Here is a 53,873-nt window from a genome sequence, read left to right on the forward strand (position 1 = left end):
AAACTTGGTTCGCCGCCATATCCAAGAATGGGATACCGGAGCTGCCGAACGCGGCCGCCAACTGGGTGACTGCGATATTGCGCAGTTGGTTTTCCAAGTCTACGCCGCTGTATTGCGCCGCCACACCACTGACTTCTTTAAAGAATTTTGCCGGATCGCTGATGCGGTAAGAATACATACCGAACGAACGCAGTTGCACCGCGCCAAACTCAGCATCGCGCACGGTAACTGGTTGAGACGTACCCCATTTTCGTGCGAGCTGTTGTTTGGTATTGAAAAAGTAAACATCCGATTTAAACGGAGACTCAAAAAGCTTGTCCCAGTTTTTCAAGTTGGTCAGCACTGGCAGAGTTTGCGTATTGAGCGTGTAACGCCCCGGACCGAACACGTCCGCGGTTACGCCTTCATCGACAAACATCGCCATCTGCGCCTCACGCACAGTCAGGCTTGCACCGTTTTGGATCTCCTCATCGGCAATCGGAAAACGCCACATCAGCAGGCTGTCATCGGGATTCGGCCATTGAATGACGTCGATAAACTGTTTCTTGATAAAGTTGAACATCGCAGTTCCTTATTTGAAGAAGAAAGGATAACTTATGGGCAGTCAGGTCAATTTGCCTAGTCGGTTATATCGCTTATTTTATATAAATAGAATGTCATACGATATTAACATTCAAAATGTCTTTATGCATGGGAATAGAGTGGGTGGCTGCATATACTTTTATCGCAAACTAAATAATAACTATATAGATATTAACTTTTGAAAACTTCGAAATTAAACCTCTTACCGACTCAGTTTTACACTATTTCCAGGTTTTTTATCCATACTGTCTCATAAAAAAGACAAATATTTGCGATAAATCATTAAAGAATATAATAAAAGTAAATATATTACCCCATCAGCATTGTTAATGTTCATTAAATATTATAAACTTTGCCATGCAATAACATTAAATTATCACACTGATTTTCCCAAACTAAAAGGAATTTACATGAAAAATTCTGCTCATTTCTGTCTTGCTGTGTTAGCACTGTCTGCTGCAGTAGGCGCACAGGCTGCCCGCCCTGTTGAATTTACCGTTGGCAGCGAATATTACAACGAAACCTATCGCGAATATGAACAAGATGGTAGTCGAATAATGCAACAAAAAGGCAACCTGTGGTCTATTAATGCGGGGGTTAAATACCGTTTCAACGATCGCCATGCGGCAAAATTGGAAGGCCGTTATTCCCGTGGTAAATCAGATTACACAGGAAGCTTCCAAAATGGATTTGGTGAATCCACAGGTTATGGTTCTGCCACACTCAAAAATGCACCTCGCCGCGCATACGATATCCGTGCCTTATATGAATATACACATCCAATTAACGATCGCTTTAGCCTGACTGCCGGTGCAGGCTTGGGACACCGTGTTCTGAGAGATTTGAGCCGACGTGTCGATCCTGATGATTATGACCGCAAAAACCGAACCACATATGCGCAAATCAATGCCGGTGTAAATATCGCACTTCCAGCAAACTTTGAGATTGCTCCTCGTATTGCCTACAATCGTGCCGTTAAGGGCCGCCAGTATTCTTACGAGCCAGATCGAGAAGAAACCAGAATGAAACAAGGCGGTGGACAAGGTATTGAGGTTGAAGTACCTGTATCTAAAAAATTCTCTAACGGTTCTAAAATCAGTCTGACCCCGTTCTATCGCGGCTGGAAAGTCAAAGATTCAAACTTCACCGTTACAGAAGACTATGGCTTCATTCAATTGGGCGCGATCGAACCTAAAAACCGCACCCGTGAAACAGGCATAAGATTGCAATACTCGTTCTAATTTAGCAAACTTAAGTAGTTAAAACATTTCAGACGGCCTTGTATATAACAGGCCGTCTGAATTTTTTGATGCTTTCAGAATTTCACTATAACGCCAATACCATCAGACATAAGACCTTATCAGTCAAAAAAATCTACCGATAATTTTTCTAGGTAGGAGTCAGGAACAGCACATCTTTTGCTATCCAACCGACCATCAAAATCAAGTCAAGCAAGCCGCATTCAAAATGCCGATCGAGATGGACACTGCACCAAACAACGCGCCGACGGCAACATTGTTACCGATGAGTTCTGCGGTAGCGCCTTTAATCATCATTGTCGCAGCGAAATAGACAAAAATCTGAATTACGGCTGCGGCAAGGGCCCACAGGATAAAATCGATGAAGCTGACGCTGTGTGCAATGCTTGAGGCAAGCGTCAGACAAAAACCGACCAACGCGCCGCCAAATGACAAGGCGCAGGCAAGGTTGCCGTTTTTAATCAGGCGCAATTCTTCAACGGGTGTAATCCGCAGATATACGGCAGCAAAAACAACGGTCATGGCGATACCTGCCAACATGTATTGCAGGTAGAGCAGATATTGGGACAGAGAAATACTCACGATAAGATTCCTTGGTTTGCAATAAAGTGATTATGCCATATTTTTGAAGATAAACCCTTCGAAAAATATGGCATTTTTAGAAGCGCTTCAGGCCGTCTGAAACGGTCTGATTTTTAATTCATGTTTTATTGTGATAATCGTTGACGATTTTTGTATGTTTATGTAACTATTGCGCACCGTTATTTATTAGAGCAAAGAGGAGAATATGAGCATACTCGCCGCTATCCGCCCTAAAGAGCCTTTGCGCCATTTGCGCTGGTTTGACATGCTGATTGTGACCGCTATCCTGTTCGGTCAATTTGCCTACCGTTCTACCCAACTTTATATCGCCAGCCTGATGCCGCAAGTGGAAACAGCCGCGGTTGCCGAAGAGGCGCGCGATACTGCGGTAACCGGCGTGGCTTATTCTGAAAACATGAGCCTGCAGTTGACGCTGCTTGCTATTGCTCTGATTTACCTCGTTATCCGCCGTTTCGACTTCAAACAATTGCCGATTCGTTTTAACTTAGGCGTGTTGTTTTGGACGCCTGTGATTTTTATCCTGATGGGTCTGACCGCCGATGCGGTAACTTCGTTAAGCGGCGGCTACAATTACTTCACCACTGAAATCTTCCAATACATCAAACCATTATCCATTTTTGACAAATTCGCCGCCCTTGCGCCGATGGCCATCCTCTACGGCCTTTTAAACGGCTTTTATGAGGAATTCTGTTTCCTCGGCCTCTTGACCTGCGTGGAAGACAAATACAAATGGCAGGCATTGGCCTATTCGACCTTGGTGCGCATCTCCTTCCATACTTATCAAGGCATGCTTTGGGCGACCGTTATCGGCGTTGTTTTCGGCTTGATGTACTACTTCTTCTATAAATACAAAGTCAAAAACCTGCTGCCGTTTTTCCTGATTCACGCCTTGGCAGATATCTTCGGCTCCGGCTTCATCTATTTGATTTGCGCTTAATGGCAATGGTTGACTGAATAAACAAGGCCGTCTGAAACATCATCTTCAGACGGCCTTTTATCATCTATCGGCTTACTTAATCAACGTAATTGCCACATTCGCATCTTCAGTTGCAACGGCCTCAATCACGACATCTCCGCCAAATCGCAGCACCGAGCCTGCGCCAACCGTATGTTTTTCCTTCTGATTCAAGGTTACGTCAAAGCTTCCTTTTCCAACGGCAAAAATCAACGTTTTAAAACCCGGATGATCGTGCGGCTTAATCTGCTCCCCTTTCTTCATGTCTTTCTTAACGACCATGTAATTTTCGCCGCTGAAAATCTTACCGTTTTCTGAAGAAACCTCTCCCAAAGGCGCGGCAGAAACAGCAACGGAAAACAAAGCAGACAGCAATACGGCAGAAATATTGGCAACTTTCATGACAAGCCTTTCTTGAAAATAGGGCTTTCATTCTACAAAAAACCACTATATTGTTCAATAATAATTCTCATTTCTTAATCTAAAGGCCGTCTGAAACCCAACGATATTTTTCAGACGGCCTGATTGATCTGTATAATATTTTCTTATTAATAAAATCGCTTTATATACCCATCAAATGGAAACCGTCAGAAAAGATCCGCTCGGCTCGGCATGGATGGTTATTGCCGCGCTCGGCTTTACCGTCATGAACCTCTCCATCAAAGCCGCCTCAACGCAATTCGGCTTTTCCAGCGGCGAGCTGGTCTTTTGGCGCATGCTGGTCTCCACCCTGTTCTTAGGCATCATGGCCAAAGCGCAAGGCAACACGTTTTCCACGCCGCATTGGAAAACCCATCTCAACCGCAGCGTCATCGGCACGCTTGCCATGATGTGCACGTTTTATTCCGTCATGCACCTGCCGCTGGCAACAGGCGTCACGCTCAACTACACGTCCTCCATCTGGCTGGCCATCTTTTCATTTTTCATTTTAAAAGAAAGAATTACGCTTTATACCCAAGCCATTTTGGTTATGGGCTTTATCGGCGTTATCCTCTTGCTCAACCCATCTTTTCAAGGCGGACAAGAATTTGCCGCGCTGGTCAGTTTGGCAGGTGGCGCCATGTCGGGCTGGGCGTATTTGCAGGTGCGCGAACTCTCTCTTTTGGGCGAGCCGGGCTGGCGCGTGGTGTTTTACCTCTCGCTTACCGGCCTGATTATGGGCGCAGTCTGGAGCACCATCACAGGCTGGCATCCGCTGACCATCTCTTCCCTGCCCTATCTGGCCGGCAACGGCATCTCCGCCATGATTGCACAATTGGCCATGACCCGCGCCTATAAGGTCGGCAAGAAATTTACCGTTGCCTCGCTTTCCTACCTGACCGTCGTTTTCTCCGCCCTATCCGGCGTATTGCTTTTCGGCGATAAAATCACTTGGCAGGAAGCTGTCGGCATGGTTATCATTGTTGCAGGCGGCGTGTTCAGCAGTTTTACTCCGGCCTCAATCAAAAAATTTCTGATGAAGCAATAATTTAACAAGGAGAACACCATGATTTCCATCCGCGAACAATCTTACGGCTTAAACGTAGCGCTGTACAACGAGTTCACTTTGGACGATTTCCGCCAATTGGAAGAAGCCTTGTTGGCCGCGAAACAAAAAGTCCATCTGCCCGACATCCTGTTGGACTTGTCCATGCTGAAAGACTTCACCATCGATATGGCGGTTGAGCAAATCAAATTCCTCAACCAACACGAAACCGACTTCGGCCGCGTTGCCGTCATTACCGACGACATTTGGATCAAACTCGGCGCGCGCCTTTCCAGCCTCTTGACCAACCAACATCCCAAATATTTCAGCGATGCTGCCGAAGCACAGGCTTGGTTGTTGGCAAGCAATTTGAAATAAAGATAAGGCCGTCTAAACGCATTACCTGAGCAAATTCAAAACCGCTTAGGCTCAAAATCAACGGTATCACAATATTTTTCAAAGCATAAAAAAAGGCCGTCTGAAACCTTGCAACCCGCAAAGTTTCAGACGGCCTTTCATCGTTTTTATTCAAAAACTTACATCACATCCAATACATCAATACCCAGCAATTCCAAGCCTTGTTTCAGCGTGTCGCCGGTCAGCTTCGCCAGTTGCAGGCGGCTGTTGCGGGTTGCGCCTTCTGATTTCAAAATCGGGCAGGCTTCGTAGAAGCGGCTGAACAGAGTGGCAATTTGATAGAGGTAGGCGGCGAGGTAGTGCGGATACGCAGTATCTGCCACACTTTGCAGTACGTCTTCAAATTTCAACAGCTCGGCGGCCAGTTGTTTTTCCAAAGGTTCGGTCAAAACGGTTGGCGCGGTTGCATCCCATTCGCCTGCTTTGCGGAACACGCTTTGCACGCGTGTGTAGGCGTATTGCAGGTAGGGGGCGGTGTTGCCTTCAAACGAAAGCATGGCATCCCAGTCGAACACATAATCGCTGGTGCGGTTTTTACTCAAATCGGCATATTTGACTGCGCCGATGCCGACAACTCGGGCAATTTTCTCTGCATCACTTAATGCTGTATCAGTATATTCCTCTGCTCCTCTGACAATCTTGTCAATCTTATCGATAGGAAGATGATACACAACATCGTTTTCCAAAGTAATTTCCAACTTTTTATTTTCTAAGTTGTACTTTAATTTATTTTTTAAATTATCAGAATTAGTTAAAGAAGAAATCTTTTTTAATCCATCTTCTAATTCTGTTGTTAATTGCCATTTTGGATTTTTCTCTTTTACGACTTGTTCGGCTCGATTGATCGCTTCATCAAGTAAATCAACCAGTTTCACGGTGTCGCCACTGCGCGTTTTGAACGGTTTGCCGTCTTTGCCCATCATGGTGCCGAAGCCGATAAACTCGGCTTTTACATCTTCCGGCAGATAGCCTGCTTTGCGGGAAGTTGTAAAGAGTTGCTCAAAGTGCAGGGCTTGGCGGTGGTCGACGACATACAACAGGCGGTCGGCATGAAGCGTACCGACGCGGTAGCGCAAACACGCCAAGTCGGTGGAAGCATAAAGGAAGCCGCCGCCTTGTTTTTGCACGATAAATGCGGCAGGTTCGCCTTCTTTGTTTTTGAACTCGTCCAAAAACACGACTTTCGCGCCGTCGTCTTCGACTGCCAAACCTTTCTGAGCCAAATCATCGACCACGGGCTGCAAATCGTTGTTGTATGTCGATTCGCCCGCCACGTCTTCTGGACGCAGTTTCAGGCCCAACGTGTCATAAACGGCTTGGGCGTGCGAGAGCGAAATATCGACAAACTGTTTCCACAACGCCAAAACGGTTTCATCGCCGCCTTGTAGCTTCACAACGTATTCGCGTGCAGTGTCAGCGAAGGCAGGATCTTCGTCAAAGCGTACTTTGGCGGCACGGTAAAACTGTTCCAAATCAGCCAGCTCAAACGCGGCATTGTCTTTTTGCTGCTCAACCAAATAAGCGACCAACATGCCAAACTGCGTACCCCAGTCGCCGACGTGGTTTTGACGGATAACGGTGTTGCCCATAAATTCCAACACGCGCGAAATGCTGTCGCCGATGATGCTGGAACGCAGGTGGCCGACGTGCATTTCTTTGGCAAGATTAGGCGAAGAATAGTCGATAACGACGGTTTGAGGTTTGTCGGTTTTTGCTACGCCGAAACGCGCGTCGTTTAAGGCCGTCTGAATGTTTTGGGCGAGGAACTCAGGACGCAGGCGCAGGTTGATAAAGCCCGGGCCGGCTACTTCCGCACTTTCAATCACAGCGTTGTCCGCCAATACTTCGGCCACTTTTTGCGCCAACTCGCGCGGATTTTGTTTGGCTTTTTTCGCCGCACCCATCACGCCGTTGATTTGGAAATCGCCGTGTTCGGCATTCTTGGTCGGCTGCAAAACAACGGGGCTGTCGGCAATGCCTGCGGCGGCAAAGGCTGCTTGGGCTTCACGTTCGACGGTTTGGTATAAATTCATGTTGTCGGTCTCTATCAATTCAAATCAGGCGGTATTTTAAAAGAATTTCGGGCTTTAAAACAGGGCAAGCTGCAATACTTTTCCAGCGGCTTGTTATATGATTGCATTCTGATTCAACGATTTTGCTGTAAAGGCCGTCTGAAAGGAAAAGCCATGAACCCGAAAAATACGCTTTGTCTGATTGTCGATATTCAAGAACGCCTGCTGCCCGCCCTTTCCGGCGCGGATGAAATGTTGGAACGCTGCCGCCTGCTGATTCAAGGTTTGACGGCTTTGGACATCCCCTTTGCCGTAACCGAACAATATCCGAAAGGTTTGGGCAGCACCGTATCCGCCGTATCGCTGCTGTTGCCCGAAGGCACGCCGATTGTCGAGAAAACCCAATTTTCGGCGTTTTTGCCCGAAATTCAGGAAATCTTACGCAAAAACGACATTAAAAACGTTATTTTGATGGGTGCTGAAGCGCATATCTGTATGCTTCAGACGGCCTTGGATTTGAAGGCGCAAGGTTACGCCGTATTCCTGCCTTTCGAATGCACCGCCTCGCGCACAACGGCCAACCGCGACAATGGTTTGGCGCAAATGAGCCGTCAAGGCATTATCGTTTCCAATGTCGAAAGTATTTTGTTCCAACTGCTCGGCGATGCCAAACATCCGGCCTTTAAGACTATCTCCAAACTAATTCAATAACAGGCCGTCTGAAATGCAATACACCATCCGTCCTGCCCTGCGCCAAGACTTGCCCGCCATCGTCGATATTTACAACAGCACCGTGGCCACGCGCCAATCCACGGCCGATTTGTCGCCGACCACGGTTGCCGAGCGTGAAATGTGGTTTGCCGCGCACACGGACAAACGCCCGATCTACGCCCTTTACGATGCCGACGGCACCGTATTGGCATGGGGCAGTTTCAGTGACTACCATCCGCGCTACGCCTACCACATCAGCGCGGAAGTCAGCATTTATGTCCGCCACGATATGCGCGGCGCAGGCGTGGGCAAAATCCTGTTGCGGCACATGCTCGAACGCGCACCGTCCTTAGACATCCACAACGTCATCGCGCTTGTGTTCGGCCACAACTATCCGAGCCTGAACCTGTTTCACCGTTTCGGTTTTGAAGAATGGGGGCGGCTGCCACAAGTCTGCGACTTGGAAACCATGTTGGCAGACGTGGTGATTTTGGGCAAAAGGATTGTGGATTGATTACGGCAAAGGCCGTCTGAAAACTGAATTCAGACGGCCTTTTGACGGCAAAACCTTTATTCCGGTTTCTTCGCCAGCATGGTAACGAATTTAAACTGAATCGGATTGCCGAATTCGTCTTTCGCGTGCATCGAACCCAGCTCTTCCTTGTATTCCACCAATTCCCAATCCTTATAGTATTCGCGCAGCTCGCCCTCACTAAACTTGAACGGGAACGGCATCGGGCAAGGGAAATCTTCCGTATCCATCGCAGACACGATCAGGTTGTAGCCGCCGGGGTTGGTGTGTTCCTTTATATTGGCAATCACGTCAGGAACGTAACGCGGCATCAGGAACATAAACACCACGGTCGCCACCATATAATCGAAGTTTTCCTGAATATTGGCGGCGTTGAGGTCGTATTCAAACGCGCGGACATTCAACTCTTCGATACGCGCCAGCTCTTCCACGTTTTGAACCGCATGGGGATTATTATCGACAGCGGTAACGTCAAAACCTTTCAAACCCAGATACAGCGCATTGCGGCCCTGACCGCAGCCCATATCCAAAACCTTGCCGACAGGTACGATGCCTTCGGCAGCACGGACGGCCGAATGTGTCGCGCTCATGCCGTATTTCTTATTGAAATAGTCTGCCGCCTCGCAGTAAAACGACAGTTGGATTTCCGTGTCTTGCGTTTGCGGCGCGATAAAGTGCCATGCTTGCGGATGGATAATCCAATCATCGCTTTCAGGCGTCAGCTCGTGCGTGGACGTAACATTGCCCGCCTCGTCCACTTCATTGAAGTTCAGACGGCCTTGGAGGACATTGAGGCAGCCCCAAGTACCGGCGGCAGTATTGTGTTTGGACAACAAGGCTTCGGGAATCTCGTCCGCCGTCCACACCGGCATCTGCTTGTAACAAAACAATTCTTGCTGTTCGCTCATCATGTTTCCTTTCTATTTTGACGGTTTCAACACAGCTTCTGCCAAGGCTTTTTGAATGGCAATCACGCTCTTGTCGCTTTTAAATTGCAAGGTTTCGGTTGGCACCTCGCCGGAAGAAACCCAAATCTTCAGCTCGGCATCCAAATCAAAATGACCCGAGGTTTCCACCGAAAAGCGCGATACTGAACGGTATGGAATCGAACGGTAAGACACTTTCTTGCCGGTCAACCCCTGCTTGTCCACCAACACCAGCCGATATTCGGTAAACACAATCAAATCGCGCACCAGGCTGAATGCCATTTTTACCTGTTCGCCATCAATCAGGATATTCGCCAAATCGCGTTCCACCGCATCGGCGTCTTTTTGCGAAGCATTGCCCAAAAGGCCGCTGAACAATCCCATATCTGCCTTCTTTCTATACGAGTGATAAAGCGCAGGGTATTTTACACGCGTAAACCGTATTTGCCGATATTTCAGACGGCCTTATGTTATGATAATGATACCGCCTTATTCGACAAAGACATGCCCATGGATAAACCCGTTTACCTCTACACAGACGGCGCATGCAAAGGCAACCCCGGCGCAGGCGGCTGGGGTGTATTTATGCGCTACGGCACACACGAAAAAGAACTGTTCGGCGGCGAAGCCGAAACCACCAACAACCGTATGGAACTGACTGCCGTCATCGAAGGCCTGAAATCCCTAAAACGCCGCTGCCAAGTCGTCATCTGCACCGACTCGCAATACGTCAAAAACGGCATGGAAAGCTGGATACGCGGTTGGAAAAAAAACGGCTGGAAAACCGCCGCCAAAAAACCGGTTAAAAACGACGACTTATGGAAAGAGCTGGATAGTTTGGTTCAACAACACGATGTCCGCTGGACATGGGTAAAAGGCCATGCCGGACACCCAGAAAACGAAAAAGCCGACGAACTTGCCAATAAGGGCGCGGCAAAATTTTTATAACATTTCATCCATGACTGCACTCAAACATCTCAAACCATTCTTTTGGATTGCCATCATTGCATTGATTTGTGTGACGCCCATAGCACTTATGTTCGCCTATTCGCCCTTTCATGATGTCAATGATTTTTTTCGCTTTGGCTTGTGCGATCACGTTAAGAGTGCCGAAGAATGTGCCGACTTAATCACGCCCTCCTATTTATTTTGGTGGTTTATACCTGAACCGTGGCTTTTCGCATTCATATCTCTGACTGCCATTTACCTTGTTCTAAAAATCCTGATTGAAATCATCCGATTCCTATTCAGACTGAGAAAGAAAAACCCATGACCTGCCCCATCTGCACTGCCGACAACGAAGATATTTTGCTGCAAACGCCAAACCTGCGCGTTATCGCCGTCCACAATGAAGCCGGCGCACCGGCATTCTGCCGCGTGATTTGGAATAACCATGTTTCCGAGATGACCGACCTTTCCCCTGCCGAACGCAATGAAATCATGGAAATGGTGTATCAGGTTGAAGCCGCAATGCGCCAAGTCTTCCGCCCGGCCAAAATCAATCTGGCCAGCCTCGGCAATGTTGTGCCTCACTTGCATTGGCACGTCATCGCCCGCTTTGAAAACGACGCCAACTTTCCTGCGCCGATTTGGGCCGCGCCCGTACGCGAACACGGTATGACCCTGCCCGAAAATTGGCCGGAACAAATCAAAAACTTAATCGCTTAAACTTTCAGACGGTCTGCAAGGCCCGACACGCCTAGTTCAGGCCGTCTGAACATATAACGAAAGGAAAACCTCAATGAACTCCACCACGCGCCGCCATTTCCTGCGTACCTGCTCTGCCGCGGCAGGCGCAGGGTTGCTACAAGCCTGCGGCACAGGCACGACCACCACACCGCAAACCAAAACCACTTCCACCACCGCGAAAGCCCAAACCGTGCAACCTAAGCAACCCCATCCGCCACGTTCCGGCGACAACCTCCTGCGCGTTGTTGCGCCGTCAGGCTTCGCCGAAGACCCCAACCGCGTGACCACCGGCCTGACCCGCCTCTACAACGCAGGCTTTACCGTGACCAACCAACAAGCAGGCAGCCGCCGTTACCAACGCTTTGCCGGCAGCGATGCCCAACGCGCCGCCGACTTCCAAGACGTTGCCAGCGGTCGTGTCGAAACGCCTAAAATCTTGATGGGCCTGCGCGGTGGCTACGGCGCGGCACGCATCCTGCCGCAAATTGACTTTGCCTCACTCGGCGCCAGAATGCGCGAACGCGGCACATTATTCTTCGGTTTCAGCGACGTGTGCGCCGTCCAACTCGCCCTGTTGGCCAAAGGCAATATGATGAGCTTTGCAGGCCCGATGGTGTACAGCGAATTCGGCAAAGCAGACCCCAGCGTCTTTACCATGGATTCGTTCATCCGCGGCACGACCAACAACGTCAACATCGTTGATGTTCCGACCATCCAACGCGCCGATGTCAACGTCGAAGGCACATTGTGGGGAGGCAACCTCAGCGTTCTCGCCTCCCTCGCCGGTACGCCTTATATGCCTGATATTCAAGGCGGCATCCTCTTTATCGAAGACGTCAGCGAGCAACCCTACCGCATCGAGCGCATGCTCAACACGCTTTATCTGTCAGGTGTTTTGCAAAAACAACGCGCCATCATCTTCGGCGATTTCCGCATGGGCACCATCCGCGACGTGTACGACTCCAACTACGATTTCTCCGCCGTAGTCAACCACATTTCGCGCACCGCCAAGATTCCTGTGTTGACCGGCTTCCCATTCGGCCACATCACCAACAAAACCACTTTCCCTTTGGGCACGCATGCCAAAGTCCGCAGTAACGGCAACGGCGGTTATTCCGTAACCTTCAGTGGCTATCCTACGCTGAACCCGTCCGCGCTGACACTCGACAGCCTGCTGCCTCCTCCTGTTCCGACTTACGACAGCACTATCTACCGCGACAGCATCACTGAAGAAGTCACCGAATAAGACTTATTCAAATCAAAAGGCCGTCTGAAACCCAGTTTCAGACGGCCTTTTTATATCTTCATCTTAACCGTAACGTCGTTGGAAATCTTTCATAAAGTCGGCCAACGCGTTCACACCTTCAAGCGGCATCGCATTGTAAATACTGGCACGCATACCGCCGACGGTTTTATAGCCCTTAAGCAGGCACAAGCCCTGCAACTCGGCTTCCAACACAAAGCGGCGGTCCAAGTCTTCACTTGCGGTTTTGAAGACCACGTTCATTTTGGAGCGCGCATCAGGATGAATATCATTTATGTAAAAACCGCCGCTGCCGTCTATCGTCTCATACAAGGTTTGAGCCTTTATTCGATTGACCGCTTCAATTTTTTTCACACCGCCCTGCGTTTGCAGCCAGCGGAACACCAAACCCGACATATAAATCGCATAGGTGGACGGCGTGTTGTACATACCGTCGCGGTTGATGTGAGAGCGGTAGTTGAACACATCGGGAATATCGTTCGGACAACGCTCCAGCAAATCCTCGCGGATAATGACCACGGTCGCACCGGCAGGACCGATATTTTTTTGTGCACCGGCATAAATCAAGCCGTAATCGGATACATTAAACTCACGCGACAAAATCTCGCTCGACATATCGCACACCAGCGGCGGCAGGCCGTCTGAAAGTTTGGGGACGTTTTGATACTGCAAACCGTTTACGGTTTCATTAATCGCAAAATGAACAAACGCAGAATTCGGGTTGACATCCCAATCCTCCACCGCAGGCAGGTTTTTATAGGCATATTGCTCGCCGCCATGCGCGGCCAAACGGATTTCGGCATTGCTCAAACGGCTCATCTGTTCATAGGCAATACGGCTCCAGTTGCCCGTTACCACCGCATCGGCAGTCGTAAAACCGTGCGCTAAATTCATGGCCACCATATTAAATTGCGCGGTCGCACCGCCCTGTAAAAACAGGATTTTATAGTTGGACGGAATATTCAAAAGCTGGCGCAAGTCTTGTTCGGCATGATGCAGAATGCTCAAAAACATATCCGAACGGTGGCTCATCGCCATCACGGGGAAACCCGTACCGTTGTAGTCGAGCATTTCCTGTTGCGCGGTACGCAATACCGCTTCCGGCAATACGGCAGGACCTGCGGAAAAATTGTAAATCGGATGTGCGAACATGGCGGCCTTCTTTCTTATTCGGAGAGTATAAGGAAATTGTAGAACCGCCTTGCACATTGTGCAAGCACGAAAAACCAGGAAATACAAGGCCGCCTGAAAACAAAGCAACACCAATTCTTTGTTTTCCAAAATAATTTCAGAGACACCACATCAAAACTTGTCAACAATTTCCTTTTCAGACGGCCTCGCCCCTATCCTTCCATTTACGCAATCACTTCAAAAAATCCACGCCAAATCAACGCTTTTCTTTTATCTTGAAAACAGTTATAATAGGCCAATTTTTCAAATCACACGAAAAATGGCCGCGCGGCCATTTTTTTGTTTATGTACTTCTGGAGAAGCATGGATATTCAAAGCATTCTTGATAAAACCCTGCCCGGCTTGGGCTACGAGCTGGTCGATTTCGAACTGACCGCACAAGGCGATTTACGCGTTTTCATCGATAAAGAAGGCGGCATCACCGTCGAAGACTGCGCCACTGTCAGCAACCATCTGAGCCGCGTGTTTATGGTTGAAGACATCGACTACAAACGTTTGGAAATCTCCAGCCCGGGCCTTGACCGTCCGTTGAAAAAAGCCGCCGACTTCGTGCGCTTTGCCGGCCAGAACGCCAAAATCAAAACACGCCTGCCGATTGATGGTCAGAAAAACTTCATCGGCCGCATCGAATCTTGCGAAAACGACATCGTTACCGTCTCTTTCGACGGCAAAACTGCCCAAATCGAATTGAGCAACATCGACAAAGCCCGTTTGCGCCCCGAATTTAAATTTTAAAAACCGATTACTTGGAGATTCTAGAAAATGAGTCGCGAAATGTTACAGCTAGCCGAAGCGCTGGCAAGTGAAAAAAACGTTGAAACGGAAGTCGTATTCAAAGCCCTTGAATTCGCCCTCTCTACTGCCGCCAAGAAAAAAGCCGACCGCGAGCACATGGACGTGCGTGTCGAAATCGACCGCGATACCGGCGAATACCAAACCTTCCGCCGCTGGCTGATTGTTGCCGATGAAGACTACACCTACCCCGACGTAGAAAAAACCATCGAGGAAATCCAAGAAGAAATTCCCGGCACCACCATCCAAATCGGCGAATACTACGAAGAGCAGCTGCCAAACGAAGGCTTCGGCCGCCAAGCCGCGCAAACTGCCAAACAAATCATCCTGCAACGCATCCGCGATGCGGAGCGCGAGCAAAACCTGAACGAGTTCCTCGCTTCTAAAGAAGACATCGTTTCCGGTACGGTAAAACGCGTCGAGCGCCACGGCATTATCGTTGAAGTTGTCGCAGGCAAACTCGATGCCCTGATTCCGCGCGAAGAAATGATTCCGCGCGAAAACTTCCGCAGCGGCGACCGCATCCGCGCCCTCTTCCTGCGTGTGGACGAAATCGGCAATACCGGCCGCAAACAAGTCATTTTGAGCCGTACCAGCGGCGACTTCTTGGCCAAACTCTACGCCAACGAAGTGCCTGAAATTGCAGACGGCCTGTTGGAAATCCGCGAAGTAGCACGCGATCCCGGCCAACGCGCCAAAGTTGCCGTTAAAGCCAACGACCAACGCATCGACCCGCAAGGTACTTGTATCGGCGTGCGCGGTTCCCGTGTTAACGCCGTGAGCAACGAATTGTCCGGCGAACGCATTGACATCGTATTGTGGTCTCCAGAGCCTGCCCAATTCGTAATGAATGCGCTGTCTCCTGCCGAAGTGAGCCGCATTGTAATTGATGAAGACAAACACGCCGTTGACGTGATCGTTGATGAAAACCAACTGGCGCTGGCCATCGGCCGCGGCGGTCAAAACGTCCGTCTGGCTTCCATCCTGACCGGCTGGCAGCTGAACATCATGACCGTTGAAGAAGCCGACGAACGCAATGCCGCCGAAGACGCGGTTATCCGCAACCTCTTCACCACCCACTTGAACATCGACGACGAAACCGCCGATATTTTGGTGGAAGAAGGCTTTGCCACTTTGGAAGAAGTTGCTTACGTTCCAGCGGCAGAATTGCTCGCCATTGACGGCTTTGACGAAGAAATCGTTGAAACCCTGCGCAACCGCGCACGCGACGCTATCCTGACCATTACCATCGCCGCAGAAGAAAAACTGGGTGAAGTGTCTGAAGACATGCGCAATTTGGACGGCGTAGATTCCGACATGTTGCGCAAACTGGCCGAAGCCGGCGTTACCCAACGCGATGATCTGGCCGAATTGTCTGTTGACGAATTGGTCGAAATTACCGGTGTTGACGAAGAAGAAGCCAAAAAAGTGATTTTGGCTGCACGCGAACACTGGTTTACTGAAGAAAACAACTAAGGGGGTACTGAATGAGTAATACAACCGTAGCGCAATTTGCCGCCGAACTAAACCGCCCCGTCGATGATTTGCTTAAACAATTGAAAGAAGCCGGGGTCAATAAAAACAGCGGTAATGACAGCATAACCACTGACGACAAACAATTGCTGACCGCTTACCTGCAAAAGAAAAACGGCAGCAACAGCGGCACCATCAGCATCCGCCGCAAAAAAACCGAAGTCAGCACCGTTGACGGCGTAAAAGTAGAAACACGCCGCCGCAGCCGTGCCGTTACTATTCCTTCTTCCGAAGAATTGGCAGCGGAAGCCAAAGCCAAAGTAGCAGCGGAAAACCAAAAAGCCGAAGCAGAAAAAGCAGCCTCCCAAGCTGCCGAAGAAAAAGCCAAAGCTGAAGCAGAAGCTGCCGCCAAAGCCGAAGCCCGTGCTAAAGCAGAGGCCGAAGCAGCCAGACTGAAAGCAGCCAAAACCGCACCAAAAGCGGAAGGCAAACCTGCCGAAGCCAAAAAAGAAGAAGCCAAACCGGTTGAAGCCGTAGAAGCCAAGGCCGAAGCAAAAGTTGAGGCTAAAGCAGACAACAAGCCGTCTGAAAAATCCGTTGAAGCTGAAAAACCAGCCGAAGCCAAAAAAACTGCCAAAGCCAAACAAGACAAAGGCGGCAAAGGCAAAGAAGCGAAAAAGGCAGCCAAACCTGTCGCTCCTGCCGTACCGCAACCTGTCGTCAGCGTGGAAGAACAGGCTCAACGCGATGAAGAGGCCCGTCGTGCCGCCGCCCTGCGTGCGCATCAAGAAGCTTTGTTGAAAGAAAAACAAGAGCGTCAAGCACGCCGCGAAGCCATGAAACAACAGGCCGCTCAAGACTCAAAACCTACGAAAGAAGCCAAATCAGGCGAACGCAACAAACCTGCCGAGAAAGCCAAAGCAGCATCCGGCGAAGGCAAATCCGAACACAACGTGCGCGGTAAAAAAGAAGACCGTCGTGAGCGTGATGAAGACATTCAAGGCCGCAATGCTAAAGGCAAAGGCGGCAAAGGCGGACGTGACCGCAATGCACGCACTGGCGACGACGAGCGCGTACGCGGCGGCAAAAAAGGCAAAAAACTCAAACTTGAGCCAAACCAACACGCCTTCCAAGCACCAACCGAACCTGTCGTACACGAAGTTTTGGTACCTGAAACCATTACCGTTGCCGATTTGGCACACAAAATGGCCGTTAAAGGCGTCGAAGTGGTTAAAGCCCTGATGAAAATGGGCATGATGGTAACCATCAACCAATCCATCGACCAAGACACTGCCCTGATTGTGGTGGAAGAACTCGGCCACATCGGCAAACCTGCTGCAGCCGACGACCCTGAAGCATTCCTGGATGAAGGCGTTGAAGCAGTAGAAGCCGAAGCATTGCCGCGTCCACCGGTTGTTACCGTGATGGGTCACGTTGACCACGGTAAAACTTCCCTGCTGGACTACATCCGCCGCGCCAAAGTGGTACAAGGCGAAGCGGGTGGCATTACCCAACACATCGGTGCATACCACGTTGAAACCCCTCGCGGCGTGATTACTTTCTTGGATACTCCGGGTCACGAAGCGTTTACCGCAATGCGTGCGCGCGGTGCGAAAGCAACCGATATCGTGATTCTTGTGGTTGCAGCCGACGACGGCGTGATGCCGCAAACCATCGAAGCCATTGCCCACGCTAAAGCTGCGGGCGTACCGATGGTGGTTGCCGTCAACAAAATCGATAAAGAAGCCGCCAACCCAGAGCGTATCCGCCAAGAGCTGACTGCGCACGAAGTCGTGCCTGACGAATGGGGCGGCGATGTACAGTTTATCGACGTTTCCGCTAAAAAAGGCCTGAACATCGATGCATTGCTCGAAGCCGTCTTGCTCGAAGCTGAAGTTTTGGAACTGACTGCCCCAGTCGATGCACCTGCCAAAGGTATCATTGTTGAGGCACGTTTGGACAAAGGCCGCGGCGCGGTTGCCACATTGCTGGTTCAAAGCGGTACGCTGAAAAAAGGCGATATGCTGCTGGCCGGTACTGCATTCGGTAAAATCCGTGCAATGGTTGACGAAAACGGCAAAGCCATCAATGAAGCCGGCCCTTCTATCCCTGTCGAAATCCTCGGCTTGTCCGACGTACCGAACGCAGGCGAAGATGCAATGGTGTTGGCCGACGAGAAAAAAGCGCGCGAAATCGCCCTCTTCCGTCAAGGCAAATACCGCGACGTGCGCTTGGCCAAACAACAGGCTGCGAAACTGGAAAACATGTTCAACAACATGGGCGAAAACCAAGCCCAATCCTTGTCTGTCATCATTAAGGCAGACGTACAAGGTTCTTACGAAGCTTTGGCGGGCAGCCTGAAAAAACTGTCCACCGACGAAGTGAAAGTGAACGTGTTGCACAGCGGCGTGGGCGGCATTACCGAATCTGATGTCAACTTGGCCATTGCTTCCGGCGCATTCATCATCGGCTTTAACGTCCGTGCAGATGCTTCCGCACGCAAACTAGCTGAGAATGAAAACGTGGAAATCCGTTACTACAACATCATTTATGATGCCATTGACGACGTGAAAGCCGCCATGAGTGGTATGCTCTCTCCGGAAGAGAAAGAGCAAGTAACCGGCACGGTCGAAATCCGTCAGGTTATCAGCGTATCCAAAGTCGGCAATATTGCAGGCTGTATGGTTACCGACGGCGTGGTCAAACGCGATTCCCATGTCCGCCTCATCCGCAACAACGTGGTTATCCATACCGGCGAACTGTCTTCTTTGAAACGCTACAAAGACGACGTCAAAGAAGTCCGCATGGGCTTCGAGTGTGGTCTGATGCTCAAAGGCTACAACGAGATTATGGAAGGCGACCAACTCGAATGTTTCGACATCGTCGAAGTTGCCCGTACTCTGTAATCAGACAGGCCGTCTGAAAAATCAGAAGCAGGTTTTGCAATGCGAAACCTGCTTCTTTTTTTCAGACGGCCTTTTTACAACCATTCATAGTTTGAAACTATGGAAATTGATGTGTGGTATATAAGAAACAAAACAGCCGCACAAGGCAAAGCCATTTGGCAAAAGAATAGACGGCAAACTAAGCCTGATAAGGCTCTCTATATATTGTCATATCTTAACGTTTCAGTTGTTTTTCTCAAATTTCGGCACTAGTATATACAGCCTAAACACAATACAAATTAAGCAATACCGGCCATATGCCGGATACGTTTACTTCCTTGTTACTCTCATCAATATCTAAAGAAAATATCATGACAATCGAAAAAGCAATGCGCATTCGCAATGCGCAATTTGAATTACGACATTTAGAGCAATTACAACCTTCCGCCCTTGCACAAGCAACAACAGGTACTTCGAGAGATGACGTTTATTATGTAACCCGCAGCGACGATAAAATCATTGAAAACCCAAATGGAGGCGATGATACGGTTTACAGCAACGTCAGCTATACCCTTCCAAACCACGTTGAAAACCTTGTTTTGACCGGTACAGCCAACATCTTCGGCGCAGGCAACAACAGTAACAACATCCTCATCGGCAATGAAGGCCGCAACCGCCTCAACAGCGGTCGCGGTGACGACATCGTTTACGGCGGCGGCGGCAACGATTTCATCAATGGCGGCGAAGGCAACGACTGTCTTTTCGGCGAAACAGGCAATGACACCCTAAATGGCGAAGCAGGCAACGATGTGCTTGAAGGTGGCGAAGGTGACGACACCTACCTTTTCTCTGCCAAAAGCGAGCAAGACACCATCATCGACAATCAAGGCCACAACAGCATCCGCTTTCATACCGACCTAAGCCTTAACGATTTAACCGTTGAAGCCCGAAACAACGAAACCGGCGGTCAAGACTGGCTGATTGCCGTGAAAAACAGCAACGCCGTTTTAACCATCAAAAACCAATACACTCAAAACGGTACAACACCGGCAGTCTCCCAATTCATCATCGGCACACAAAAACTGGATGTAAACAGCTTTGCCAAATATTTCGATATTTCCCTGACTGAATATACCGAAAGCGGTAAGACCATCGATGGTAGCGACGGCAATGACCACCTGATTGGCACATCCGGCGATGATATTATCGACGGCAAGGCCGGTGCCGACATTATGGAAGGCAGGGACGGCAATGACACTTACTATGTTGATAACACAAAAGACGTGGTTATCGAACAGGCTGGCGGCGGCGAAGACACCGTATTCAGCAGCATTTCCCATACTGCCGCCACCCACGTCGAAAATGTTACCTTGACCGGCTCGGCCAATATTTTTGCCGCCGGCAACAACAGCAATAACATCCTGACCGGTAACGAAGGCCGCAACCGCCTCAACAGCGGACGCGGTGATGATACCGTTTACGGCATGGGCGGCAACGACAACCTCAACGGCGGCGACGGCAACGATTATCTGGATGGCGGCGACGGTAACGATCTCATCAACGGTGATGCTGGCAACGATATTTTGATGGGCGGCAACGGCAAAGACATTCTGAAAGGCGGCGCCGGAAACGATACCTATATCTACGGCGACAACGATACCATTATCGACAACCAAGGCATCAATACCCTCAAGTTTTCAGACGGCCTGAACAATGCCAAGCTCAACCTGAAGACCATTCATAACGATGATGGCAGCCAAAGCTGGGAAATTACTTCGGATCAAGGTTCAGCCTTGATTCAAAACCAAATCGGTGCTGATGGCAGCATTTCCATCGACCGTTTCCAGTTCAGCGACCAAACTTACACTGCCGCACAGTTCCAACAAGCCTTCCAAGCGCTGAAAGCCAAAAACATTAACTTTGTCGGCACAAACGGCGACGACACTTTGCATGGCAATGCAGGCAACAATGAAATCGACGGCGGCAACGACGGCCGCGACATCCTCTATGGCCACGACGGCGATGACATCTTGCGCGAACACAGCGAAACCTATTACGGCAACGAACCCGCTTCCGACGATAAACTCTACGGCGGCAACGGTAACGACAAACTCTATGCCCATGTAGGCACCGACTTACTCGACGGCGGCGCAGGCAATGATTATCTGGAAGGCGGAGAACACAACGACACCTATGTTTTCGGAAAAGGTTACGGCCACGACACCATTTTCGACTACAACTTCGGTTTTGATAGCGAGGCAAGCCTACACAGACTCAACGCTAATGTCGTTAAATTTACCGGCGGCATTACCCTTGACGACCTCGAAATTACCGTTGAAAAAGGTTACGACAAAACCGGGATTGCCGACATACCCGACAGCAACCAATTTGTATCCCCCCCCCTGTTGGATGGCGATACTTGGCATATCCGCATTAAAGGCACGGACGATGTTTTAACCATCAAAAACCAAAGCGGTATTTATGGTGCGATTTCCGAGTTTCAGTTTGACGGCAATACCTCATACAGCACAGGCGAGCTGATCAACCACTTCAAACTGTCTATCCCGCACATGATCGGCAACAAAAACATCGTCCAATACACAGGCCAACCCGTTGAAGAACTCAACCGTGATGTGTACAACAACTTCAATCACACCATCCACGCCGATAGCGACAACAGCGATTTAGATTTGTCGCATTACACTTCTGTTGTCGAATACAGGGGCAACCGAAGCGATGAAACCATTACTTTGGGCCGAGGCATCAACATCGTTGATACGGCCGGCGGCAACGATACCATTACCGACCCGGGTGCCGACAACACCGTTATCATGTTTGGCAGAAACAGCGGCAACGACACCTTTAATCCGTATGGTGGCAGCGATACCCAAGTCCTTTTCAAAGAAGGGCTGACGCTGAAAGATTTACAGTTGAAAACCGGCGATGATTGGGTCTTAACCATCAAAGATACAGGCGACACCCTGACCATCCATGACATTGCCAACAATAATGTCGACAGCTTTGTATTCGGAAACGGTAAGAGCTACACCGCCGATGAAATCAGCAAAGCACTGATTACTGAAAATACACAAAACAACGGTATCCTGTAAAACTCAAAGGCCGTCTGAAACCTTAATTCAGACGGCCTTAGTCCTTTGCTGATTTATTTATCGTTCTGCTATATAATTATTCTCATTCGAATTCACAAGAAAGAATAAAAATGGATGCCTTAAATCTCCTCACCACTCGTCGCTCTTCCAAAAAACTGACTGCTCCTGCACCCAATGCCGAGCAACTGGAACAAATGCTGCAAGCGGCAACACAAGTACCTGATCACGGCAATATGCGCCCTTACCGCTTTACTGTAATTCAAAGCGAGGCCGGCTTACAACGTTTCCGCGAGCTTTTGGGCAAGACCGTTACCGAACTCAACTTCGGTGATGATGCCATGAAAAAGGCCGAACGCGTCGGCAACATGGCGCCTATGATTATTGGCGTTACATTTGCGCCAAACCGTGAAGTGGCGAAACCCAAACCTGAATGGGAGCAAATGCTGACTGCAGGCTGCGCCGCCTATGCTTTACAACTGGCTGCTTCTGCTCAAGGCTTCGACAATGTTTGGATTACGGGCATGTGGGTCAACAGCCCATTGTTGCGCGAAGCATTTGAGTGTGCCGACAAAGACAAAATCATCGGCCTGATGATGATTGGTTCGCCGACCGAAGAAGGAAGCGGCCCGAAAAATACCAACTTAGAATGTTTTACAACTTATTGGTAAAGCCTGAAAATACTAAGGCCGTCTGAAAAACCTGATTTAATGGTTTTCAGACGGCCTTTTTATGTCTCTTGTCAAAATATCAAGCAGGATTCATAAACGCTTCAACTTCTTCCAAAGAAATATCCGCCGTCGCGCCATGACGTGAAGCCACCAATGCACCCAGCGCACAAGCAAAAGCAATGGCTTCTTGAGGAGGCGCATTATTGAGCAGCTTGTAAGTCAAACCACCAAGAAAGCTGTCGCCGGAGCCGACAGTATCCACCACTTTGACGCGGAAACCGCAATGACGGTACAACTCGCCGTCCTTATACAAAACCGCGCCATGACTACCCAAAGTCACACACAAGATTTTGACGCCGGTCAGCTCAACGAGGTAGCCGATATTTTGTTCGATACTGTGATAAGGAGAACCGTAAGCCGCAGCCAACTCATACAGCTCATCATCATTGAGTTTGACCATATCGGACTGTTTCATGGTCTCAAGCAAGCGGTCAATATCGTAATGAGGCTTACGCAGATTAACGTCAAAAATTTTGAATTTGGCTTCTTTCAGCAAAACCGCCAAGCTTTTACGCGAAACTTCATCGCGGGTTGCCAAGCTGCCAAAAACGAAAGCATCTGATTCTGCCACACGTTTGATTGCCGCATCATCAACCGCAATCCTGTCCCACGCGCAAGGATAAACAATCTCATAAGACGCACTGCCAGACTTGTCCAAGTGTACTTTCACCAAGCTGGTCGCACATTCGTGACAAACCTGCAAATAATCAGTATTGACGTTTTTACTTTGAATTTGACGTAGCAATTCCTCGCCATCGGCATCATCGCCGCGACGACTGATGATGACAGCATCGATACCCAAAGACTGCAAACGGACAGCAACATTTAGGGGTGCACCACCCAATACCTTTCCGTTTGGAAAATCGTCCCACAGCACTTCGCCGAAACTGGTTACTTTCATTCTTGGCCTTCCTTTTTTGAGGTTGATTGGCAGGGTCTGCACACCCGACAGATTTTTGCAAATCATGTACTTGTAGTAAAACTCCAGCATCGGGGGCAAAAGTATTATGTTTTAAAATATTGGGACTGACAAGCAATTAAGGGAATATCAGACAATAAACTTGATTCATCACAAAATTATATTGTTCCTATTTTTTCTTTTTCTTTCACATTTATCCCCTCCTGTTTCATTAAAACAAAATATTCTGAAATTTAAATACAAAAGGCCGTCTGAAAACTGATTCAATCAATTTTCAGACGGCCTTTATCGCAGCATTGCAGCGATTAAACTACAACTTCTTCTTTTTTCTTCACTTCTTTGGCAATGTTCTCACGACTCAAGCCAAACATCAGCAAGAGCGGGCTGGCAACCAATACGGAAGAGTAAATACCGAACACGATACCGATAGTCAGCGCCATAGAGAAACCGTGCAAGGCTGCACCGCCAAACACCAGCATAGAAACAACCATTGCCTCGGTCGAACCGTGGGTAATGATGGTACGGCTCATGGTTGCAGTAATCGCGTTGTCGATGACTTCCGGCACAGTGTGGCCGCGCATATGCGGCTTGCGGAAGTTTTCGCGAATACGGTCAAATACCACCACAGATTCGTTTACGGAATAACCCAAAACAGCCAAGATACCTGCCAAGACAGTCAATGAGAATTCCCATTGGAAGAAGGCGAAACAGCCGAGAATAATCACGATATCGTGCATATTCGCAATAATCGCGGATACTGCAAAACGCCACTCAAAACGCATGGACAAGTAAATAATAATACCTGCCACCACGAAGCCCAATGCCATCAAACCATTGGTAACCAATTCTTCACCAACCTGAGGGCCGATGAATTCGACTTGGCGCAAGGTAACGTCAGGGTTGTCTTTTTTCAGCAAATCCATCACTTGGTTGGACAGCTGTGCAGACGTTACGCCTTCTTTGTTCGGCAGGCGAATCATAATGTGTTTATTCGTACCCAAGGCCTGAACCTGTACATCACCCATTTTCAGCGTATCGAGGCGTTCGCGCGTTTTATTCACATCCACGCCCTGCTGATATTGGACTTCCATCACCGTACCGCCTGTAAATTCGACGGAGAAATTCAGGCCTTTGGTTACCAAAAAGAACACGGCGGCGATAAACGTAACCAACGAAATAAAAGTCGTCAGTTTGCCGTAGCTCATAAACGGAATATCACGTTTGATTTTAAATAATTCCATGTTTTACTCCTTGCCTTCTGCCATTTCAGCTTTCGGCTTCCATACCGAACCGATGGAAATATTTTGCAATTTGCGGCGACGGCCGTACCACAGGTTGACCAAAGCACGGAACACGACCACGGATGAATACATCGAAGTCAGAATACCGATACAGTGTACAACCGCAAAACCGCGTACCGGGCCGGAACCGAATACCAACAAAGCGATACCGGCAATCAGGGAGGTCAAGTTGGAATCGACAATGGTTGCCCAAGCGTGTTGGAAACCGAGGTTGATGGCCTGCTGTGGTACGACACCGGCACGCAGTTCCTCACGGATACGTTCATTAATCAACACGTTGGAGTCAATCGCCATACCCAAGGTCAAAGCCAAGGCGGCAATACCCGGCAAGGTCAGCGTTGCCTGCATGGCAGACAAAATACCCACCAAAAACAAGATATTGGTACTCAAGGCAATGGTAGAGAAGAAACCCATCAAGCGATAGTAAATCACCATGAATGCAGCAACAGCGGCAAAGCCCCACAAGGTAGAGTGGAAACCTTTTTCAATGTTTTCTTTACCCAAAGACGGGCCGATGGTACGTTCTTCGACAATCTGCATCGGCGCGGCCAGCGAACCGGCGCGCAGCAACAATGAAGTATCGTTGGCTTCGGCTGTCGTCATGCTGCCGGAAATCTCCACGCGGCCACCGGTAATGGCGGCTCGGATGACAGGCGCGGTCACGACTTCGGATTTACCTTGGTCGATCAACACCATAGCCATACGTTTACCCACATTGGCCGAAGTCAATTCGCCAAAAATGCTGCCGCCCGCACTATCCAGGCTCAGGCTCACGGCAGGCGCGCCCATTTGGTCAAAGCTAGGTTGCGCATCGTTGATGTTGTCGCCGGTTAGTTCAACTTGTTTGTTGACCAAGATAGTTTCCGGATGATCGCCACCGCTTGACAGCAATTCGTAACCGGTCGGCACATTGCCGTTCAAAGCTTCTTGCAGTTTGATCGGATCGTCTTCCACCATACGCACTTCCAAAGTCGCAGTACGACCGATAATATCTTTTGCTTTGGCAGTATCTTGCACGCCCGGCAGCTGTACGACAATGCGGTCAAGGCCGGATTGTTGGATAACCGGTTCGGCTACGCCCAATTCGTTCACACGGTTGTGCAACGTATTGATATTTTGTTTAACTGCATCAGAACGTACTTTATTGATTGCCTCTTCAGACAAAGTCAGCACGATATTGTTACCGTCCGGCAGCAGCGTGGCTTCAGGGAACAATTTTTGCAACTGAGGCAAGGCTTTTTGTACATCGGCAGCATCTTGCAAAGGCACGGTCAGACCGTTTTCAGTCTGATGCACCGTGCCGGTACGGATTTTTTCGCGGCGCAATTCGCGGCGGATATCGCCGGAATAACGTTCAAACGTTTTCTGCATCGCGGCTTTCATGTCCACCTGCATGGTGAAATGCACGCCGCCGCGCAAGTCCAGACCCAGGAACATCGGATTGGCTTTGATTTTCGCCATCCACTCAGGGCTGTCTGCCAACAGGTTGAGCGCGGTAATATAGCCCTCGCCCAAAGTATTTTCGATGACGTCGCGCGCTTTCAGTTGCGTTTCGGTATCTTTGAAACGCACTTTCAGCGAGTTGTCGACGATGAACATACCATCAGTCTGAATACCTGCCTGTTTCAGCGCGGCATCCACTTTAGACTGGGTTTGCTCATTGATAACGATGGCTTGTCGGTTGGTCGATACCTGTACGGCAGGCGTTTCACCGAAAAGGTTGGGCAGCGAGTAAACAGCCGCAACCACAATCGTGAACGCAATCAGCAGGTATTTCCATAAAGGATAACGGTTCATGGTAAACCTTTGCTTTATTTATAAAGGCAAACAGCCGCGCTCGGAAAATGAGGCGGCTTTTTGCAAAAAAACGGATTATTCGGCTTTCGCGGCAATCGCGTTGCGCTCAACTTCCACTTCGATTTTCGCACCTTGACCGATGTCGACAGTGTAGAATTGCTCGCCGACTTTGGTCACGCGGCCTTTGAAGCCTGCCGCCAAAACGACTTTATCGCCGACTTTCAAAGCGGCCAACATCGCTTGGTGCGCTTTGAATTTCTTTTGTTGAGGACGCATAATCAGGAAGTAGAACACCACCATGATCAGCACTAAAGGGGCAAATTGAGCCACTGCTTGATTCATAATATATCCGTTCTTTCAAGTTTTAGATTAAGTAAAAAACTGCACACTGCAATCAAATACATTGGTTGGACTGTAAAATTGAGCTATTCTAAAGGTCGTCTGAAAAATTTCCAAGTATTTCCGTATTTATTAACCATATTTAGCAGTCTTTACGACTTGTCCGACACATACTGTTCCATGTTCAAAAAAATCCTTTGGCGCATCAGCACCCGCCTACGCCGTTTGTTTGGCAAAAACGCCCGCACCGTATGGATTTCGCATCCGATATTCCTACAGCACCAGCCGGGGCCTAACCATCCCGACAGGCCCGAACGCATCAGCTCCATTCAAACTGCCTTAAAACAAGAAGGCATTTGGCGTCGCCTGCAAACCACCGAAGCACCGGAAATCAAAGATGCGCAGCTGGCATTGGTCCACTCGCGCAACTATCTGCACGAGTTGGAAGCCGCCCAGCCGCTCCCCGGCAAAATCCACCGCATCGATGACGATACGGTCATCTGCCACGACTCCCTTCAAGCCGCCCGTTTTGCGGCCGGAGCCGTTGTCAAGGCAGTCGATATGGTGATGAATAAAAAAGCCTGGCATGCTTTTTGCGCCATCCGCCCGCCAGGCCACCATGCCCACAGCAACAGCGCCGGCGGATTTTGCCTGATCAACAACACCGCCACCGGCGTGATGCACGCCATTGCCCAATACCGCTTGCAACGCATCGCCGTCATCGATTTCGACGTCCACTTCGGCGATGGAACGGCGGAGATTCTCCAAGACGATCCGCGCGTGATGTTTTTCAACCTGTTTGAAACCGATATCTTTCCCTTCCCTCAGGCGGAACAATACGCCGGCAATAAAAATATGCTGCATACGCCCCTCAAACCAGGCACAGGCAGCCGTATCTTCCGCACGACCATCCGCGAACAATGGCTGCCCAAGCTCACGGCCTTCCGCCCCGAGTTGGTGTTGCTTTCGGCAGGTTTTGACGGGCATAAACAAGACGAAACAGGCCGTCTGAACCTGCATGAAGCCGATTTTGCCTGGCTGACGCACAAAATCGTCCAAGCAACGGCAAGCTGCCAAGGACGTGTTGTTTCCGTGCTGGAAGGCGGCTATACCTTGGAATCCATGTCCAAATCCGCCGCCGCCCACATCCGCGTATTGGCGGGCTTAAGCAAGGCCGATTACGTCATCGCCTACCAAAAGCATCTGAAGCGCGGCAAAAGTAACAATCCTACACCATAACGCATTCAAACTATTGCCCAGGCCGTCTGAAAACAGATTATCCATTTCAGAAGGCCTTTTTTTTCATTTACAAACTTTAATTTGAGCAAAGACAAACCATTTCCATATTATCAGTAGTAAAATAACAAACATAAAACATATCAATAAAAACATTTCACACGCCACACTGCTTCCCTTTCCCCAATTGACCGTCTTTTTCAGACGGCCTCCACTTTAAAAAAGGAGCGTTACAATGAAAGCAGCACGTTTTTATAACAAAGGCGACATCCGCATCGAAGACATTCCCGAGCCAACCGTAGCTCCGGGTACTGTCGGCATCAATGTTGCTTGGTGCGGTATCTGCGGTACAGACCTGCATGAATTCATGGAAGGCCCGATTTTCATTCCGCCTTGCGGCCATCCGCACCCAATCTCCGGCGAGTCTGCGCCAGTCACCATGGGTCACGAGTTCTCCGGCGTGGTTTATGCCGTAGGCGAAGGCGTGGACGACATCAAAGTCGGTCAACACGTTGTTGTCGAACCCTACATCATCCGCGACGACGTACCGACCGGCGAAGGCAGCAACTACCACCTCTCCAAAGACATGAACTTCATCGGCTTGGGCGGCTGCGGTGGCGGCTTGTCTGAAAAAATTGCCGTTAAACGCCGTTGGGTACACCCTATTTCCGACAAAATCCCATTGGACCAAGCTGCTTTGATTGAGCCTCTGTCTGTCGGCCACCATGCTTATGTACGCAGTGGCGCGAAAGAAGGCGACGTCGCATTGGTCGGCGGCGCAGGCCCAATCGGTTTGCTGTTGGCTGCCGTACTGAAAGCCAAAGGCATCAAAGTCATCATCACCGAATTGAGCAAAGCGCGTAAAGACAAAGCACGCGAAGCCGGCGTGGCCGACTACATCCTCGACCCATCCGAAGTCGATGTCGTTGAAGAAGTGAAAAAACTGACCAACGGCGAAGGCGTAGACGTTGCATTCGAATGCACCAGCGTCAACAAAGTGCTGGACACCATGGTCGAAGCATGCCGTCCGACTGCGAAAGTCGTCATCGTATCCATTTGGAGCCACCCCGCTACCATCAACGTCCACAGCGTTGTGATGAAAGAGCTGGACGTGCGCGGCACCATCGCCTACTGCAACGACCACGCCGAAACCATCAAATTGGTTGAAGAAGGCAAAATCAACCTTGAGCCTTTCATCACCCAACGCATCAAACTGGACGAATTGATTTCCGAAGGCTTCGAGCGCTTGATCCACAACAATGAATCCGCAGTAAAAATCATTGTTAATCCTAATCTTTAATCCTAAGGCTTAAAGAATAAACAGGCCGTCTGAAACTTTTCAGACGGCCTGTTTACTTGATAAATTCCCGAATGGCCCAATCCTCTGCCAACCATTCACTTATCAAGAGCAAAATCTCATGAATCCAAAATACGCCCCACTCTTTCAAACATACACCCTCAATAACGGCGTAACCATCAAAAACCGCCTTGCCGTCGCCCCCATGACCCATTTCGGTTCACAAACCGACGGTTTAATCAGCGACCAAGAGCGTACCTTCCTCAGCAACCGCGCAGGCGATATGGGCCTGTTTATCACGGCCGCCACTTTGGTTCAAAAAGACGGCAAAGCCTTTCACGGCCAACCTGAAGCCACAGGCGAACACTGCCTCGACAGCCTGAAAGAAACCGCACAAATCCTGCGACAACAAGGCACAAAAGCGATTTTGCAAATCCATCACGGCGGTTCCAAAGCCATTGATGACCTTTTGGACGGTCTCGACAAAATCAGCGCTTCCGCCAACGAAGCCGAACACGCACGCGAAGCGACCGCAGAAGAAGTCGAAGCACTCATCGCCTCTTATGCGCAAGCCGCCGATTTGGCGCTTCGTGCCGGTTTTGACGGCGTGGAAATCCACGGTGCGAACGGCTATTTAATCCAACAGTTTTACTCTGCCCAAAGCAACCGCCGCAACGACCAATGGGGCGGCAGCTTGGAAAACAGAATGCGCTTCCCGCTGGCCGTTGTCGATGCCGTGGTTGCCGTCCGAGAAAAACACCAGCGCGACGATTTCATTATCGGCTACCGCTTCTCCCCCGAAGAGCCGGGCGAAGACGGCTTAACCATGACCGAAACCGGCGCACTGATTGACGCATTGGTACAAAAACCGCTGCAATATCTGCACGTTTCCCTGTGGGAATTTGATAAAAAAATCCGTCGCGGCGGCGATACCGCCCAAACCCGTATGCAGTTTATCCACGAACGCATCAACGGCAAACTGCCGCTTATCGGCGTGGGCAACCTGTTTACCGCCGACCAAATTTTGGCCGCCTATGAAACCGGCTGGGCAGAATTTATCGCCTTGGGCAAAACCGTGATGATTAATCCGCACATCGCCACGCAAATCCGCGAAGGCCGCGAAGCTGAAATCGAAACGCAACTCGACCCGACACGCGCCGACCATTACGGCCTCCCCGACACCTTGTGGGGATTTGCCTCCAGCGGTACGCAATCATGGCTGCCGCCGGTAAAAGGCGCGGAATGGAAACCGATGGATATTTAATCATCGATTCATAGCACAAGGCCGTCTGAAACTTTTCAGACGGCCTTTGGTTTGGTGCAAACATTGAATTATCAAGCATTTTTTTGTACAATTCCGCATCTTTCAATCTATTGCAGGGCGTGTCGCACACGCCCTTATTTTAGCCTGTTTTCCAACACCCATACCCTTCAGGCCGTCTGAAAAAGCGGCCTGAAACTTTTTGCAAAGAAAACCATGTCCCAAGAAATCCTCGACCAAGTGCGCCGCCGCCGCACGTTTGCCATCATCTCCCACCCTGACGCGGGTAAAACCACGCTGACCGAAAAACTGTTGCTGTTTTCAGGCGCGATTCAGAGCGCGGGTACGGTAAAAGGCAAGAAAACCGGCAAATTCGCCACCTCCGACTGGATGGAAATCGAGAAGCAGCGTGGCATTTCCGTGGCATCAAGCGTGATGCAGTTCGACTACAAAGACCATACCGTCAACCTCTTGGACACGCCGGGACACCAAGATTTCTCCGAAGATACCTACCGCGTATTGACCGCCGTCGACAGCGCCTTGATGGTCATCGACGCGGCAAAAGGCGTGGAAGCGCAAACCATCAAACTCTTGAACGTCTGCCGCCTGCGCAATACGCCGATTGTTACGTTCATGAACAAATACGACCGCGAAGTGCGCGATTCGCTGGAACTCTTGGACGAAGTAGAAAACATCCTGCAAATCCGCTGCGCGCCCGTAACTTGGCCAATCGGCATGGGCAAAAACTTCAAAGGCGTGTACCACATCCTGAACGACGAAATCTATCTCTTTGAAGCGGGCGGTGAACGCCTGCCGCACGAGTTCGACATCATCAAAGGCATCGACAATCCCGAATTGGAACAACGCTTTCCGTTGGAAATCCAACAGTTGCGCGACGAAATCGAATTGGTGCAGGCGGCTTCCAACGAGTTCAATCTCGACGAATTCCTCGCCGGCGAACTCACGCCCGTGTTCTTCGGTTCGGCAATTAACAACTTCGGTATTCAGGAAATCCTCAATTCATTGATTGAATGGGCGCCTGCGCCGAAACCGCGCGATGCGACCGTACGCATGGTCGAGCCAGATGAGCCGAAGTTTTCCGGATTTATCTTTAAAATCCAAGCCAATATGGACCCGAAACACCGCGACCGCATCGCCTTCTTGCGCGTCTGCTCCGGTAAATTCGAGCGCGGCATGAAGATGAAACATCTGCGCATCAACCGCGAAATCGCCGCCTCCAGCGTGGTAACCTTCATGTCGCACGACCGCGAGCTGGTGGAAGAAGCCTACGCCGGCGACATCATCGGCATCCCGAACCACGGCAACATCCAAATCGGCGACAGCTTCTCCGAAGGCGAACAACTGGCATTTACCGGCATTCCCTTCTTCGCACCCGAACTGTTCCGCAGCGTCCGCATCAAAAATCCGCTGAAAATCAAGCAACTGCAAAAAGGTTTGCAGCAACTCGGCGAAGAAGGCGCGGTACAAGTCTTCAAACCGATGAGCGGCGCAGATTTGATTTTGGGCGCGGTCGGCGTGTTGCAGTTTGAAGTCGTTACCTCGCGGCTGGCCAACGAATACGGCGTAGAAGCCGTGTTCGACAGCGCATCCATCTGGTCGGCGCGCTGGGTATCGTGCGAAGACAAGAAAAAGCTGGCGGAATTTGAAAAAGCTAACGCAGGCAATCTGGCGATAGACGCAGGCGGCAACCTCGCCTACCTTGCGCCTAACCGCGTCAACTTAAACCTGACGCAGGAACGCTGGCCGGACATCGTGTTCCACGAAACGCGCGAGCATTCGGTTAAACTGTAAAACGCAAAGGCCGTCTGAAACTTTCAGACGGCCTTTTTTTCATTCGATATCAACCCAATAAATCCCAAGCAAACTTTCCGATGGTCAGGCACAGCAGCAACATAAACCCATAACGCAGCAGCCTGGTTCCGCCGCGCATTGCCAAGCGCGCGCCGACCACGCCGCCGCACAAATTCGCCACCGCCAACGGTATCGCCCATGCCCACACAACATGGCCTTGCGGAATAAAAAACGTCAGCGCAGCAAGATTGGTGGTCGAATTGATGACCTTTGCCGAGGCGTTAGCCGCTAAAAAATCATAGCCGTAAAAGCGGACGAACACAAAAGCCAGCAGGCTGCCCGTTCCCGGCCCGAACACGCCGTCGTAAAACCCGATTAACGCGCCGAAAAATAAGCCCCATAAAGTTTCGCGGCGCGTCAGCTTTTCAGTGCGCACCGTCTGTCCCAAGTCTTTTTTCAAAAAAGTGTACAGACACATGGCAATCATGATGACCAACATCGTCGGTTTCATGTATTGCACGGGGAAATACACCACCGTTTTCGCGCCCAAATATGAAGCGACAAATGCCAACACCGCGGCAGGCAGCAGCATTTTCCACGGCACGGGGATTCGGCGCAGGTATTGCCCCGTCGCAGTCAGCGTGCCGCAGCAGGAAGCAAATTTATTGACACCCATTACCGAGGCCACAGGTGTAGCGTTTGGCAATAGGTTGAATAATCCGGGAATCTGCAATAGCCCGCCTCCGCCAACCGCCGCATCCATCAGCCCTGCGGCAAAGCCGACCAACACCAGATAATAAAAAAACGAATCTGCAAGCATAATGTCCATCTCTAAAAAGCAAAGCGATTTTGCGCGTATTTGCCTGTCCTGACAACCTACAAGGCCGTCTGAAAAACAAGGAACGATATCCTGTTTTCAGACGGCCTTTCTTTTTAAATTCAACCGCTCAAATTGCGGCTTAAAAATTTTTCCATTAAAATGCCGCCCCTTATCTTTCCTACACACAACACATTTTATGGAACATTCCACCCCGACCAAACGCACAGCCCACGACCGAATGGGCATCTTCGCGCATTTCATTTTTGCCAGCCGCTGGCTGCAACTGCCGATTTATATAGGCTTGATTATCGCCCAAGTCATTTATGCCTGTAAGTTCCTCAAATCCTTGTGGCACTTGGTATCCAATTTCAGCATCATGGATGAAAACACCATCATGATCGCCGTATTGAACCTGATTGATGTTGTGATGATTGCCAACCTGCTGACCATGGTCATTGTCGGCGGCTACGAGACCTTCGTCTCCCGCCTTCACGTTGACGAACATCCCGACCAGCCCGAATGGCTCAGCCATGTCAATGCTTCGGTTTTGAAGGTTAAGCTGTCGATGTCCATCATCAGCATTTCCTCCATCCATCTGCTGCAAACCTTCCTCAACGCCGCCAATCTGTCGGAAAAACAAATCATGTGGCAATGTATTACCCACATCTGCTTCCTGATTTCCGCCCTCGCCATGGCTTTAACGGACAAAATCGTGTACAGCACGACGCATAAAGCGCATTGATAATAAAAGGCAATCAAAAGGCCGTCTGAAATATTTCAGACGGCCTTTTGCTATCTGGCAATGTTTACAGCTTATTGCTTACGCTTGTCCCACCAGGCAAACAAATTGCCCAAAACCGTTCCTGACACAGAGTGCCAAACGCAGGCAACGGCGGCGGCAACGGCAGATTCGGCATTACCGGGGAAAAATTTAGCACTCAAACCGGTGGCAAGTCCGGCATTTTGTACGCCGACTTCGATGGCAAGAGTGCGTTTTTTGGCGGTGTTCATGCCGGTCAGTGCGCCGCTGTAATAGCCGAGGATGTAGCCACCGATGTTGTGGGCAGCGATGGCGAGTACCATAACGAAGGCGGATTCAGCAAAGCGGTGGCCGTGAACGGCAGCAACGCCGCCGACGATGCAGGCAAACGCGACAACGGCAACAGCAGGCATAATCGCGCGCACGTCTTCAAACCAGTGTTTTTTATGCAGCAATATATTGGCGGCAGAACCGATAACCACAGGCAACAAGGTAACGAGCAACATAAATTTGAACATACCCCAGCCGTCCATTTCGACGGTTTGTCCGACCAAATAAGTCATCCACAGCGGCGTCATCACAGGCGCAAGGACGGTGGAGACGGTGGTCATACCGACTGAAAAGGCGACATCGCCTTTAGCCAAAAAACTCATGATATTGGACGAAACACCGCCCGGGCAGGTGCCGACCAAAACCAGACCCAGCGTTAATCCAGGCGAGAGGTCAAAGGCTCTGGCAATACCGATAGCGAGCAGGGGCATAATCGTGTATTGGGCGATGGCGCCGATAAAAATATCGAGCGGACGTTGCGCCAGAATTTGATAATCTTCTTTGCCTAAAGTCATGCCCATACCGAGCATGATGATACCGAGTACAACGACTTGAGTATCGCCTTTTACCCATGAAAACGTAGCAGGTTCGATAAAGGCGATAATGGAGGCAAGGACGATAATCAAGGCGGTGAAGCGGGTCATTTGCCGACTGATAGCGGTCAGAAAGTTCATATTTTACTCCTTTGTATGTTTTTATCATGACAATAATTGCCATAATTTAACACATATTAACTCTTGTGCGCAATGACAGTAACGAAACAGGAAATCCATCATCCAATAATGTTTAAAAACAAACCACACTAACTCCACCCAATATCAACACAAAGGCCATCTGAAACCTTTTCAGACGGCCTTGTTTTATCCGTTCATTATCGATTTATTCGATATTTTGAACCTGTTCGCGCATTTGTTCGATTAAGACTTTCAGTTCAACCGACGCTTGCGTGCATTCGGCGGCGATGGCTTTGCTGCCCAAAGTGTTGGCTTCGCGGTTCAACTCCTGCATCAGGAAATCCAAACGTTTGCCTACGCTGCCCTTGCCTTCGGTAACGATACGGCGTACTTCGGCGATATGGGTGCGCAAACGGCTGAATTCCTCATCCACATCGGATTTTTGGATGAATAAAGCAAATTCCTGTTGCAAGCGGTCGTTGTCGATATTGCCGACGGCTTCTGCCAAACGGGTTTTGACTTTATCCATATGCGCTTGCAGAAGGCTGGGGAACAATTCGTTCAAAGCGTCCACAATCTCTTCCATGCCATCCAGGCGTTGCAGCAGGTGCTCACCCAGTTTTTTGCCTTCGCGTTTGCGGGCGGCTGTAAACTCTTTCAAAGCGCTGGTCAATAAATCTTTAACGCCTTTGGCCAAAGCCTCGGCATCTTCGCCCTGGCCTGCCAAAACGCCGGGGAAACGCAAAACGTCTGCCACGCTCAGCTTGCCGAAATTGTGTTCCTTGCGCCATTCTTTGTTCAAATGCGCCAGTTGGGCAACCAAATCCTGATTGACCTCCAAAGTCTGTCCGCCCGAGGAGGCATCCTGCAGCTGGATGCGGCATTCCAATTTACCGCGCGCCACAGCCGCGGCAATCTGCTCGCGCAACGCGCCTTCCAAATAACGCAATTCTTCCGGCATACGGAATTGAACATCCAAATAACGATGGTTGACCGCGCGGATTTCCAAATTAATCCGCTTGCCTCCGCATTCGCCTGCGGCATTGGCAAAGCCGGTCATGCTGTGGATTTGAATAGTTCGTCTTGTAGCCATGGTTTTACTCCGTTTCCAAATACGAGTGAAAGTATGGACACTATAACACACCCGACCGACGATTTTCAGACGGCCTTTGGTGCCAAATTCCTCTATAATTCAAGGCAACCTATTTTTTATTCCCCCCAAAGGTTCATCATGAGTAACTACACCCGCACCGGCCGCGCCGCCGACAGCCTGCGCGACATCAAAATTACCCCCAATTTCCTCCCCCATGCCGATGGCTCCTGCCTTATTGAGTGCGGCAACACCAAAGTGATTTGCACTGCCTCCATCGACGAAAATGTCCCACCGTTCCTGCGCGGTAAAGAACAAGGCTGGGTAACGGCCGAATACGGTATGTTGCCGGCTTCCACCGCCTCCCGTATGCGCCGCGAGGCCGCCGCGGGCAAACAATCCGGACGCACACAAGAAATCCAACGCTTGATTGGCCGCTCTCTACGCGCCGTCGTCGATATGGAAAAACTCGGCGAACGCCAAATCCTGATTGACTGCGACGTCATCCAAGCCGACGGCGGCACGCGTACCGCCTCCATTACTGGTGCCTACGTTGCCCTGCAAATCGCCGTAGACAAACTCCTTTCAAACGGCCTTATCAGCGAAAACCCCATCCGTGAAGCCGTTGCCGCCGTTTCCGCCGGCGTGGTGGGCGGTGTACCGCTTTTGGACTTGGACTATCCAGAAGATTCAGGCTGCGACAGCGACGTTAACATCATCATGACCGCATCCGGCAAAATCATCGAAATCCAAGGCACAGCCGAAGGCGCACCCTTCAGCATCGAAGAATTGGGCAAACTCATTGCCCTCGCGCATAAAGGCATTGCTGAATTGGTTCAACACCAGCAGGCCGCTCTTTTGGCCCGATAATCAGCAAGGCCGTCTGAAAACTTTCAGACGGCCTTTTTTAACCAAACCCCTTTATGCGTATTTACTCAAAAAAGCGCGTTCTATCCTTGAATTCCATGTAAAAAATAGTAATAATAACCCTTTTTCCAGCAAACCAAGCTGCCCGACAACCCCCACAAGAAAGCACGAAACATGGCGTTAATCGTACATAAATACGGCGGCACATCAGTAGGCTCGCCCGAACGCATCAAAAACGTAGCCAAACGTGTCGCCAAAGCCCGCGCCGAAGGACACGACATCGTAGTCGTCGTATCCGCCATGAGCGGCGAAACCAACCGACTGGTCGCACTGGCGCACGAAATGCAAGAGCATCCCGATCCGCGCGAACTCGACGTCGTTCTCGCTACCGGCGAACAAGTGACCATCGGCCTGCTGGCCATGGCCCTGAAAGACATCGGCGTTGACGCCAAGAGCTACACCGGCTGGCAAGTCGCCCTCCAAACCGACACTTCCCACACCAAAGCCCGCATCGAAAACATCGACGACGAAAGAATGCGTGCCGATTTGGCTGCCGGTAAAGTCGTTATCGTAGCCGGTTTCCAAGGCATCAGCAGCGAAGGCAATATCTCAACCCTCGGCCGTGGCGGTTCGGATACCTCCGCCGTTGCCATCGCCGCAGCCCTCAAAGCCGACGAATGCCAAATTTATACCGACGTAGACGGCGTTTACACCACCGACCCGCGCGTCGTACCCGAAGCACGCCGCATGGACACGATCACATTCGAAGAAATGATCGAATTGGCCAGCCTCGGCTCAAAAGTTTTACAAATCCGCTCCGTAGAATTCGCCGGAAAATACAAAGTGCGCCTGCGCGTACTCAGCAGCCTGCAAGATGGCGGCAACGGCACCCTGATTACCTTTGAAGAGGACGACAACATGGAAAGAGCAGCCGTAACCGGTATCGCATTCGACAAAAACCAAGCACGCATCAACGTACGCGGCGTACCTGACAAACCCGGCGTTGCCTACCAAATCCTCGGCGCAGTTGCCGATGCCAACATCGAAGTCGACATGATCATCCAAAATGTTGGCAGCGAAGGCACAACAGACTTCTCCTTCACCGTTCCACGCGGAGACTACAAACAAACCATCGAACTCCTGCAACAACGCCAAGACAGCATCGGCGCCGCCTACATCGACGGCGACGACACCGTATGCAAAGTCTCCGCAGTCGGCTTGGGCATGCGTTCACACGTCGGCGTAGCCGCCAAAATCTTCCGCACCCTCGCAGAAGAAGGCATCAACATCCAAATGATTTCAACTTCCGAAATCAAAGTATCCGTCCTGATTGACGAAAAATACATGGAACTGGCTACCCGCGTTCTGCACAAAGCATTCGACTTAGGCAACTAATTCCAACCAGTCAAAAAGGCCTTCTGAAACTTTATTGTTTCAGAAGGCCTTTTTTATTTCCATTACATAAATCAACAACATCTTAATAAAAAAAATCAACTTTAGCTCAAAACAGTGTAGCCTGGCTTATTATTACCCTTGTTAATTTCATTATATATTCAATATTTTACAACCATCCACCTTCGCCGTTTAATTCCAAAAACATACCACTTAACCTAATTTGAGAAAAATAAACAAATCTGTAATAAAATAGGACAAAAGTACAAACAATTATCTACGCTCATCAATAAAAACAAATTTCCCCCAATTTTCTCCTAACTTAAGAAGGAATCCTAATATGAACGTATTAAACAAATTCGGTATGCTGATCTTGACCGCTTCCCTGCTGGCAGCCTGCGGCGACTCCGGTAATAAAGGCAGCAGCGACAAACCGGCAGAACAAGTTGCTCAAAGCGAATCTAGCTCTGCCAACAAATACGAAAAAGCTCTGAGCGAATTCCCGGAAGCAGATCCTAAACTGGCCGAACCTATCGTCATTTCCGATAAAAAATCTCCAGACGGTCTTGCCGAATTGCAAAAATTCATTCACTTCACCACTGGTGAAGAAGCTCAAAAAATTACTCAGCTAGGCCTAGAATTGCAAAACTTGGCTAACCAAAATAAAGAAAAAGAAGCTTTGGAGCAGATGAACAAACTGACTGCCGCACTGGAACAATTCCATCAGAGCGCAGCTGCCCTCGACATCAAAGATCCTGAAATCAAAGCAGTTCTGGATCGTGCATTACAAGTCAGCAGTGCTGCCAACGACATGATGATTTATGCAGGCAAACATGCTTCTGAGCTGACTATCAACGGCAAAGATAAAGATTCGCTCAAATTTGCCAATGATTTCCAAGAAAAATCTCAAAAATTGCAAGAAACCCTACGTGCAGCCAATCAAGAAGTACAAAAAGCTGCCGAAGCTTTAGGCAAAAAATACTCCCAATAAGCCTATTGTTTCCGATAAATATCGGTGGTATCGGCAACATCGATACCACCTTTCCAAACCCTAAGTCAGGTTGAACACAATGAATAATCTAAACCCTTCACTCCCCTGCCCACACTGCCATGCCCCGATCCAAGGCGGATTGGTTAAAGGTTTGGCCGCAGTCAAAGAATGTCCTTCCTGCCATAAAAAAGTCAAATTCAAAAAACCGCCTGTTGGCGAATATTTCAAAGCTTTGCTGAAACCTTTCGCTATTTTTGTAGTAGTTGTCTGCATCGTAGCGGCAATACTGATCAGCCTGTTTGGTACATTCCCCCAATATATCAGTATGGCATTAGTTATCGGCTTTTTCGTCTACTACATTATCCCGATTCAAAACAAACTTTCATCTTTTGAAAAAGACGAATAAACATATACTTTGCCCATCCAACCCACTTTTCCGGATGGGCAATACTTTATACGGCCCAATAAAAAATAATGAAATCGTCCCCATTTTTTTGTCCGCATTGCTCCAATCCGATTCGAGGTAGTGCATTCAAAGGACTGAAAAGCATTAAAGAATGCCCGACCTGCCACAAAAAAGTCCGCTATAAGCAGCCAACTGCAAAAGAAATCCGCCAAGCGACATGGAAAAAGAGCATTATTTTCCTTGCCCTGCTGACCTTATACCTTGCCTTTCTGATTGCACTATTTCGCGCAGATATTCCTTTTACGTATCTCATCCTTCCTATCATGCTCTATTTGGTTGCAGTCTTCCAGCCTGCCATTATCAAGCATTCTTCATTTGAGAAAGACGAATAGCCTGCTTTCAGACGGCCATCGCCTTCGATAACAAGGTTTGGCCAATACCGATTTTAATCCTTATCCCCGATATCCCCTCCAAGGCTTTTATTACATGAAACGTCCAGTCCCTGTTACCATCGCCACCGTTCTCTATTTCATCATAACTGCCCTTACTTGCTTTACTACGGTTGCTCTTGCGATTTATTCGGGCGATTTACTGATAGAGGTTGCAGCCTTGGCATTCCCTTTCCTGCCTTGGTGGCTGTCTATGCCCCTATACTTCATCCTCCTTTCCTTACCGGTATTTATTGCTGTCGGCCTGCTTTCAGGCAACCGTTCTGCCCGTTGGCTGGCTATTGTGCTAGCGGCCTCTTCGCTAATCATGGTGTATAGCGATATGGCGAGCTATAGTTCTCAACAAATCATTATTCAATCCATTCTCCACCCTGTTTTGCTGCTCCTCATCTTCAATCCGGTATCCAACCGCTATTTCGCCAATGCGGCCTCAAAAACCGAATCCTAAACCATCGGATTTTGACTTCAAAAAAACTTAAGGCCGTCTGAAACCCTTGCCCTTACGCAAATCTTTTTCAGACGGCCTAAAATAGAATGGCCTTTTCAGACTGTCTTTTCCTAAGGCAGCCCTTCATACAAGCAATAATGCGTTTCCCTTAGCAGCTTTAAATACCAAACTGTAAGCAAACAAACCCATGAAATCAGTTTTTCCTATTTTCTTTATCCTGCTCAACTTATTCTTCATCCTCTATTTGCGACGCAAGCTATCTATATGGATTCGTTTGGCACTTTACTTGTCTATCGGTGGACTGTTTTATTTATGGATGTCCAACAAATCTGCCCTAACCTCCCTATTTGCACACACCCTGTCATTACAGCCATTCGACGTATTTCATGAGACAATCGGTTTTTCATTATCGGTTACAGTCTTCCTCAATCTGTTTGACTTGCTTGCCGTACCTTCGATTGTCCGTTTCCCCAACTTAATCCTCAAAAATCCCCAACACCACCATCAGTCTGTTCAATGGTATCTTGCCAATACTTCCCTTTTTGAACGCTTTTTCCACTATTTCTACTCTTTCTGCTGTTGCCTCATGTTTTATGGTATATGGCACGAAGCCTTCCGATAATCAATCTAAAAAACAAAGGGACATCATCAAAATGTCCCTTTGTTTATATTCAGACGGCCTTGAATATCTCCAACACTCAATCCTTCCCTCCTCTCGAAAAATGCTCAATCTCAAATCCGCTCTGACGATAAGCTCGAAAACGGTCTCGGGCTTCGGCCAAATCTTCTAAGCTGTTGCCCACAATTTCAAGGATACGGTTTGGAATGGCCGGGGCTTGGCTCCAGAAATCAGCAGACAGGTTCAAAACCGTGCAATCTTGCGAAATATTCGGCAATGCGTTTCCAAACGCAAGCAATACCGGCGTTTCAGACGGCATGGGGTCGGTAGGCAGCCAGACTTCATGCGGAATAAAGCTTTCGGGAATTTGCTGCCAAAAATCAACGTCTAGTTGCTGCACTGCCGCGGCAGAATCCGACCACACCAAAATCTGCCCGCCATCGCGTATGGCGCGCGCAATCAGGCGGCAGGCAAAGGCGGCCGGGCGGGCGACGTGTGTATAAAAAGTGGCTTTAGGCATGGCGTATTCTTTCGTTTAGGCAATGGATTGGCCGGTTTCAGACGGCCTTTTTGGTTTTCAACAATCTCAAGGCATTGCCCAACACCAGCAGCGAGCTGAAACTCATGCCGAGCGCGGCGATCCACGGGGTAACGTAACCAAACACGGCCAGCGGAACGGCAACCAGATTGTATGCGCTAGCCCAAGTCAGGTTTTGGCGGATAATTTGATGGGTGCGGCGTGCCTGTTCCATCATCACGGGCAAAACGTTCAAATCATCATTGAGCAAAACCACATCCGCACCGTCTCGCGCCACATCGGCACTCGTGGCCACGGCGGCCGACACGTCGGCTTGGGCAAGGACGGGGGCATCGTTGATCCCGTCGCCGATCATCATGACTTTACGCCCTTGTTTTTGCAGATTTTCCACATAAGCAAGTTTGTCTTCAGGCGTGGCTTCGGCACGATAGGCATCCAATCCCAGCTCTTGCGCGACTTGGGCTACGGCAGCTTGACGGTCACCGCTTAAAAGGTGCAGACGGATGCCGTGTTGTTTCAGGTTTTGCAACATTTCAGCGGCGCTGTCTTTGATTTGGTCTTCCAGCAAAAAGGCCGTCTGAAAACCGCTTTGATTGCCCAAGAAAATAATGCCGCCTGTGTGGTCGATATGGGCAAATGTTTCAGGCAGATTACCGGCGATTTCCGAAACAAACGCCGCTTTGCCCAAAGCCCAAACTTGGGTTTTGCCATCCAATTCGATTTGTGCGCTGACACCGTGTCCGATACGGTTGACCCGTTGCTGCACTTTCACATCAAGCGCGGATACAGGTCCGTCTAAAAGCGTATGGTTCAAAATGGCACGGGCGATGGGGTGTTCGGATTGCTGTTCCAATGCTTGGGCAACGGCAAGGGCTTGGACTTCGTTCAGACGGCCTGCTGACAACATACGGCTGACGGAAAGCTGCCCTTTGGTCAGCGTACCTGTTTTATCGAACACGACGTCGTCAATTTGAGCAAGCGTTTCCAGGCTTTGTTTGCCGCTGATGAGAATCCCGTCTTTGGCAAGCGCACCGGTAGAAGCAGCCAGCGCAGTCGGAGTCGCAAGCGACAAGGCACATGGGCAGGTAATGACCAGCAAGGCAACGGTAATCCACAAGGCGGTGTGCGCATCTGCATACCAAGCCCAGCCGATAAAAACAGGAATCGCAAGCAAAAGTTCGCCAAACACAAAACTGGACGCGTATTTTTCGGCCAACTCGGCGGCACGCGGTTTTTGCGCCAGCGCACGGTCGAGCAGTTTGACGATATGGGACAGGCGCGTGTTGCCACCGGTATGGTCGGTGCGGATGATTAAAGGGCTGCTGGTGTTAAGCGTGCCGGCGGTTACTTTTTCAGACGGCCTTTTGACAATCGGCAAACTTTCGCCGGTCAACATGGCTTCGTTAACTTCGCTTTCGCCGGACAAAACCGTACCGTCCACCGGAATGACTTCGCCAGGCTTCACAACAATCGTATCGCCGATATTGAGGCGGACGACTGCGGCTTCCTCGATGACTTCGCTTTCCGGATAAGACGGCAAACGGTGGCAGAATGCCGGAACCAGTTTGACCAACCGCTCCGCCGCATCGCCTGCTTTGCGTCGGGCAATCTGTTCCATAAAACGCCCGCCCAATAGGAAAAACAGCAACATGGCGATGGATTCAAAATACATGCCCTGCCCTGCGTTGGTGGCCAAACTGTAAATACCCGCAATAAAGGTCATCACAATGGCAATGGCAATCGGCGTATCCATGCCGACACGGCGGTTTTTCCAGTCGCGCCACGCGCCGCGGTAAAACGGCAACGCGCTATAAAACACAACGGGCAACACCATCAAAAAGCCGCCCCAATGCAGGATTTCCAAATAAAGCGGCTCGATGTCGCCGCCGTAAAAATAAGTCGGCAGGGCAAACATCATCGTCTGCATCATACCCAGACCGGCCACGGCCAATCTGACGATAAACTGTTTGCGTTCCTTCTGCGCCTGCACTTCGATTTTTTGCGCATCATAAGGCGCAGCGGTATAACCGGTTTGGCGGATTTTCAGCAAAATGTCCGACAATTCGATGTGGGCGCTGTCCCACACCACGCGGCAGCGGTGGGTGCTGTAATTCAAATCCACGCGCACTACGCCCTTCATGCGCAACAACTGCTGCTCAATCAGCCACACGCACGCGGCGCAGGTAATGCCGCCCAGCATCAACACCGCCTCGCGTTCATCCCCTGCGCCGACCTCGACAAAATCCGCCTGCACTTCGGGCAAATCGTATAGCTTTAATTGCGACAACACTTCCGGTGGCGGCAATTCGGATTTTTCCGCGTCTGCGGTACGCTGTTTGTAATAATTGCCCAAACCTGCATCGATGATACTCTGCGCCACTGCTTGACAACCGGCACAGCAGGTTTCGTGTTCTTCGTCTTCAAAACGAACCGTCAGATGCAGATGCTCCGGGACTTCAAGTCCGCAATGGAAACAGTTTTTTTGGGGATGTGTGGAAGATGTCATCATGTGTTCGATTTATTTTTCAGACGGCCTGAAACAACCGTCCCAGGGTGTTACATTTTAGCAAAAAGCGTTTTTCTGCTTCATTTCATTTACTTTTGAATCAATAGACTGTCGGACTTTGTAAAAAATATGGAAAACAAAGTATTGACCGTTCATCAAACGATGAACGGTAACATATAAATACCGTTTATCTTTAAAAACTTCCGATTATTTTAATGTAAAAATGGAACTTTTTTAAAAATTCCGATACATTCTTTGTTGACCTCAGCCCACTTAAGCAGCATACTTTAGGCATTCCGCGAAGACGGAAATCAAAAAACACACATTTACTTATAAAACTAACTTATTGGGAAACCTCACCATGATTGATCGCCTTATGCCTATCTTTGCCGTTATCGGCATTTTGTCCAGCACCGTATACCTGAGCCTCGCCGCTTGGATGCTTTACGAAAGCGTGTTTAAAAAGAAAAGCCCTCTGTCGGCATAATCCTCAGATTTAAAATTTTACGGTAAGGCCGTCTGAACATTCAGACGGCCTTGTTTCATTCCATACCATCAAGCACTTTTCTGTACGGTCAATTCAATCATCGCTTCACGCAAACCGTCCAAGCCCAAACTTTCGGCAACGGAAACATTCACGCCGACGGCATGCCCGGAATTGTCGCGCAAAATGCCTGCTTCACGCATACCCGGCGGCAGCAAATCGATTTTGTTGTACACCACCAACTGCGGAATTTCATGCGCGCCGATTTCTTCCAAGACTTCGTTGACATCGTCCATCTGCCGTTCAAAATCAGGATTGGACGCATCAACGACGTGCAGTAGCACATCCGCCATCGCCGTCTCTTCCAAGGTGGCGGAAAACGCCGACACCAGCTTGTGCGGCAAATCGCGGACGAAGCCGACGGTATCGGTCAAAATCACGCTCGCCTCATGCGACAGGAAAAGCCGGCGCGCAGTGGTATCCAAAGTAGCGAACAACTGGTCTTTCGCCAATACGTCTGCTTTGGTCAAGCGGTTGAACAGGCTGGATTTTCCGGCATTGGTATAGCCGACAATGGCAAAGGTTTTCAGACGGCCGCTCATGCGCGATTTGCGGCGCGTGGCGCGTTGTTTGCGGACATCGGCAAGCTGTTTTTTCAATGCCGTGATTTTTTGTCCGATTAAACGGCGGTCGGTTTCCAGCTGGGTTTCGCCCGGCCCTTTCAAGCCGATGCCGCCCTTCTGACTTTGCAGGTGTCCATAACCGCGCACCAGCCGTCCGCTCAAATGGTTCAACTGAGCCAGCTCCACCTGCAACTTACCTTCCTGCGATTGGGCGCGTTTGGCAAAAATCGCCAAAATCAAACCCACTCTGTCTAGGACGCGGCATTGAAGCTCTTTTTCCAGATTACGCTCTTGTGTCGGCGTGAGTTCGTGGTTGAACACAACCAGCCCGACATCATGCTGCTTGACCACTGCCGCCAACTCTTCCGCCTTGCCCGTACCGACAAACGAAGCCGGATGCGGTTTATCGCGGCGTGAAGTTTCGATAGAAACCAAATCGCCGCCGGCCGCGCCCACCAATTCTGCCGCTTCGGTCAAGGCCGTCTGAAAGCCGCGCTCGCGCGTTTCGTTTGCGCCGGAATAGTCCGCCGTCAACATCACGCCGACCAAGAGGACGCGTTCGGGCTTTTCCAAAGATTTATCGACGGAAAACAGATTGCGCTTGCTCAAAAAATTTCCTTTCAGACGGCCTTATGGTCGGGGCAAAGTCCTGATTAACGGTTTTTCAAAATATCAGCAAAATATTCGGTCACTTCTGCCAAACGTCCACCCTGCTCGGCATAAGGCTGCATGACGGCTACCAGCTGCTCTAATACTTCGCGCGTTTCGGTTTGCGCATGTTCGCGGTAGAGCCACATATTTTGCATGGTCACTGTGGTCAATACCTCGCGTACATTAAGCAAGAGCAAGTGGCGGCAAGACTCATAGCCTTGGCGCAAATCGCCGGCCGCATAGGCGGTAACCGACAATTCATAATCGATGTCCAACTGATAAACATTGCTTTGGACAAAAAGAATATCGTCTTTTGGGAACGGGATACGTTTCGCCATCAGGCCGATTGCATGGGAAATGCGGTATTTCCCTTCCTGACGCAGCATGGTTTGCGCAAGGTAGAGACACTCGGCACGGCGCGGGTTGTAATCGTAGCCTGCCAACCAAGTTGCCAAGGCTTCATCGCGTTTGCCCATTAATTTGTAGCACTCGCCCAGCTGTTGGTAAGAAACCGTCACTTCCTCTATCCAACCGCCCAACTCGATGCGTTTTTTAAACCATTCGCTCGCACGCTCGGGCATATCAGAATCCCAATAAGAGCGCGCCGCGTAAAAGGCGTAACGCGGTTTCAGGTCTTCATCTTCAGGGCTGTAAAACGCTTTTTCCAAAGAAACCGCGTCAAGCAGGTATTTGTTCGCCATATTGCTGCGCGCGCCGAAACGGCCGCTGAGAACCGTATAGTCGCCATGAAGCGTGGCTTCGCTGGTATCTTGTTTGTCGGTTTCAATAAATTCGTGCAACACGCCGCGCCAGTAGAATGTTCCGTCATTGCGCAACAACAGCGGACGGTAATAAACCACGCTGCCCATGGCATTTCTCATGCGGAGGCGGTAACGGTCGGCGGTCAACTCGGGCAATTCCAATTTGCCTTCAAAGCGGTCGTCCGCATCAAAAATCAACACGTAATCGGTTTTGTTTTTTGCGTGTTTCAACGCCTGATTGCGGTTGTATGCAAAATTTTGCCAACCATCATGATGAATCTCGCCTGCGATGCCCTTTGCATCGAAAAAGCGGCGGATCACGCCGGCGGTATCATCGGTCGAGCCGGTGTCACTGATGACGTAGTAGTCAAGTTTGATGTGGTCGGTGATGTTGGCCAGTGTTTCTTCGATAATTGCCGCTTCGTTTTTGACAATCATATTCAAGCAGATGGTTTGGGACATTTTCAATAGCCGCATTGGTTTGGAAAGGTATTATTTTACTTTAGCATTTTGTTTTTTGCACACAAAATACTCAGGCCGTCTGAAGATTGCCTTTCAGACGGCCTGAAGTTTATTTTGCCTTATCTTTTTTCTTGACGGCGTATCAGATACACCGCCAACAGTGCAAACAAAACCGTCGGCAATGCGCCCGCCAAAAACGGCGGCACGCCGTACAACTGACTGGTAAAGCCGAAGAGCCGTCCGGCAAAGTGGAACAGCAAACCAAGGCAGATACCGCCGAAAAGTTTCAAGCCCATATTGCCGTGGCGCGTGGTTTGCGGGGTAAAGGCAAAGGCAACAAGCGCCATCACCCATGCGGCAACGGGATACACCAGCTTGCGCCACCATGCGATGGCATAGACTTGGGTATTTTGGTTGTTTTTTTCCAGATGGTCGATGTAGGTGGTCAATTCGCCGACAGACATTTGGTCGGGCTTGACGAGCAATACGTCCATCAGGTTGCGTTTGACGGAAATCGGCCAGTTTTCTTCGGCGGCGGTAGAAACCTCGACTTTATCTTCGCCCAATATGCTGCGGCGGATGTTTTTCAGCTGCCAGCTGCCGTCGGGATTCAAAACCGCTGATTCGGCTTCTGCCGCTTGGGTCAGTTCGTTTTTATCGTTGCGCTGCCAAATTTTGATGCCCAGCAGGGTATGGTCGGGCAGCATTTCGCGCACGTTGATGATGCTGTTTTTTTCTTTGAGCCAAAGGCCGGTATTGCCGGTACTGATTTTGCCGTTGATGGCGGCGGCTTTGATGTTTTCGGCTTTTTGACTCAGCGTGGGTGCAACCCATTCGCCAAGCGCGACGGTGGCAATGGCGAAAATCAAACCGAACTGCGACAGAATCAACAGCAGCTTTTTGGTGCTCATGCCGCTGGCTTTGATGACGGTCAGCTCGCTGCCGGAAGCCAGTTGGCTGAGGGAAATCAGGCCGCCGATCAAAACGGCAAGCGGCATCAGTTCATAGGCGCGCGCAGGCATCTGCATTAAAACATACTGCCCCAATTTTGCGCCGTTATAGCTGCCTTTTCCAAGATCGCCGACTTCGTTGATGATTTCAAAAAAGCTGTACAAAGCGAGGAAGGCAAGAAGGGCGTAAACCGCCATAACCGCCATTTGACGGATGATGTAACGTGAAATCAGGTTCATTTTCCGCCTTTCAATGTCAGACTTTTGGCAACCGCCTGCCAGAAGGGTTGGCTAGGCATACTGCGCACGCGCAGCAGGACGACGGCAATCACAAACATGATGATGTGCATGGGCAGCAGTCCGAGCCAGAAATGGATTTTGCCGTCTTCCACGGCATTGCGCAGAAAGGTCAGCCCGTTTTGGTAAACCAAAAACAAGCCGATGGCAATCAGGATATTGTAGGTATGGCCGCTGCGCGGATTGAAATAGGAAAGCGGCACGGCAAGCAGGCACAGCAACAAAACGCTGACGGTCAAGGAAATACGCCACATCAATTCCGCCTGGTGTTGGGGGTTGCTGCTGCCAATCAGTTGGGCGGTCGGGATGGTACGGCGGTGTGAAACAGGGTCGATGAGTTTGGGCGTGGTGCTGATAATCAGGCTGAGGTGTTGGAAAGAAACGCGGTTGTAATCGGCTTTGCCGGGCGTACCGCTGTAACGGTAGCCGTCGCGCAATTCAAGCGTACGTTTGTTGTCGGTCAGCGAAAAATTGCCCTCTTTGGCAAAAACGATGTTGTCGTTGCCATTTTTATCCTGCTCGCGCAGGAACAGGTTTTTCATGATGCCGGATTCGGTATCGAAGGTTTCGACAAAATAAACCCTGCCGTTGCGCTTGCCCAAGCTATTAAACTCGCCGGCTTCCACCAAAGATAATTCCTGCTTCTGCTTCAAAATTTCGGCATATTCGCGGCTACGCAACTCTGCCCACGGCATTACCCAAAGCTGCATGACGGCAATCAAAATGGCAAACGGCACGGCAAACTGCATGACCGGGCGTATCCATTGTTTCAATGCCAATCCGCAAGAGAGCCAAACCGACATTTCGCTGTCGCGCCAGTAGCGGGTCAATACAGTCAACGTACTGATAAATGCGGTCAACACCAGCAAAAGCGGTGTCATGCCGATTACCCAGAAGCCGACTAAGGCCAGCACGGCATCGATGGCGACACGCCCGTCGGCTGCGCGGCCAAGCAGGTTGATGGCCTGCGTGGACACCAATACCGCCAAGAGGACGACAAAGATGCCGACGGCGGTAAAGGAAAGTTCTTTAATAAAGTTTCTTTGGTAAATCATAAGATTGAGCGTGGTATACGGTTTATGGGAAACCTATATTTATTAATAAGGCTTCAGACGGCATGACACAAATGGAGTACAATGATTTTCATCTGTTCGGACGGTTGGTCAACAGGCCGTCTGAACAACCGACAACCGTTCCAATCAGGAGAATAAACGTGAAATTTAGCACAAAAGCCGAAACTTTGCAGGCTCAACAGGCAGGTGCGCAATTATTTGTCTGCGCCGAAGCATCGCAACTGAGCAACCCGACTGCCCTCGCCCTCTTCGCTTCCCTTGAAGAAGGTCAAAATTTCGCCGACACCAAAATCCCGACGGACAACGGTTTGCAAGCCATTGCCGTCTCCCGCCTCGAAAAAACCGACCGCGCCGCGCTGAACAAAGCCGCAGCCGAAGCCGCCAAATGGGCGCAAAATCAAGAAACGGTCAATGTGGACGTTCACGCCTTTGAAGAAGCGCAAGCAGCAGCCGTTGCCGAAGCGTTTGCGATTGCGTTCGGCAATGCCGCCTACCGTTTCGACCGCTACAAAAAAGAAGCCAAACCGGCCAAATTTGCAGAAGCCGTGTTCCACAGCGCACACGAAGCCGCCGTCAAAGAAGCCCTGCGCGTTGCCGAAGCGCAGGTTTACGGACAAAGCCTCTGCCGCGACTTGGGCAATGCCGCACCCAACGAATGCACGCCTGAATTCCTCGCGCGTACCGCGAAAGCCGAAGCCGAAAAATTGGGCGCACACGCTAAAATCATTGAAAAAGACTACATTAAAGAAAACATGGGTTCGTTCTGGTCTGTCGCCAAAGGCAGCGTCGAAGACCCATATTTGGTCGAACTGAGCTATTTCGGTGCGGCCGACAAAGAAGCCGCCCCCGTCGTCTTGGTCGGCAAAGGCATTACCTTCGACACAGGCGGCATTTCCCTCAAACCCGGCCTGAACATGGACGAAATGAAGTTCGACATGTGCGGCGCGGCAACCGTCATCAGTACCTTCTGCGCCGCCGTCAAACTGCAACTGCCGATCAACCTGATTGCCGTCGTCGCCACCTGCGAAAACATGCCTTCCGGCGCGGCCAACAAACCGGGGGACGTCGTGAAAAGCATGAAAGGCTTGACCATCGAAGTATTGAACACCGATGCCGAAGGCCGTCTGATTTTATGCGACGCACTCACTTACGCCGAACAATTCAAACCCAAAGCCGTTATCGACGTCGCCACCCTGACCGGCGCGTGCATCATCGCTTTGGGTCATGACGTCAGCGGCGTGATGGGCAACAATCAAGATTTGGTCGACAGCCTGCTGACCGCTTCCCGCAACGTGGACGACAAAGCATGGCAACTGCCGCTCTTTGAAACCTACAAAGACCAACTCAAATCCAACTTTGCCGACATTCCAAACATCGGTACGCCGGGTGCAGGCACGATTACCGCCGCAACATTCCTGTCTTACTTCACCGAAGACTATCCATGGGCACACCTCGACATCGCAGGTACCGCATGGAAATCCGGCGGTGAAAAAGGCGCGACCGGCCGCCCTGTTCCTTTATTGTTGAACTATCTGCGCAATGTGAAATAAAACTTGGGGGAAGCCTGCAGGGTTACACATTTCAACCCCGCAGGCCGTCTGAAAACTGAATCCGCATTATCTGACTCAACCTGACAAACGGAGAACCACCATGAAACCACTATTTGCCGCATTATCTGTCGCCCTTCTGCTCGGCACATCCATAAGCGCCCAAGCTGCCGAACAAACCACCCCCACCGACCGCAGCATCCAAGTGTACAAAAAAGCCGACTTAGCAGAATGGAACCGCGAAAACGCAGCCGGAGGCCAAGGCCCATTGCTCGGCAACTTTGCCTTCACGCGCCATCAAACCGCCGACCAAGACGCATTCAAAGAAATCGGCTGGCTCACATTACCGCCGGGTGCTTCCATCGGTCAGCACAAACATACCGGCAATGAAGACGTTTACATCATCGTATCCGGCAAAGGCCTGTTTACCGACAGCGAAGGCAAACAAACCGAAGTCGGTGCCGGCGACATTACCATCGCCCGCCCTGGACAGTCCCACGCACTCAAAAATATCGACAAAAAACCGTTGGTATTCCTTGATCTGATTGCAGAGACCACTGGCGCTAAAGCCGCCGAAACCAAGTAATGCTTTCAATGAAAGCAAACAATCTGCCATGACTTTCTGCCTTACCCAAACCAGGCTGCAGAGAGATTGTTCCGTTTTCATTTAAACCTACATACAAGCTAAAGGCCGTCTGAAAACCACGCTTCGTTTTCAGACGGCCTTTTTTCTCAAAAATCTTATCATATAAATGACGCAATGTTATATAATAACAGCCTTTCGAAATATGATGAGAAACTAAAATGACACAAACCACACTCAAACCCATTGTTTTATCTATTCTTTTAATCAGCACCCCCATCCTCTCCCAAGCGCATGAAACCGATCAGTCGGTTGACTTGGACGAGGTTACCGTCGTCGGCAAAAGCCGTCCGCGCGCCACTTCGGGGCTGCTGCATACTTCGACCGCCTCCGACAAAATCATCTCCGGCGATACCTTACGCCAAAAAGCCGTCAACTTAGGCGATGCTTTAGACGGCGTACCGGGCATTCATGCCTCGCAATACGGCGGCGGCGCATCTGCTCCCGTTATTCGCGGTCAAACAGGCAGACGGATTAAAGTATTGAACCATCACGGCGAAACGGGCGACATGGCGGATTTCTCTCCCGACCATGCCTTGATGGTGGACAGCGCCTTGTCGCAACAGGTCGAAATCCTGCGCGGCCCAGTTACGCTCTTGTACAGCTCGGGCAATGTAGCCGGTTTGGTCGATGTTGCCGATGGCAAAATCCCCGAAAAAATGCCTGAAAACGGAGTATCGGGCGAAGCCGGATTACGTTTGAGCAGCGGCAATCTGGAAAAACTCACGTCCGGCGGCATCAACGTCGGATTGGACAAAAACTTCGTGCTGCATACCGAAGGGCTGTACCGCAAATCGGGCGATTACGCCGTACCGCGCTATCAAAAAGAAGAAGGCCGTCTGAAACGACTGCCCGATAGCCATGCCGATTCAAAAACCGGCAGCATCGGTCTGTCTTGGGTTGGCGATAAAGGGTTCCTCGGCGTGGCGTACAGCGACCGTCGCGACCGCTACGGCCTGCCTGCCCACAGCCATCTCTACGACGACTGCCACGCCGACATCATCTGGCAGAAAAGTTTGATTAACAAACGCTATTTGCAGCTTTATCCGCACCTATTGACCGAAGAAGATGTTGATTACGATAATCCGGGCTTGAGCTGCGGCTTTCACGACGACGATAATGCACACACCCATGCCCACAACGGCAAACCGTGGATAGACCTGCGCAACAAACGCTACGAACTCCGCGCCGAATGGAAGCAGCCATTCCCCGGTTTTGAAGCCCTGCGCGTACACCTAAACCACAATGACTACCACCACGACGAAAAAGCAGGCGATGCAGTAGAAAACTTCTTCAACAACAAAACACACAACGCCCGTATCGAGTTGCGCCACCAACCCATAGGCCGTCTGAAAGGCAGCTGGGGCGTGCAATATTTGGGACAAAAATCCAGCGCGCTTTCCGCCATTCCCGAAACCGTCCAACAACCGATGTTGATTGACAACAATGTGCGCCATTACAGCTTTTTCGGTGTAGAACAGGCAAACTGGGACAATTTCACGCTAGAAGGTGGCGTACGCGTGGAAAAACAAAAAGCTTCCATCCAGTACGACAAAGCATTGATTGATCGGGAAAACTACTACAACCAGCCCCTGCCCGACCTCGGCGCGCACCGCCAAACCGCCCGCTCGTTCGCACTTTCGGGAAACTGGTATTTCACGCCACAACACAAACTCAGCCTGACCACCTCCCATCAGGAACGCCTGCCGTCAACGCAAGAGCTGTACGCACACGGCAAACACGTCGCCACCAACACCTTTGAAGTCGGCAACAAACACCTCAACAAAGAGCGTTCCAACAACATCGAAATCGCGCTGGGCTACGAAGGCGACCGCTGGCAATACAATCTGGCGCTCTACCGCAACCGCTTCGGCAACTACATTTACGCCCAAACCTTAAACGACGGACGCGGCCCCAAATCCATCGAAGACGACAG

Annotated in this window: 51 protein-coding genes; 31 read left to right on the plus strand and 20 right to left on the minus strand. The window is 50.1% G+C overall.

Translation table 11 applies throughout. The annotated features are described in order from the left end of the window. Window positions 1-562, minus strand: a 562-nt coding sequence (locus ACTHUM_RS04385) for an SPFH domain-containing protein (protein WP_440402795.1), incomplete at its 3' end; no start/stop codon positions are given. 430 nt (window positions 563-992) lie between these two features. Between ACTHUM_RS04385 and ACTHUM_RS04390 the strand changes: the two genes are divergently transcribed. Next, on the plus strand, window positions 993-1,823 hold the full coding sequence (locus ACTHUM_RS04390) for an outer membrane beta-barrel protein (RefSeq protein WP_039861962.1): 831 nt from the start codon (window positions 993-995) through the stop codon (window positions 1,821-1,823). Window positions 1,824-2,024: 201 nt separating this feature from the next. Here the strand turns inward: ACTHUM_RS04390 and ACTHUM_RS04395 are convergent, their stop codons facing one another. Then, window positions 2,025-2,423 (minus strand): DUF350 domain-containing protein, encoded by a 399-nt coding sequence (locus ACTHUM_RS04395; RefSeq protein WP_039861961.1) that lies wholly within the window; start codon window positions 2,421-2,423, stop codon window positions 2,025-2,027. Window positions 2,424-2,628: 205 nt separating this feature from the next. On the opposite strand from ACTHUM_RS04395, the gene ACTHUM_RS04400 reads away from it, so the two are divergent. Further along, entirely contained in the window at window positions 2,629-3,381 is a 753-nt protein-coding gene (locus ACTHUM_RS04400; protein WP_004519330.1) for a CPBP family glutamic-type intramembrane protease, read from the plus strand. Between the two features lie 72 nt (window positions 3,382-3,453). Here the strand turns inward: ACTHUM_RS04400 and ACTHUM_RS04405 are convergent, their stop codons facing one another. Then, window positions 3,454-3,801 (minus strand): hypothetical protein, encoded by a 348-nt coding sequence (locus tag ACTHUM_RS04405; RefSeq protein WP_004519329.1) that lies wholly within the window; start codon window positions 3,799-3,801, stop codon window positions 3,454-3,456. A gap of 175 nt (window positions 3,802-3,976) precedes the next feature. On the opposite strand from ACTHUM_RS04405, the gene ACTHUM_RS04410 reads away from it, so the two are divergent. Both ACTHUM_RS04410 and ACTHUM_RS04415 read left to right on the plus strand, forming a co-directional pair. After that, entirely contained in the window at window positions 3,977-4,867 is an 891-nt protein-coding gene (locus tag ACTHUM_RS04410; protein ID WP_004519328.1) for a DMT family transporter, read from the plus strand. Between the two features lie 18 nt (window positions 4,868-4,885). Next, complete coding sequence (locus ACTHUM_RS04415) at window positions 4,886-5,242, plus strand: STAS/SEC14 domain-containing protein (RefSeq protein WP_003678720.1); 357 nt, start codon at window positions 4,886-4,888, stop codon at window positions 5,240-5,242. A gap of 158 nt (window positions 5,243-5,400) precedes the next feature. On the opposite strand, the gene argS is transcribed toward ACTHUM_RS04415, so the two are convergent. Further along, complete coding sequence (gene argS / locus ACTHUM_RS04420; protein WP_004519327.1) at window positions 5,401-7,314, minus strand: arginine--tRNA ligase; 1,914 nt, start codon at window positions 7,312-7,314, stop codon at window positions 5,401-5,403. Window positions 7,315-7,467: 153 nt separating this feature from the next. Between argS and ACTHUM_RS04425 the strand changes: the two genes are divergently transcribed. Continuing rightward, entirely contained in the window at window positions 7,468-8,004 is a 537-nt protein-coding gene (locus ACTHUM_RS04425) for an isochorismatase family protein (RefSeq protein ID WP_004519326.1), read from the plus strand. A 13-nt stretch (window positions 8,005-8,017) separates the two neighbouring features. Continuing rightward, window positions 8,018-8,518 carry a GNAT family N-acetyltransferase gene (locus tag ACTHUM_RS04430; RefSeq protein ID WP_004519325.1) on the plus strand — a complete coding sequence of 167 codons (501 nt, stop codon included), beginning with the start codon at window positions 8,018-8,020 and terminating at the stop codon, window positions 8,516-8,518. 56 nt (window positions 8,519-8,574) lie between these two features. On the opposite strand, the gene tehB is transcribed toward ACTHUM_RS04430, so the two are convergent. Both tehB and ACTHUM_RS04440 read right to left on the minus strand, forming a co-directional pair. Further along, window positions 8,575-9,444 carry an SAM-dependent methyltransferase TehB gene (tehB, locus tag ACTHUM_RS04435; protein ID WP_039861960.1) on the minus strand — a complete coding sequence of 290 codons (870 nt, stop codon included), beginning with the start codon at window positions 9,442-9,444 and terminating at the stop codon, window positions 8,575-8,577. A gap of 12 nt (window positions 9,445-9,456) precedes the next feature. Then, complete coding sequence (locus tag ACTHUM_RS04440) at window positions 9,457-9,846, minus strand: PH domain-containing protein (RefSeq protein WP_004519323.1); 390 nt, start codon at window positions 9,844-9,846, stop codon at window positions 9,457-9,459. 126 nt (window positions 9,847-9,972) lie between these two features. On the opposite strand from ACTHUM_RS04440, the gene rnhA reads away from it, so the two are divergent. From rnhA to ACTHUM_RS04460, 4 genes are all read left to right on the plus strand, one after another. Then, window positions 9,973-10,410, plus strand: coding sequence for a ribonuclease HI (rnhA, locus tag ACTHUM_RS04445; RefSeq protein ID WP_049335392.1), 438 nt, complete (start codon window positions 9,973-9,975; stop codon window positions 10,408-10,410). Window positions 10,411-10,420: 10 nt separating this feature from the next. Continuing rightward, complete coding sequence (locus ACTHUM_RS04450) at window positions 10,421-10,735, plus strand: hypothetical protein (protein WP_049335391.1); 315 nt, start codon at window positions 10,421-10,423, stop codon at window positions 10,733-10,735. Further along, a complete protein-coding gene (locus ACTHUM_RS04455; RefSeq protein WP_004519320.1) occupies window positions 10,732-11,130 on the plus strand; it encodes an HIT family protein in 399 nt (132 codons plus the stop codon). Before ACTHUM_RS04450 ends, ACTHUM_RS04455 begins: the two co-directional genes overlap by 4 nt. A gap of 73 nt (window positions 11,131-11,203) precedes the next feature. Then, window positions 11,204-12,397 (plus strand): LD-carboxypeptidase, encoded by a 1,194-nt coding sequence (locus ACTHUM_RS04460; RefSeq protein WP_070695337.1) that lies wholly within the window; start codon window positions 11,204-11,206, stop codon window positions 12,395-12,397. Between the two features lie 63 nt (window positions 12,398-12,460). Here the strand turns inward: ACTHUM_RS04460 and serC are convergent, their stop codons facing one another. Then, entirely contained in the window at window positions 12,461-13,567 is a 1,107-nt protein-coding gene (serC, locus tag ACTHUM_RS04465; RefSeq protein ID WP_070695336.1) for a phosphoserine transaminase, read from the minus strand. Window positions 13,568-13,909: 342 nt separating this feature from the next. Here serC and rimP point away from each other — a divergent pair, with 342 nt between their 5' ends. The 5 genes from rimP (at window position 13,910) to ACTHUM_RS04490 (ending at window position 22,534) form a co-directional block, all read left to right on the plus strand. After that, entirely contained in the window at window positions 13,910-14,341 is a 432-nt protein-coding gene (gene rimP, locus ACTHUM_RS04470) for a ribosome maturation factor RimP (protein WP_003685973.1), read from the plus strand. 27 nt (window positions 14,342-14,368) lie between these two features. Further along, window positions 14,369-15,874, plus strand: coding sequence for a transcription termination factor NusA (nusA, locus tag ACTHUM_RS04475; RefSeq protein ID WP_049330906.1), 1,506 nt, complete (start codon window positions 14,369-14,371; stop codon window positions 15,872-15,874). A gap of 11 nt (window positions 15,875-15,885) precedes the next feature. Further along, window positions 15,886-18,777 carry a translation initiation factor IF-2 gene (gene infB, locus ACTHUM_RS04480; RefSeq protein ID WP_070695335.1) on the plus strand — a complete coding sequence of 964 codons (2,892 nt, stop codon included), beginning with the start codon at window positions 15,886-15,888 and terminating at the stop codon, window positions 18,775-18,777. 350 nt (window positions 18,778-19,127) lie between these two features. Continuing rightward, entirely contained in the window at window positions 19,128-21,866 is a 2,739-nt protein-coding gene (locus ACTHUM_RS04485) for a calcium-binding protein (RefSeq protein ID WP_049335380.1), read from the plus strand. Between the two features lie 110 nt (window positions 21,867-21,976). Then, a complete protein-coding gene (locus ACTHUM_RS04490; RefSeq protein WP_049330902.1) occupies window positions 21,977-22,534 on the plus strand; it encodes a nitroreductase family protein in 558 nt (185 codons plus the stop codon). Between the two features lie 79 nt (window positions 22,535-22,613). On the opposite strand, the gene ACTHUM_RS04495 is transcribed toward ACTHUM_RS04490, so the two are convergent. The 4 genes from ACTHUM_RS04495 to yajC form a co-directional block, all read right to left on the minus strand. Further along, window positions 22,614-23,495: a carbohydrate kinase family protein gene (locus tag ACTHUM_RS04495; protein ID WP_049330901.1), complete on the minus strand. Its 882-nt coding sequence runs from the start codon at window positions 23,493-23,495 to the stop codon at window positions 22,614-22,616. A gap of 323 nt (window positions 23,496-23,818) precedes the next feature. Next, complete coding sequence (secF, locus tag ACTHUM_RS04500) at window positions 23,819-24,754, minus strand: protein translocase subunit SecF (RefSeq protein ID WP_003686183.1); 936 nt, start codon at window positions 24,752-24,754, stop codon at window positions 23,819-23,821. Between the two features lie 3 nt (window positions 24,755-24,757). Next, on the minus strand, window positions 24,758-26,611 hold the full coding sequence (gene secD / locus ACTHUM_RS04505; protein ID WP_004519309.1) for a protein translocase subunit SecD: 1,854 nt from the start codon (window positions 26,609-26,611) through the stop codon (window positions 24,758-24,760). Window positions 26,612-26,686: 75 nt separating this feature from the next. Next, on the minus strand, window positions 26,687-26,953 hold the full coding sequence (yajC, locus tag ACTHUM_RS04510; protein WP_003675720.1) for a preprotein translocase subunit YajC: 267 nt from the start codon (window positions 26,951-26,953) through the stop codon (window positions 26,687-26,689). A gap of 177 nt (window positions 26,954-27,130) precedes the next feature. Between yajC and ACTHUM_RS04515 the strand changes: the two genes are divergently transcribed. From ACTHUM_RS04515 to ACTHUM_RS04530, 4 genes are all read left to right on the plus strand, one after another. Beyond that, window positions 27,131-28,189 carry a histone deacetylase family protein gene (locus ACTHUM_RS04515; protein WP_049335378.1) on the plus strand — a complete coding sequence of 353 codons (1,059 nt, stop codon included), beginning with the start codon at window positions 27,131-27,133 and terminating at the stop codon, window positions 28,187-28,189. Between the two features lie 232 nt (window positions 28,190-28,421). Beyond that, window positions 28,422-29,486, plus strand: a complete 1,065-nt coding sequence (locus ACTHUM_RS04520; protein WP_003745670.1) for a 2,3-butanediol dehydrogenase — start codon at window positions 28,422-28,424, stop codon at window positions 29,484-29,486. 118 nt (window positions 29,487-29,604) lie between these two features. Further along, window positions 29,605-30,747, plus strand: coding sequence for an NADH-dependent flavin oxidoreductase (locus ACTHUM_RS04525; RefSeq protein WP_049335376.1), 1,143 nt, complete (start codon window positions 29,605-29,607; stop codon window positions 30,745-30,747). A 213-nt stretch (window positions 30,748-30,960) separates the two neighbouring features. After that, complete coding sequence (locus ACTHUM_RS04530) at window positions 30,961-32,556, plus strand: peptide chain release factor 3 (RefSeq protein ID WP_070588308.1); 1,596 nt, start codon at window positions 30,961-30,963, stop codon at window positions 32,554-32,556. A gap of 49 nt (window positions 32,557-32,605) precedes the next feature. Here ACTHUM_RS04530 and ACTHUM_RS04535 read toward each other — a convergent pair whose 3' ends face one another. After that, window positions 32,606-33,376, minus strand: a complete 771-nt coding sequence (locus tag ACTHUM_RS04535; protein WP_039862025.1) for a sulfite exporter TauE/SafE family protein — start codon at window positions 33,374-33,376, stop codon at window positions 32,606-32,608. Window positions 33,377-33,572: 196 nt separating this feature from the next. On the opposite strand from ACTHUM_RS04535, the gene ACTHUM_RS04540 reads away from it, so the two are divergent. Continuing rightward, a complete protein-coding gene (locus ACTHUM_RS04540; protein WP_004519303.1) occupies window positions 33,573-34,118 on the plus strand; it encodes a TIGR00645 family protein in 546 nt (181 codons plus the stop codon). Window positions 34,119-34,189: 71 nt separating this feature from the next. Here the strand turns inward: ACTHUM_RS04540 and ACTHUM_RS04545 are convergent, their stop codons facing one another. After that, window positions 34,190-35,140 (minus strand): bile acid:sodium symporter family protein, encoded by a 951-nt coding sequence (locus tag ACTHUM_RS04545; RefSeq protein ID WP_004519302.1) that lies wholly within the window; start codon window positions 35,138-35,140, stop codon window positions 34,190-34,192. A 205-nt stretch (window positions 35,141-35,345) separates the two neighbouring features. Next, a complete protein-coding gene (locus tag ACTHUM_RS04550; protein ID WP_283116877.1) occupies window positions 35,346-36,233 on the minus strand; it encodes a YicC/YloC family endoribonuclease in 888 nt (295 codons plus the stop codon). Between the two features lie 138 nt (window positions 36,234-36,371). On the opposite strand from ACTHUM_RS04550, the gene rph reads away from it, so the two are divergent. From rph to ACTHUM_RS04585, 7 genes are all read left to right on the plus strand, one after another. After that, window positions 36,372-37,100, plus strand: a complete 729-nt coding sequence (gene rph / locus ACTHUM_RS04555) for a ribonuclease PH (protein ID WP_039861956.1) — start codon at window positions 36,372-36,374, stop codon at window positions 37,098-37,100. 171 nt (window positions 37,101-37,271) lie between these two features. Next, window positions 37,272-38,492, plus strand: a complete 1,221-nt coding sequence (locus tag ACTHUM_RS04560) for an aspartate kinase (RefSeq protein ID WP_004519299.1) — start codon at window positions 37,272-37,274, stop codon at window positions 38,490-38,492. Window positions 38,493-38,829: 337 nt separating this feature from the next. Next, complete coding sequence (locus tag ACTHUM_RS04565) at window positions 38,830-39,480, plus strand: hypothetical protein (RefSeq protein ID WP_440361149.1); 651 nt, start codon at window positions 38,830-38,832, stop codon at window positions 39,478-39,480. A 79-nt stretch (window positions 39,481-39,559) separates the two neighbouring features. After that, the gene (locus ACTHUM_RS04570) at window positions 39,560-39,886 is read left to right on the plus strand and encodes a purine permease (RefSeq protein ID WP_224783368.1); all 327 of its coding nucleotides are present in this window, start codon (window positions 39,560-39,562) and stop codon (window positions 39,884-39,886) included. Window positions 39,887-39,954: 68 nt separating this feature from the next. Beyond that, window positions 39,955-40,278 (plus strand): hypothetical protein, encoded by a 324-nt coding sequence (locus ACTHUM_RS04575; protein ID WP_004519296.1) that lies wholly within the window; start codon window positions 39,955-39,957, stop codon window positions 40,276-40,278. 94 nt (window positions 40,279-40,372) lie between these two features. Further along, window positions 40,373-40,783 (plus strand): hypothetical protein, encoded by a 411-nt coding sequence (locus ACTHUM_RS04580; RefSeq protein WP_004519295.1) that lies wholly within the window; start codon window positions 40,373-40,375, stop codon window positions 40,781-40,783. A gap of 187 nt (window positions 40,784-40,970) precedes the next feature. Then, window positions 40,971-41,405 carry a hypothetical protein gene (locus ACTHUM_RS04585; protein WP_141744533.1) on the plus strand — a complete coding sequence of 145 codons (435 nt, stop codon included), beginning with the start codon at window positions 40,971-40,973 and terminating at the stop codon, window positions 41,403-41,405. Between the two features lie 76 nt (window positions 41,406-41,481). Here ACTHUM_RS04585 and ACTHUM_RS04590 read toward each other — a convergent pair whose 3' ends face one another. Both ACTHUM_RS04590 and ACTHUM_RS04595 read right to left on the minus strand, forming a co-directional pair. Then, window positions 41,482-41,922 carry a DNA polymerase III subunit chi gene (locus ACTHUM_RS04590; protein WP_004519293.1) on the minus strand — a complete coding sequence of 147 codons (441 nt, stop codon included), beginning with the start codon at window positions 41,920-41,922 and terminating at the stop codon, window positions 41,482-41,484. Between the two features lie 37 nt (window positions 41,923-41,959). Next, the gene (locus ACTHUM_RS04595; RefSeq protein WP_049335597.1) at window positions 41,960-44,446 is read right to left on the minus strand and encodes a heavy metal translocating P-type ATPase; all 2,487 of its coding nucleotides are present in this window, start codon (window positions 44,444-44,446) and stop codon (window positions 41,960-41,962) included. A gap of 361 nt (window positions 44,447-44,807) precedes the next feature. Here ACTHUM_RS04595 and ACTHUM_RS04600 point away from each other — a divergent pair, with 361 nt between their 5' ends. Then, the gene (locus ACTHUM_RS04600; protein WP_003678791.1) at window positions 44,808-44,933 is read left to right on the plus strand and encodes a hypothetical protein; all 126 of its coding nucleotides are present in this window, start codon (window positions 44,808-44,810) and stop codon (window positions 44,931-44,933) included. A 68-nt stretch (window positions 44,934-45,001) separates the two neighbouring features. Here ACTHUM_RS04600 and hflX read toward each other — a convergent pair whose 3' ends face one another. The 4 genes from hflX to lptF form a co-directional block, all read right to left on the minus strand. Then, window positions 45,002-46,162: a GTPase HflX gene (gene hflX, locus ACTHUM_RS04605; RefSeq protein WP_070625930.1), complete on the minus strand. Its 1,161-nt coding sequence runs from the start codon at window positions 46,160-46,162 to the stop codon at window positions 45,002-45,004. Window positions 46,163-46,206: 44 nt separating this feature from the next. After that, a complete protein-coding gene (locus ACTHUM_RS04610; protein ID WP_224783369.1) occupies window positions 46,207-47,427 on the minus strand; it encodes a glycosyltransferase in 1,221 nt (406 codons plus the stop codon). 119 nt (window positions 47,428-47,546) lie between these two features. Then, complete coding sequence (gene lptG, locus ACTHUM_RS04615) at window positions 47,547-48,617, minus strand: LPS export ABC transporter permease LptG (protein WP_003745632.1); 1,071 nt, start codon at window positions 48,615-48,617, stop codon at window positions 47,547-47,549. After that, window positions 48,614-49,729: an LPS export ABC transporter permease LptF gene (gene lptF, locus ACTHUM_RS04620; RefSeq protein ID WP_004519285.1), complete on the minus strand. Its 1,116-nt coding sequence runs from the start codon at window positions 49,727-49,729 to the stop codon at window positions 48,614-48,616. Before lptF ends, lptG begins: the two co-directional genes overlap by 4 nt. A 158-nt stretch (window positions 49,730-49,887) precedes the next feature. Here lptF and ACTHUM_RS04625 point away from each other — a divergent pair, with 158 nt between their 5' ends. The 3 genes from ACTHUM_RS04625 to znuD form a co-directional block, all read left to right on the plus strand. Next, window positions 49,888-51,297 carry a leucyl aminopeptidase gene (locus tag ACTHUM_RS04625; RefSeq protein WP_070695333.1) on the plus strand — a complete coding sequence of 470 codons (1,410 nt, stop codon included), beginning with the start codon at window positions 49,888-49,890 and terminating at the stop codon, window positions 51,295-51,297. Window positions 51,298-51,397: 100 nt separating this feature from the next. Continuing rightward, the gene (locus tag ACTHUM_RS04630; protein WP_070695332.1) at window positions 51,398-51,880 is read left to right on the plus strand and encodes a cupin domain-containing protein; all 483 of its coding nucleotides are present in this window, start codon (window positions 51,398-51,400) and stop codon (window positions 51,878-51,880) included. A gap of 218 nt (window positions 51,881-52,098) precedes the next feature. Next, window positions 52,099-53,873: TonB-dependent zinc receptor ZnuD (gene znuD, locus ACTHUM_RS04635; protein ID WP_440402796.1), on the plus strand; the 1,775-nt coding region annotated here is incomplete at its 3' end.

The sequence above is a fragment of the Neisseria sp. P0021.S006 genome, from assembly GCF_051956895.1.

What these genes read in the sequence shown, in the direction of transcription:
- ACTHUM_RS04390 (WP_039861962.1), top strand. Translation starts at nt 993, where the DNA reads ATGAAAAATTCTGCTCATTTCTGTCTTGCTGTGTTAGCACTGTCTGCT.
- ACTHUM_RS04400 (WP_004519330.1), top strand. Translation starts at nt 2,629, where the DNA reads ATGAGCATACTCGCCGCTATCCGCCCTAAAGAGCCTTTGCGCCATTTG.
- ACTHUM_RS04405 (WP_004519329.1), bottom strand. Translation starts at nt 3,801, where the DNA reads ATGAAAGTTGCCAATATTTCTGCCGTATTGCTGTCTGCTTTGTTTTCC.
- ACTHUM_RS04410 (WP_004519328.1), top strand. Translation starts at nt 3,977, where the DNA reads ATGGAAACCGTCAGAAAAGATCCGCTCGGCTCGGCATGGATGGTTATT.
- ACTHUM_RS04415 (WP_003678720.1), top strand. Translation starts at nt 4,886, where the DNA reads ATGATTTCCATCCGCGAACAATCTTACGGCTTAAACGTAGCGCTGTAC.
- argS (WP_004519327.1), bottom strand. Translation starts at nt 7,314, where the DNA reads ATGAATTTATACCAAACCGTCGAACGTGAAGCCCAAGCAGCCTTTGCC.
- ACTHUM_RS04425 (WP_004519326.1), top strand. Translation starts at nt 7,468, where the DNA reads ATGAACCCGAAAAATACGCTTTGTCTGATTGTCGATATTCAAGAACGC.
- ACTHUM_RS04430 (WP_004519325.1), top strand. Translation starts at nt 8,018, where the DNA reads ATGCAATACACCATCCGTCCTGCCCTGCGCCAAGACTTGCCCGCCATC.
- tehB (WP_039861960.1), bottom strand. Translation starts at nt 9,444, where the DNA reads ATGAGCGAACAGCAAGAATTGTTTTGTTACAAGCAGATGCCGGTGTGG.
- ACTHUM_RS04440 (WP_004519323.1), bottom strand. Translation starts at nt 9,846, where the DNA reads ATGGGATTGTTCAGCGGCCTTTTGGGCAATGCTTCGCAAAAAGACGCC.
- rnhA (WP_049335392.1), top strand. Translation starts at nt 9,973, where the DNA reads ATGGATAAACCCGTTTACCTCTACACAGACGGCGCATGCAAAGGCAAC.
- ACTHUM_RS04450 (WP_049335391.1), top strand. Translation starts at nt 10,421, where the DNA reads ATGACTGCACTCAAACATCTCAAACCATTCTTTTGGATTGCCATCATT.
- ACTHUM_RS04455 (WP_004519320.1), top strand. Translation starts at nt 10,732, where the DNA reads ATGACCTGCCCCATCTGCACTGCCGACAACGAAGATATTTTGCTGCAA.
- ACTHUM_RS04460 (WP_070695337.1), top strand. Translation starts at nt 11,204, where the DNA reads ATGAACTCCACCACGCGCCGCCATTTCCTGCGTACCTGCTCTGCCGCG.
- serC (WP_070695336.1), bottom strand. Translation starts at nt 13,567, where the DNA reads ATGTTCGCACATCCGATTTACAATTTTTCCGCAGGTCCTGCCGTATTG.
- rimP (WP_003685973.1), top strand. Translation starts at nt 13,910, where the DNA reads ATGGATATTCAAAGCATTCTTGATAAAACCCTGCCCGGCTTGGGCTAC.
- nusA (WP_049330906.1), top strand. Translation starts at nt 14,369, where the DNA reads ATGAGTCGCGAAATGTTACAGCTAGCCGAAGCGCTGGCAAGTGAAAAA.
- infB (WP_070695335.1), top strand. Translation starts at nt 15,886, where the DNA reads ATGAGTAATACAACCGTAGCGCAATTTGCCGCCGAACTAAACCGCCCC.
- ACTHUM_RS04485 (WP_049335380.1), top strand. Translation starts at nt 19,128, where the DNA reads ATGACAATCGAAAAAGCAATGCGCATTCGCAATGCGCAATTTGAATTA.
- ACTHUM_RS04490 (WP_049330902.1), top strand. Translation starts at nt 21,977, where the DNA reads ATGGATGCCTTAAATCTCCTCACCACTCGTCGCTCTTCCAAAAAACTG.
- ACTHUM_RS04495 (WP_049330901.1), bottom strand. Translation starts at nt 23,495, where the DNA reads ATGAAAGTAACCAGTTTCGGCGAAGTGCTGTGGGACGATTTTCCAAAC.
- secF (WP_003686183.1), bottom strand. Translation starts at nt 24,754, where the DNA reads ATGGAATTATTTAAAATCAAACGTGATATTCCGTTTATGAGCTACGGC.
- secD (WP_004519309.1), bottom strand. Translation starts at nt 26,611, where the DNA reads ATGAACCGTTATCCTTTATGGAAATACCTGCTGATTGCGTTCACGATT.
- yajC (WP_003675720.1), bottom strand. Translation starts at nt 26,953, where the DNA reads ATGAATCAAGCAGTGGCTCAATTTGCCCCTTTAGTGCTGATCATGGTG.
- ACTHUM_RS04515 (WP_049335378.1), top strand. Translation starts at nt 27,131, where the DNA reads ATGTTCAAAAAAATCCTTTGGCGCATCAGCACCCGCCTACGCCGTTTG.
- ACTHUM_RS04520 (WP_003745670.1), top strand. Translation starts at nt 28,422, where the DNA reads ATGAAAGCAGCACGTTTTTATAACAAAGGCGACATCCGCATCGAAGAC.
- ACTHUM_RS04525 (WP_049335376.1), top strand. Translation starts at nt 29,605, where the DNA reads ATGAATCCAAAATACGCCCCACTCTTTCAAACATACACCCTCAATAAC.
- ACTHUM_RS04530 (WP_070588308.1), top strand. Translation starts at nt 30,961, where the DNA reads ATGTCCCAAGAAATCCTCGACCAAGTGCGCCGCCGCCGCACGTTTGCC.
- ACTHUM_RS04535 (WP_039862025.1), bottom strand. Translation starts at nt 33,376, where the DNA reads ATGCTTGCAGATTCGTTTTTTTATTATCTGGTGTTGGTCGGCTTTGCC.
- ACTHUM_RS04540 (WP_004519303.1), top strand. Translation starts at nt 33,573, where the DNA reads ATGGAACATTCCACCCCGACCAAACGCACAGCCCACGACCGAATGGGC.
- ACTHUM_RS04545 (WP_004519302.1), bottom strand. Translation starts at nt 35,140, where the DNA reads ATGAACTTTCTGACCGCTATCAGTCGGCAAATGACCCGCTTCACCGCC.
- ACTHUM_RS04550 (WP_283116877.1), bottom strand. Translation starts at nt 36,233, where the DNA reads ATGGCTACAAGACGAACTATTCAAATCCACAGCATGACCGGCTTTGCC.
- rph (WP_039861956.1), top strand. Translation starts at nt 36,372, where the DNA reads ATGAGTAACTACACCCGCACCGGCCGCGCCGCCGACAGCCTGCGCGAC.
- ACTHUM_RS04560 (WP_004519299.1), top strand. Translation starts at nt 37,272, where the DNA reads ATGGCGTTAATCGTACATAAATACGGCGGCACATCAGTAGGCTCGCCC.
- ACTHUM_RS04565 (WP_440361149.1), top strand. Translation starts at nt 38,830, where the DNA reads ATGAACGTATTAAACAAATTCGGTATGCTGATCTTGACCGCTTCCCTG.
- ACTHUM_RS04570 (WP_224783368.1), top strand. Translation starts at nt 39,560, where the DNA reads ATGAATAATCTAAACCCTTCACTCCCCTGCCCACACTGCCATGCCCCG.
- ACTHUM_RS04575 (WP_004519296.1), top strand. Translation starts at nt 39,955, where the DNA reads ATGAAATCGTCCCCATTTTTTTGTCCGCATTGCTCCAATCCGATTCGA.
- ACTHUM_RS04580 (WP_004519295.1), top strand. Translation starts at nt 40,373, where the DNA reads ATGAAACGTCCAGTCCCTGTTACCATCGCCACCGTTCTCTATTTCATC.
- ACTHUM_RS04585 (WP_141744533.1), top strand. Translation starts at nt 40,971, where the DNA reads ATGAAATCAGTTTTTCCTATTTTCTTTATCCTGCTCAACTTATTCTTC.
- ACTHUM_RS04590 (WP_004519293.1), bottom strand. Translation starts at nt 41,922, where the DNA reads ATGCCTAAAGCCACTTTTTATACACACGTCGCCCGCCCGGCCGCCTTT.
- ACTHUM_RS04595 (WP_049335597.1), bottom strand. Translation starts at nt 44,446, where the DNA reads ATGACATCTTCCACACATCCCCAAAAAAACTGTTTCCATTGCGGACTT.
- ACTHUM_RS04600 (WP_003678791.1), top strand. Translation starts at nt 44,808, where the DNA reads ATGATTGATCGCCTTATGCCTATCTTTGCCGTTATCGGCATTTTGTCC.
- ACTHUM_RS04610 (WP_224783369.1), bottom strand. Translation starts at nt 47,427, where the DNA reads ATGTCCCAAACCATCTGCTTGAATATGATTGTCAAAAACGAAGCGGCA.
- lptG (WP_003745632.1), bottom strand. Translation starts at nt 48,617, where the DNA reads ATGAACCTGATTTCACGTTACATCATCCGTCAAATGGCGGTTATGGCG.
- lptF (WP_004519285.1), bottom strand. Translation starts at nt 49,729, where the DNA reads ATGATTTACCAAAGAAACTTTATTAAAGAACTTTCCTTTACCGCCGTC.
- ACTHUM_RS04630 (WP_070695332.1), top strand. Translation starts at nt 51,398, where the DNA reads ATGAAACCACTATTTGCCGCATTATCTGTCGCCCTTCTGCTCGGCACA.